We start from the raw sequence: 57268 nt of genomic DNA, 5'->3' as shown, positions 1-57268 counted from the left end.
AAATGTTAGTTCAGTTTCCAGCACTGCGGGATGTCGATCCTCCTTCCACCTTAAGAGTCATTGCTTGGGGAAATTTTGCCCAAGAAGTTCATGAAAAATATCATCAAGGCGATCAAATCATTATTGAAGGTCGTTTAGGAATGAATCTGATTGAGCGAAAAGAAGGGTTTAAAGAAAAACGGGCAGAATTAACGGCTCAACGGATTTATCCGGTGCAAATGCCATTCAAAACTCAATCTCAACATTCTGATCCCACAGCCACTAACCCTAATAAAGTGGTTCCTTTAGGATCTCGCCGCGCCAGCACTCCAACTTCTGTTTCTGAAGATTCCCTAGAATCCCGTCGCCCCCCAGCTAATCCCAGCCCCAGTCGAGTCACTCCCCCCAGCGAACCGGAAAACCCGGATTATGATCCGATTCCCTTTAAACGGGCGGTTGCATTTTCAAGTGTTGAAGCGGGACTGGTTGAGGGTTGGGAATTAGAGATCAATCGTCCCCGTGTTGGATTTGAGTGGACAAAATTTTAATTGCAGTTTGTAGAAGCGCTGAAATTTAGGAACAAAGCGCTCTACAAAAGGATTCATTGTTCAGAAACGATGACTGATGCAATGTCAGCGATTTGAATTGAGTCATCCGTTGATTAGGCTTTACTTTTTAAGGAGATCAGCACTTGTGAAGTTGCCACTCCGTCAATTGCTTGTTATTCCGTTTGTGTTACAAATCTCTATTGTAGTCGGAATGACAGGATTTTTTTCCTATAAAAACGGACAGAAAGCAGTCAACGATTTAGTAATTCAGTTGCATCAAGAAATTAGTACCCGCATTGAGTTAAACCTAAAAACGTATCTGAATGCAGCCCATCTTGTCAATCAGACGAATCAAAATGTCCTGAGTGAAAAATTATTCGTCTTAAAAGATGTAACCCGTTTTAAACCTTGGTTTCTTCACCAATTCTATGCTTTTCCCTCTGTGGATTATATCGCCTGGGGAAATGAGCAAGGAGAATATTTGGGAATCAAGAGAAGTCAAAATCAGCAATTTCAGCTAGAAATTGTTCAAGCTTTCACTCAAAATCAGTATTATACCTACGCTTTGAATTCTAATGGCAAACCGGGTCAACTCTTAAGAATATTTCCTAATTATGATCCCCGCACTCGCCCTTGGTATCAAGCTGCTATTCAAGCGAAAAAAGCAACTTGGAGTCCGATTTATTTATGGTTTGATCACAGCACCTTAGCCATTGATGCGGTCTTACCGATTTATAATCAACAAGGCCGTTTATTAGGAGTCCTGGATACACCTTTAACCTTATCAGAAATTAGTGATGTTCTGCGAGGGTTGAAAATTGGTCAATCTGGACAAAGTTTTATTATTGAGCGTTCCGGGATGTTGGTTGCTAGTTCTTCTAGGAGTAATCCTTTTAGGGTTAAACAGGGTCAACTCCAAAGAATTAAAGCCATAGAAAGTCAAGAGTTTTGGATTCGAGAAACTACGAAACAGTTACAAAATCAGGTTCAGAGTTTTCAGCAGATTCAAGGAGCGGTTTTCTTGGATTTTAAATGGGATAATAAACGATACATTGCACAAATTTTTCCCTATTTAGATGGAAAAGGAATTGATTGGTTAATTTGTGTTGTTGTTCCTGAAAGTGATTTTATGACTCCGATTACAGAGGCTCAAAAAATTACGATTTTGCTGTGTTTTTTGGCTTTGGGTATTGCTACTGGTCTGGGAATAATAACGGCTCATTGGATTACGGCTCCCATTATTCAATTAAGTCAAGCTAGTCAAGCGATCGCTCAAGGAGAATTAGACCAAAAGATTGAACTCAATCGCACAGATGAACTGGGAATTTTAGCTCGGTCATTTAATCTCATGGCAATGCAGTTAAAGGCTGCTTTTGAGAAATTAGAAGTGCGAGTGCAAGAACGCACGGCAGAATTGCAACAAGCCAAAGCAGCGATTGAAAGTTCTAATAAAGAATTAGAGGATCGAGTCTATCAACGAACAGCAGAACTTTCTTTAGCTTTAGAACATTTAAAAAAAACACAAGCAGAATTATTAAAACGGGAAGAAAAACTCAAATTTGATGCGTTTCATGATAGTTTGACTGGGTTAAAAAATCGAACCTGGCTGTTAAATAGACTCCAGTATTTAATTCAAAAAACAAACCATAAAAAGCATTATTTATATGCAATTTTGTTTTTAGATTTAGACCGATTTAAAGTCATTAATGATAGCTTGGGTCATTTAGTCGGAGATGAATTATTAAAAAGTGTTGCCCACCGTTTAACAACGATCGTCAAATTTAAGGATACTGTTGCACGAATCGGAGGAGATGAATTTATTATTTTATTAGAAAATATTAAAGATGTCAATGAAGCAACAGATGTAGCTCAACGAATTATTGAACAGCTTAAACATCCTTTTTATATTCATCAAAATCCGATTTTTACAGGGGTTAGTATTGGGATTTCCCTTAGTTCAATGGGATATTCTCAACCAGAAGAGGTGATTCGAGATGCGGATATTGCGATGTATCATGCCAAGCGTTTAGGGAAGGGATGTTATCAAGTTTTAACCAGTGCGATGCAAATTCCAGCCATGGAACGGTTGCAACTAGAAAATCATTTAAGAGAAGCATTAATTCGAGAAGAATTTTTATTATATTATCAACCGATTATTTCTTTAGAGACAAGACGATTGATTGGATTTGAAGCGTTAATTCGTTGGAATCATCCTCATAGAAATATGATTAGTCCCAGTGAATTTATCCCCATTGCTGAAGAAACAGGATTAATTCAAGCCATTGATTTATGGGTCTTAAAAGAAGCCTGTCAGCAAATGAATTACTGGAACCAACAATTTCCTGATTTACCTCCGTTGAGTATGAGTGTTAATCTCTCTCCTGTTGATTTAAGGCAAGTTAATTTAATCGAAAATTTTAAAAAAATTCTTGAAAATTATCCGCTTAAAAATTGGCTATTAAAGCTAGAAGTGACTGAAACGTGTTTTTTGGAATTTTTAACCTTTGAACAAAGTTTACTTCAACAACTTCAAGAACTCGGAATAAAATTGTGTATTGATGATTTTGGAACCGGATATTCTTCTTTAAGTCGGCTCCATAACTTTCCACTCTGCACTTTAAAAATTGATCGTTCTTTTGTGAGCAAAATCCAGTCTGAAACCGAAGGAACAGAAATTATTCACACGATTATTATGTTAGCTCATAGCCTAGGGATGGATGTAGTCGCTGAAGGAATTGAAACCCCAATTCAACTGGAAAAATTAAAAGAGTTGGGATGCAATTATGGACAGGGTTATTTAATTTCTCAACCGTTAGATCGTTTAAAAACCACAGAATTTTTAATCCGCTTTCTTTCTTAAGATTCATTGCAACCGCATCATAATAAATACTGAAATTTTTCTTTACAATCTGTAACAATGTAACAAAAACAAGATACAATCGCTGTATATGAGAATTATTATAAAAAAATTTAAGTCTATCAAAAGATAGATATAGTTTTTTGGGAAAAAAATGTTATTATCTTAAAAAGATTAGATATCGGTAGCCTAGTTTGCGATGGCATCAGGAACAATTTTGCTCTCTATGTGTAAGTTCTGCCCGCGTCCCTCCGAATTCCAATCTCCGCACACCCTTGATTTTTGACTGAAAAGGTAAGTAATGACGATCTATGTAGGTAATTTGTCTTACGACGTCACAGAAGACGATCTCAGAGAAGTTTTTACTGAGTATGGTTCTGTGAAAGAAGTTCAAATCCCTGTTGACCGGGAAACTCGGAAAAAACGGGGATTTGGCTTTGTTGAAATGATGACTGATGATGAAGAAACTAAAGCCATTAATGAACTTGATGGTGCTGAGTGGATGAGTCGAGTTCTGAAAGTGAATAAAGCTCGACCCCGTGAAGAACGGAAACCCGCCAGAGGGAGTTGGGGAAATAAACAAAATTATTCCCGTCGCTACTAAGTGAGTGATTTAACGCAACATTAATTCGGATCTGTTTTTTAACAGGTTGTGCTAGAGTAATCAGTGAGAGTAAAATTCGGTTGTAGCTTTTGTTTGTAGTCTTGATGGGCATTTCCCGTTTGGTTTGGACAGGCTTCTCTCCGAAATTCCAACCTCTGCACTGTCTTGATTTTGGAGATAACCCATGTCTATTTATGTCGGCAATCTTTCCTACGAAGTCACCCAAGACGATCTAACCAGCGTGTTTGCAGAATATGGTTCTGTCAAACGGGTTCAGCTTCCTAAAGACCGTGAAACCGGTAAGGTACGTGGCTTTGCTTTTGTAGAAATGGAAACGGAAGCGGAAGAAGCAACCGCCATTGATGAACTCGATGGTGCGGAATGGATGGGTCGGAGCATGAAAGTGAATAAAGCCAAACCCCGTGAAAATGCAGGGGGTGGCAATGGTTCCTTTGGTGGTGGTGGTCGTAGTGGTAGTGGTGGTCGTGGTGGTCGTCGCTACTAAACAACTCTTGGACTGGTTATTTCGATTCAGATTGAACCCCATCAGTTCCTAGATTTCATCCCCTAAAAGAAAGAAAGCTCAAGCTTTTTTGTGGCTTGGGCTTTTTTTATGTTTAAATCTAATATTTTTATTTTTGAATTGAGTAATTGGGTTGAGTAGACCTCTTGCAAAAAAAATCTATGCTATTATAAAAAGTTTTCACTTTCAGACCGTAGTGTCAACTCATAATTATAAATGGCTGACAACAAATTACAACGAAGGCCATAACGACGGCGACGATTTCGATAACGACTCGATAAGATCCTGAAAATTTTCAGGCTCCGATTAACGTGTTCAATTACAATTCGTTGATGAGCCAAAGCTTGATTATAGTCTTTTTCTAAGACCGAAAGATTGCCCTTTTTGGGTTTCTTTTTGGGTACATAGCTATTCAAGTGATAATCCTTAATCCCTTGATAGCCACTATCTTGTAAGCTATCAGTTTGGGGGTGAAAATGGATTTTGCTTTTTTTGAATAAGCTGAAGTCGTGGCAATGTCCTTGTCCAAAATCCGCACAAATAATCTGTTTACTTTCTTGATCAATTACTAACTGAATTTTGAGCGTGTGATTTTTTTTCTTTCCTGAGTAACATTTTTTCTGTTTTTTTTTCGGTCTTTCAATAGCCGTTTCTGTGACATCCATCACTACGATTTCGGGGTAGCCAGAATCTTGAATTAAGGCTTTTTTTCCCGGAATCCGAAACTTTCCTGTTTTCATTAAAGTTGATTCAATGTCAGCGACAATTCGGCAAATCGTTGATTCTGATACTCCCCAATTTGTCCCAATATGAAAATACGTTCTGTATTCTCGCCAATATTCCAAGGCTACTAAAACTTGCTCTGGGAGAGTCAAGAGGGTGTGACGTCCTCTTCTATCTTTAGGATGTTCTAATCTGAACTGCTCTATGGCATTAACCATTTCTTGAAAGGTTTGAATCTTGACACCAAATCTCCGTTTAAATTCATGAGGTTTCAAATTTAGATAAAATTGAGTATTCATTACAGAGTTATTGTCTAAATTTACTTTCAATTGTTACCATTTTATGTGGTTTTTAGCAAAAGTTTGTGAAGAATGGTTAGTCTCTGTGATTTTATGAAATTGAGTAAAACTTATCATTATACCATAAAATTATTTTGCAAGAGTTCTAGTAACAAATTGTAAAGTTCTGCCTCGGAAATTCAGTAATCACTGATAGCTCAACTGTAGATGGTTAAACTAGAAAATGAAGTTAGGCCCAAAATTTTCTGTTTAACTTTTATCTTCCTAAAGGCGTTGATGGAGTGATATGAATCTAACTAAAACCCTGCATACCCTATTCAAAATAATTTTTTGGGTTTGGAATGTAACCTTTCTCAGTGTTGTTTATCTTTGGATTTTCCCTTTTCTAGCTATTTTTTTAGTGTTGGCAACCTGGAGCGGGGAAATTGAACTAGAATTTACCTTAACCATTCTTGCTTTGATTGCAGTTCCTACCGTTTGTACCATTATTGGTAAACGATATTTCCGCCAACGACCTATTGAGTTAATCCGATTATTTTATGGTGTAGAAGCACCCCTGTTTCTCTTTTGTCTGGTACGATTATTTATTTTCCGAGAACTCACTCCAGCCAGCCGTTTAGTTTTAAGTACAATTCTGATTTGTATTTCTGCTTTTTTCGTAGAATTATTATGGGGATATTTAGGAAATAAGCAGAATAAAACTCATCGATTTTTAACAGGAATCCAACTCGTTACCCATAGCTTAATGCTATTAGTCGGGTTATATGTGGGAATTTTTCTTTTCTATTATGCTGTTCCCCTTGCTGTTATTCTCCTGCGCCAGTTCTTTTCATGGGAATGGTTAACTTTTCTTTGGCAGTCTTTAACTCATGATTTCTTATTATCTTTTTCTATCGTGACAATTTTGTTCACCGGAACAGCCACCCTATTTTTAGGAATGCCTTCCGCTTTTGTTGCCCTTTATATTCATTCAGGACAACGAATTATCCGCAACTTTGCGGCTCAATATGGTCGTATTCGTACTACCCAAATTATATTAGGAACCCTAACCCTTTGGATAATTTTATTTATAAATTTTCTCCATCAACCGCAAGTTTTAGCCTTTCAAAAGTTAGAAACAATTCCCCAAACTGATCAACAAAAACAAGAATTATTAGCACAATCTCAACCCATCCGTAAAGGATTAATTAATGCCTATCTATCCGCCTATCGTTATTTAGGAGCCGTCAAAGATAGTAATTCTATTGAGAGAATATACAAAGATGTTTTTAACCTGCCTCAACCTCTCTTAGATACCATTCAGAATAGTTATAATCAAGTGATGTCCCCCTTTCTGTATCAAGGAGATTTAGATAAAGATGCGGAGAAAGCCGAAAAACTCTATGCTGATTTTTTTGATACTTCCATTCAAAAAGGAGAACGGGTTGCTATTCAACACGCACTCAAATCTACTGCTATTTTAGATGAAGCAAAAGCCGGATTATTGAATATTAATCAGAAGAAAGTTTGGTTAGCAAAACAAGACGTTACGGTTCAAGAAAAGGGAGACTGGGGAGAGGTAGAAATCCATGAAGTATATCAAAATCAAACCAACGATGTAGAAGAAATTTTTTACTCCTTTTCCTTACCCGAAACAGCCGTAATTACAGGTCTTTGGTTAGGAGATACGAATAATAAAGCGACTCGTTTTCCCTTTACCGTTTCCCCCAGAGGTGCGGCTCAAAAAGTGTATAATTCCCAAGTCAAACGGGAACGTCCTGTTGACCCAGCATTATTAGAACAAGTCGGAACCCAACATTATCGACTGCGCGCTTTTCCGATTCCTGCTAAATCAACTTCTTGGAATATAAATAATTCGAGTCTTCCTACAGAATTGCATCTTTGGTTAACCTATAAAGTCATGGGTCAAGGGAATCAATGGCCCTTACCTAAAGTGGGTGAAAAACGCAATATTTTCTGGACAAAAAGCACCCAACGCATTCGCAATCAAAAAAGAATTAGAGGGTTTGACAAGAATTGGTTAGAGGCAAGTTTACCCGCTTCTAAAGCGTCAATTCAATCCCATCAAGTTAGTTTAGAAGGCTACAAAATTACCGCTCAACCTTTAACTGAAAAAGATTATAGTTTACCCCAAGGGAAACAATTTGCAATTATTCTGGATACTTCTCGAAGTATGGGAAACCATCAACAGGAATTAGCTAAAAGCTTAGACTGGTTTAAAACTAATGTTCTTCCAAATAATCAAGCGGATTTATATGTAACCGCAACGGAAGGAAATCAACCCCAATTAATTGATGATTTGCATCAGTTTCAGGTGAATCAAAAAGCCTTTTATGGAACCCTGCAAATTAAGGAAATGTTACGTCAATTTATGGAGTTGAAGGGAAATAAACCCTATGACGGGATTATATTAATTAGCGATGAAGGAAGTTATGAACTATCAGAAGATAAAACAGGGGTTCCTCAGATTTCTGTTCCCCTGTGGATTGTCCATTTAGGCTCCCTTGCTCCGGCTTATGAAGATGGAACCTTAAAGATGATTCAAACCAGTGGTGGTGGCGTTTCTACTGATATTTCTGAGGTAATGAAACGCATCGCAACCACTGAACAATTAACCCAGAAATTAGTTAGTTCACCCCAACCCAAACCGACGGTTTTAACGGTAGCAGATGGTTATGAATGGTTCATGGAAAAAACCACAGAAAAACCTACAAATTCTCAGGGGTTTGAACCTATCGTCGCACGATTATTAGTTCGGGGATTAAGTCAGAAAACCTCGGATCAACAATTAACAGAATTAGATGGGATTCATGCGATCGCAAAAACCTATAATATTGTTACCCCTTATTCTTCAATGATTGTTTTAGTTAATGATGAACAACGTCAAGCTCTAAAAGCCGCAGAAGCTTCTGCTGATCGATTTAATCGCAAAATTGAAACGGGGAAAGAACAGTTAAATAAACCCAATAATCCTTTAAATAATACGGCTAGTGTTCCTGAACCGGGAATGGTCGTTGGCTTAGGAATTATTGGGTTATTTATGATTGTTAAATCTCAAAAAAATAATATGAACCCTTAAAAAATGACACAAATTACCACGACTGAATTACCTCAAACCTTCCAAACTCTATTAATAGAGGTCGAACGTACCAAAACCCCCCTAACTGTTATTCATAAAGGAAAACCATTAGTAATTATCTATCCTGCCAACAGCCAACATTCACGCTCCGCTTTTGGGGCTATGAAAGGAAGTGGTAAAATATTAGGAGATTTAATCATTTCTGTTGCCGAACCTTGGGAGGTTTTAGAGTGAAACTTCTGGCTGATCTTTTCCCTGATGCTAGTCATGTTCAGTTTCATGACCTTATAACCACAACCTCTGAATTAGATAATTATCAAAAGCTGGATCACGACTAATTAAAATAAGGGAATGATTCATCGCCTGTGCTACGAGGATGCGATCAAAAGGATCTCGGTGATGTAGGGGCAGATTTGCATAAAACTCGGTATCTTTAACTGTAATTGGTAGAATTTGAACATTAAGATATTGCAATTCCTTTGATAAATCTTCAAAGGGTCGATTGAGTTGAAGCTTACCGATATTAATTTTAATTGATATTTCCCAAAGGCTGGCAATACTAAAATACAAATCGGTTTTAGTATCAATTACTTCTTTCGCTTTACTGCCTAGATTAGGATCGCCAGTTAAATACCACAAAAAGGCATGAGTATCTAACAAAAATGTCATCTTACATATATTCCTTTAGATCTTCAAGTGGTTGATCGAAATCATCAGACATAAAGATCTGACCAACCCAACTTCCATAACCCTGAAATTCTTCAAGTTTTTCTTGAGATGATTCACTTTTGGCGTGTTTCTCAAGTAGATATTGTGCATAATCCAATATCTCTTTTTTTAAAGATTCTGGCATCTTGACGATAGTTTGAAAAATCTCTATATCAATAGTCATGATTACTAGGCAATATTGGCAAGATTATTTTTACTTATTATACCATAATTACATTGATATGAAGAAAACTGGTGATATAATAAATTAAGTAATTCTGAGAGTGCAATGGCTAAACTTCAGATTGAAAACTTGCCTGATGAACTATATAGTCAGATTGAGTGTCTAGCCTCAGAGAAAAATTTTACTCTTAATGAGGCAGTTATTCATCTGTTGACGGAATCCTTATTATTTGATCTTGACAAAGTAATGATAAATCGGACGCAAGAGAACCAACCCATGTCAGCAATTCTACAAAGAATTCGTAATCGTCCGAGAGTTAATCCCAGGGATTTTGGATTAACAGATAGCACTATTTTAATTCAAGAGGATCGCAATAGATGACCGTTGCTTTACGATGCGTAATTGATACAACTTTCTGAGAAACCGGGTTTCTTAACAACAATCTCGGTTGAGATCCGCTCATCTTTCTGAGAAACCCGGTTTCTGGTTCACTTTTCCTAATTAAATAGAAAAAGGCTGCTATTCCATTATGTATTCTAACTTTGATTTTGGTATTGGATTTTCATTGTAGTTTACGACACCTTTAATTATCACTTTGGCATTTATACCATTACTCTGCCATGAGCAAAGTTGTAACTGATCAATTCTACTATTAAAAAATTCCCTTACAAGTTCGGCTGCTTTTTCTAAATCAGAAGGTTGTTCTAAAAAAATATTAATGCCCTTAATTGTCGCACTTTTCCAGACTGATGTGCGTCCATCACTAACAATATTGATTCTAGCCAACCTCAAATGAAGCATTAAGCTTTCAAATTGAGATTCAATATCCTCAGAGTTAGTGCAATATATAACATTAAGTCTTGTTTCCCACATTGTTGTTTTTGCCTTCTTATATACTACGTTCAGAAATACAAACTCTAGTTTTTCCAGTGACACAAATCTGGAATTAATTCTTTGTCAATTGGCCCACAAATCTCAAAAACCATTAACCTGGCTTTAACTCCAGCAAGAATCAGAGCAGAAGAACGATGATTGCCGTCCATTATTAAGTGTTTGCCATTTGGTAATGCGTATGTTGCTATTACAAGTTGAACGGGTTGTTGAGTAGTATTTATGAATTCATTTAATAGCTCTTGAATTTTGTCTCTACGTCCACTATCAAGACGATTTATAGCTTTAGGAATATCTGCCAGTGTCAGTGGATTTGCATTTGATTCTAAATAGCTGACTTCCTCATATAAATTATTAAAATACCAGGGTAAATACCAAGCCGAAGGATTTTCTAATTGATCAAAAACAGTGATTTTAACAGTAATTTTTTCGATTTTTAATCTCTGCCAATTCAGTTGAATTCTGATTGAAGCATGAAAAAATGCTTGAAACATTAAAAAAGGAATTTCAGTTGATTTCATATTAATAATTTAATCTTTTTGGTTTGATGAGTTTAGCAATTCTATAATTTCGTAGTCTTTTCTATTCTTTAAATCTAAAAGTCTCATCACCGTATTTTCTTGTAAAAACTGATCACAAATTTCTTTCATTCTTTGTGGATCTGTAGATTTTAATTCATATAAATATGTTGCTATAGAACTTTCTATTTTCCGGCTTAACCTGTTATAATTATTTCTATTATCTGATGTTGGCTGTAACAGTAGTGTATCTATAGTGGCTATAAAATCACCCAATTTTTTTTGCTTCTTATTGTTTTTAATGATCTTATTTTTATCAAGTTTGTCAAGTTTATCAATTTGTTTTAATGAACGCCGAACTAAAATTGCAGCTAATGGTTTTCCGCCACATGAATCATAATGTGTTAATAATCTTAAAGATTCAAGCAGGAGATTATCAGCATAATCAATAGCAAGATCTTTCTCACAAAATTGCAACACTGGCAATAAGGATAAACAGTCATAAAGCAATGCTGATGCTGAACTAGATTCTCCTTCCCCAAGTCTGTGTATTCCCTTTTCAATCACACCAATTTTTTCATATATTTCTAATCCTGATAGTCCGGTTTGAAGATATTTAATTTCTTGGGTAAGATCCCTTATTAGATAAACTGATTTCTCTTGATTTTTACCTATCCAAACTGTCATAAGAAACAAGATAAATCCTGCGGAAAGTGAGACTATATCAGCCCAAGTCCATATATTATCAAGCATAACAAAAAATGCGGTTTTTCTAAATTTACTCGCGCACCAAAAATTAGTTGTTGAACTTATAATTAGATCGCAAATGCAATCTATAAAGCCATTAAAGGGTGTAAAACAGCAAACGTTTAATCCCTAAAATTGCGCTTTAATATGTCTATTATTATCCCTGACAAACTCAAGTATTGTCTAGCCTAAAAATGTTCAATTTTGCCAACAGTTTCTACCTGCTTTTATCCTCTTGAGATCTATTTTTATACAAAAATATACAAAATAGTTCAAGAAAGTCGGTAAAGGTGCACTATAATACATAAAAGTCTTGTATCTCCTACCCCTTATGGATCTCAAAGAAGTGTTAAAAGTCGCTGATAAAATAGTCTTCGCTCAAACGGGCCAGCATCTTGATGATTTAGAGGAAGCGGTATTGCGGGGCACTCTACAACATGAGACATATAAACAAATTGCTAAGGACTTTGATTGTTCTGAAAGTAACGTTAGGAATGCGGGATCAAAATTATGGCAGATTTTTTCAGAGGAACTAGGGGAAGATATTAGTAAATCGAATTTTCGAGCCGCGATGGAGAGGTTACAAAACTCTAATCTTTTCAACTTTGCAAAAGATGTTGTAGTTAATGATAGTTTTAATATTTGTGGAGAAGGAAGACACCCGCCAGATATACCGAACCCGTATCAGCAAAATGAGAATAGTTATAATACTAAACAATCTAAAAACCAATGTTATGATTTAAGTGAAATGCCTGATTTAGGTGCTTTTTATGGTCGCACGCCTGAATTAGAAACCTTGACAAATTGGATTTTACAACAACGCTGTCGTTTGATTGCCATTACGGGTATTAGTGGGATGGGGAAAACGGCGTTAACGGTGCAATTGGTTCAACAAATTAAAGATGAATTTGAGTCTGTAATTTGGTGCAATTTTGACTCATCTCCAACTTTAGCAGAATTTCAAACTAACTTAATCGAATTTTTTTCGCAGTCAGAAGAACTAGATTTATCAATACCTCATCCGAAAGCTTTACCCCTAATCAAATATTTGCAAAAGTATCGCTGTTTAGTGGTTTTGAATAATATTCACAATCTTTTTAGTAGCGGAGAATTAGCCGGAAAATATAAACCCGGATATGAAGACTATCGAACTTTATTTAAACAGATTAAAGAGTTATCTCATCAAAGTTGTTTCTTGTTAATGGGTTGGGAACAACCTCGAATTGTAACTGAGGTTAAAAACCAAAATTCTGTAATTCGGACTTTACAATTAACGGGTTTAGATCTTGTTGCTGTACGCGAAATATTTAGAGATTATGGGTTAGCTGAAATTGAGAATTTTGAGACAATTATTCAACCTTATCAAGGCAATCCCTTCTGGTTAAAAAGTATAGCAAATTTGATCCAAGAGTTGGGAGGATGTGCAACTGAAGTCTTATTGAAAGATACCCTATTGTTACCCGAAGAGGTGAAAGAGAGTTTACAACAACAATGCGATCGCTTATCAGAGGCAGAAAAACAAGTGCTGTCTTTATTGGTAGCCGAAAACAATCCAGTGAATTTAGTTAAATTGTTAGAAAATAGCCAAGTTATCTCATCAGATTTGCTCAACGCCATTCAATCTTTATTACGACGCTGTTTAATCGAACAACAAGGTAATTGTTATACTATTTTACCTTTAATTAAACAATACATATCAAGTAAATAGAAAATTAATCATCTATGATGTAACATTTTAATGGCTGTTTGTAAATCTGAGGTTAAAGATTTTGTCGCCAATTTAGGAGATTGTTCTGTATAGTTATTAACCTGAATTGGAGAACCCATTTTGATTTGAACAGAAGACCCTTTAGAAATCGGTGCAGGTCTATCATAACGAATACTAATCGGAATAATTTTTAAATCTAAATCCGGTTTTTGGGATAAAGTTTGTAATGCAATTCGCGCGACTCCGGGTTGAATGGGATGAATATCCCATTCTAAAAAAATATGTCCTTCGGGAAATAAAACTAAAATTTGTTCTTGTTTTAACACTTCAATACTATAGCGAATACTGGATGTTCCAGGGTGTTCTCGGTTAACAGGAAACCCCCCCAACCGTTGAATAAACCACCCTTGAAACCCCTGAGTTTGCTCTAATAAAACCATGTATCTTAAGTCTCGTCCTGTTACCCAACGTCCGGCTGAATAAGCTAATAAAATTGCATCCCATCGGGAACGATGAGTAGGTGCTAAAATAACTGCACCTGTTCGGGGTAAATAATCTTGACCTTCAATTTCAATATTCTTAAAATAGAAGGGGATAACTACACTAGAGCATAAAAGATAAGCAATGGGTGTTAACCAAGGGGAAATTTTAGAGTTAGAAAGACTTTCCAACATTAGATTAGAGTTTGAGACTGTTAATTTCTGGTTTATTCTAAATGTTCTGCATATAAACTTTGAACTAAATTCTCTAATTTTTCTTCAGAACAACAGTCTACTAACATATCAAACGCATCAAGCAGTTTAGCGGCATTTTCTCCTAACATAGGGCTCATATCCCAAACATCCTGTACCCAGTCTCGTGGACGTTCATTATCAAAAATCATCCGTTCTAACAGTTGTCTGGCTTCAGTTTTGGTTAAACTCATAAAAGTTCAGGGTAATTTCAAGAGGCACTTTAATCATCATATTCAATTTAGTTTATCAGTAGGATTGCCAAAATTACAACCCTACCTTGACCCGATAATGCTTAAGTCTTGAAATCAATCACTATAGCGTTCTTCTGCCCAAGGTTCCCCCCTTTTATGATAACCATTTTGTTCCCAAAATCCCAATTCCTCATGATCAAGAAATTCTAACCCATTAATCCATTTTCCACTTTTCCAAGCATATAAATGGGGAACCACTAACCGCAGGGGGCCACCATGATCAGGGGGTAAGGGTTCATCAAAAACCTCATAGGCAAAAAAGTTGTCTTCGCGTAAGAAATCCTCCATTGAAACATTAGTGGTATAACCTCCATAACAGTGTTCCATAACATGAATGGCTTGGGGGTTAACTTCAACAAATTTCATGAAGTCAGTAACTTTAATTCCTGTCCATTTCACCTCTAATTTTGACCAGTGAGTTACACAGTGAAAATCGGCGGTAAAATTACTTTTAGGCATTGCCATTAAATCCGACCAAGTAAAGGTTTTGGGTGTGGCTAAACCCCAAACTTTTAACTGCCAATCTTCAAGAGAAATTTGGGGAGTTTCCCCATAGGTTAAGACGGGAAAACCTTTGCTTAAATGTTGTCCCGGTGGAACGCGAGCACTCTCATCAGAAGTGGGTTTATGGAAAAATTGGCCTAACATGATCAACACTCAATGGCTATTTTTTTAGTTAGTATAGCACTCTTAGAATAGGGAACAGGGAACAGGGAACAGGGAACAGTAAGTTATGACCCTTATTACAAGGTTTAGTATTGTTAAATCGCTTAATGGGTAGTGCTATATAACGTTAAATTTGGGTTTTTAGGCGATCTGCTCTCGAACTGCTTCTTCCTTTATATATAAATGTTAAATTTTAGAGGTCTATCAGGAGAAGTTGGAACAAAGTTTGTAATTCAGTATACTATGAATAAGATCTGTTAGGGCACAACAACAATGGCTCCGATTTACTTGATTCCTTTGTTGATTAGTTGTCTAGCCGCTTGGGTTAGTCTTGGTAATCCCCAATGGAAAATTGATGACTTACCCAAACTTTTAGCAACTTTAATTGGTGTAGCCTGTCTGATTTGGTTCTTTGTAGCTACACCTTGGTTCATTAAACTCAGCCTGATTTTTTTGTTACTCATTCTAGGTAATTATTCCCTGGAAAAATCCTTAACCACAGATGAGTAATTTCAGGTTTAGTGGATTTTTAATTAGAATTGGAGGCGGGTTTCCCTAAAATTGTAAATGACATTTTTCCTGTTAATCCGCTTTTCCAAGCCATCCCATCTTGATCTCGAAAAAATATTTTTAGATCCACACCCAATAACTGAGTTTTGGGATCAGTAGTCATCCATAACCAATCATCAGAATGACCCTGAGTATTATTAACAATGGAAAGTAAATAACGTCCCGGTTCTAATCTAAAGGGTTGCACTAAACCCACATAATTAAAAACAGGATGGGAAAAACGCTCAATATCCGTTTGAGTTTGGCGAACTTCCCTGATCTGTATATTAATTTGGGGTGTAATTTCTGGTATTGCCTCAACAATTTTAAAAATTCTGATGGAAAATTGAGCCTCTGAAGGTTTCCCATCGGGAAAATATTGACCATTCCAATAAATTTGATCAATTTCAACGGTTTGGCGAATCAAAAATTCATAACCAATTTGTTGTTGTCCCGAAAAGTATTTGCCATCAAAATCACTCAATAATCCAAAAGAACCATTACCTTCCCCAGAAGAAAAAATGACCTCAGCTTGTACCGGAAGCAGGGAATAGTTAAGCGTTATCCAACTACTCATTAAACTTGTTAAACCAATCATACACTGCTTCAAAACCTGGCTTTTTTTCAACATCATAAAACTTGAGATTTGTCCTAGAAAACTAAAATTAAGATACAATAGCAACTGTTGACTCAAACTTGATGCTATTATGATACCTGCTTTGATTCCCGACACCGAAAAAGAACGATTAGATGCACTGTATCGCTATGAAATTTTGGATACACAAGCCGAACCTTCTTTTGATCAACTACCCCTTCTGGCTACCTATATTTGTAAAACACCCATTGCTTTAATTAGTTTACTTGATCGCGATCGCCAGTGGTTTAAGTCTATTATTGAGCCTAGGCTAACCCAAACCGCAAGAGATATTACTTTTTGTGCTGATTGTATTTTACAAAATGTTATTAAGATCAGTTAATTTCCATTGAAATTATATTCACCAATTCCCCCAAATTACTCATGTATCCAAACGTTACGCTCATTCAACATCCTCTAATTCAACATAAACTCACCTTGATGCGAAGGGAAGAAACCAGTACCGCCAAGTTTCGTCAATTGTTGAGGGAAATTAGTATGTTATTGGCTTATGAAATTACGCGAGATTTACCCCTCCGTAAACAGTTAATTAAAACCCCTCTAGGCCCGATGGAAGCACCGATTTTAGCCTCGGAGAAAAAAATGGTTATTGTTTCAATTATGCGGGCAGGTCAGGGAATTTTAGATGGAATTTTAGAATTAATTCCTTCAGCACGAGTCGGCCATATTGGGTTATATCGAGATCCGCGAACGTTTATTCCAATTGAATATTATTTTAGATTACCAGATGATATCGAAGAACGAGAAGTTTTAGTGGTTGATCCCATGATTGCTACTGGAAATACGGCCGTTGCAGCCATCCAAAGATTGAAACAAACAAACCCTTTATCTGTGAAATTTCTGTGCTTAATTGCTTCACCAGAAGGTATTGAGCATTTCCATTCTTATCATCCTGAAGTTCCTTTGTATACGGCTGCTATTGATGATCATCTCGATGAACACGGCTATATTATTCCGGGTTTAGGAGATGCAGGCGATCGCTTATTTGGAACAAAATAACCCTATAATTTAGGAGATAAAAAAATGACAACTTCCCCAATTCTAAGCAACTATATTAATGGTCAATGGTGTTCTTCTGAAGCCACAGAAACCCTAAATGTGATTAATCCAGCGACCTTAGAAATATTAGCAAAAGTTCCTCTATCTCCGGCAACAGAACTTAATCATGCGGCAGAAATTGCTCAACAATCCTTTGCATCCTGGCGAAGAACCCCGGTTACAGAACGTATCCGCTATTTATTTAAACTCCGAGAATTATTAGAGCAAAATCAACAGGATTTAGCTCAAACTATTACCCTAGAATGTGGAAAAACCTTCGCTGAATCTCTGGGTGAATTACAACGAGCAATTGAAAATGTTGAAGTGGCTTGTGGCGTTCCTACCTTAATTCAAGGCTACAATTCTGAAGATATTGCTAGGGGAATTGATGAAATTATGATTCGTCAACCTCTGGGAGTTGTAGCAATAATTGCTCCGTTTAATTTTCCGGGGATGATTCCCTTTTGGTTTTTTCCTTATGCGATCGCCTGTGGCAATACTTGTATTATTAAACCCTCGGAAAAAGTACCTTTAACGATGCAAAAAGTGTTTGCTTTAATTGATCAATTAGGATTACCACCTGGGGTGATAAATTTAGTTAATGGAGCCAAAGAAACCGTTGATGCTATTTTAGATCATCCTCATATTAAAGCCATTAGTTTTGTCGGTTCTACTCCCGTTGCTAAATATGTTTATAGTCGGGCAACTGCTAACGGAAAACGGGCACAATGTCAAGGCGGAGCTAAAAATCCGGTGATTATTTTACCGGATGCTGATTTAGAAATGACCACAAAAATTATTGCTGATAGTGCCTTTGGTTGCGCCGGACAACGATGTTTAGCTACCTCCATTGCTATTACCGTTGGTCAAGCAAAACAGAGTTTTACAGATGCGATCGCCACGGTTGCAGAAACTCGAGTTGTCGGCTATGGATTAGACGAAACTGTACAAATGGGGACGGTTATTTCTGCCCAAAGTAAAACTCGAATTGAAGGATTAATTCAACAGGGAAAAGATGAAGGTGCTAAAATTTTAATTGATGGCAGAAATCCTAAAATTTCCGGTTATGAACAAGGTTATTTTGTGCGTCCGACAATCTTACAAGATATTAATCCCCAGGGAGAACTCGCCCGCACAGAAATTTTCGGCCCCGTATTAAGTTTAATTCATCTGAATACCATTGAAGAAGCGATCGCTTTTATTAATCAAAGTGAGTATGGAAATATGGCTTGTTTATTTACCCGTAGTGGCGCGGCGGCGCGGAAGTTTCGGTATGAAGCTCAAGCGGGAAATATTGGGATTAATATTGGGGTGGCGGCACCGATGGCATTCTTTCCTTTTAGTGGTTGGAAAGATAGCTTTTTTGGAGATTTACATGGTCAAGGACAACACGCCGTTGAATTTTTTACCCAAACTAAAGTTGTTGTTGAACGATGGTTATCCGACTGGTCACGACAATTTTAACCTAAGTTTATAGATAATAAATCAACGAAAAAAAGTTCAAAATAATGAGGTTAGGAAAGGTTAAATCCTTGGATTTTGTTGATGGTTAAGGGCGAGAAGACCTCGCCCCTACCTGCTTTAATGGTGGTGATGATGACCGTGATCATGATGATGGTGATGATCATGATCATGACTGTGATGATGGTGATCATCATGGCTATGAACATTCGCTAAAGCAGGATTAACTGCTAAAGCCATTTCATTAAACAGCACGTCAATTTGGGGGTTTGCCCAGTCTGCGGCCATTTTCAGAAATTCTGGATGGTCGTTGACACATTCCATTTGAACGTAGGTAATTTCAGAATATTTGCGACGTAAAGCCTCAATAATATGTTCAACATCTAACAACGTTTCATGGTTTTCGGTCGCAAATCCAATGGGCATAAATACAATCGCTTTTGCTCCTAATTCAATTAAATTATTAGCAGCAAGTTGAGCGTTGGGTTGTGTCCATTCAATTAAGGGGGTATCATGGTTTAACCAACCCACAGAAATTAAGGGATAACGGTTAATTAAAGTTTCCCGTACCTGTTCATAAAGAGCTTGACTTTCATCAATACCAGACGTAAACCCTTTGGCTTTGTGCGGACAGCCATGATTCATTAAAACAATACCAATTTGCGAGGGAAGATAAGCTTGAATTAGCTGTTTTTGAATCTTGTCTTCTACTAACTGTCCTAACAGTTGAATATAGTCAGGTTCATTATAAAAGGAAGGAATATAACGTTGACCTTTTACCCAATGTTCATCCTCATCTGCCAATTTTTCTAAGGCTTTATTCACCTGTTCAACGGCGATACCACTGGTAAAAATAGAGTCAACAACTAACAAAGGATAAATCAACAGTTTATCAAATCCTTCGGCTTTAATTTCAGTTAAAACCTGTTCAGGAAGAAACGGAGCGCAAAAGTTAAAGGCTTTAAACACTTTAATGCGATCGCCCCATTTCTCTTTTAAATGTTGCTCAATTCCCGCCCGTTGTTTCTCAAAAATTGCATTATGGGGAGAAATAAAATTACCATGTTGATGACTCCATTCATGGAGATCAAACATTGCTAGAAGTTTAGCCAGAGGCGGATAAATCCAAGTGGGAACGGGGGCAAATTTAGCGGTTAAAAGATTTAACGCTTGTTCGTTATAATTAGCAAAGTCCTCATAACTTTCGACTTCACCATAACCCATGAGCAAAACCGCCACTCGATTTTGGCCCTCTGTTGAGGTAGATGCTGAAGTAATGGTTTCCAGTTTTTCAGGAGTCGCAACCACGTTTTTGTCCTCGCGTTCAAGTGCTGCTATCAAGTCCTTCTGGGGAAATGTTCTCTTCCCCAGACAAACTCTCCCTAAAAGTTTAACATCCCCTATGGGGGGATAGGGAAGGGGGTAATGTGGAACAGGCATCTTGCCTGTTAACCTGTTAACCTGTTAACTTGTTAAGTAAAGTAGAGTCGTGATAGGTAGGAGTGACAGGCAAGATGCCTGTTCTACGGGTATGCAATTTGCTGATTACTGATCAAAAATGTTATTAATTTGCCCTGGAATTCATGAAATTGAATTAACAGAATGTTTTTTAAATGAAATTATAGAAAATTGGAAAGAGCAAGAGCAATTAGGAAAATTATTGATTTTTCCCACTCAGAAATATCCGGCTTATTCCAGTTTAGATATTTATAATTTTATTCAACAAAATACCCCTAAATCTGCTATAATAATTATTAGTTTTAGTGCAGGAGTTGTGGGGGCAATTGGAGCAGCCTTAGCTTGGGAACAATTCGGTGGGAAGATTAAAGCCTTTATTGCGATTGATGGTTGGGGGGTTCCATTAGTGGGAAATTTTCCGATTTATCGAATTAGCCATGATTATTTTACCCATTGGAGTTCAGCTTTATTAGGAAGCGGAAACGAAAGTTTTTATGCTGATCCAGCCGTTGAACATTTAGAATTATGGCGATCGCCCCAAACCACAAAAGGATGGTGGAACAATGAAACATCAACGGGATTAAAAACAGCAACACCAACAACAGCAACATTATTTATTCAAAATATTTTAAAATCAAGCTTATTGATTTAACCTTTAGGAAAATGACTGTAGCCCCAAATCTAAATAAAACCTTAATTTCTGTGAATGGTGTCGAGCATTACTGCGAGTGGGTGACAACAGGTAATTCTAAACCCGGAACAAAACCCGTGATGGTGTTTATTCATGGTTGGGGCGGTTCAGGACGATATTGGGAAAGTACCGCCGAAGCGTTATCAGATCAATTTGATTGTTTAATCTATGATTTACGCGGGTTTGGACGCACAAATTTACCCTTGGCTGTCACGGATACAGGCGCATCAGAACGTTATGAATTAATTGAATATGCTGAAGATTTATGTACGTTATTAGATCAATTAAATTTAGATACAATTTATCTGAATGCTCATTCAATGGGGGGTTCTATTGCTTTATTATTTTTAAATCGATATCCCCAACGAGTCAAACAAGCGATTTTAACCTGTAGTGGCATTTTTGAATATGATGAAAAAACCTTTAACGCCTTCCACAAATTTAGCCGTTATGTCGTCATGTTTCGCCCCAAATGGTTAAGCTTAATTCCAGGGGTTGATAAAATGTTTATGGCTCGATTTCTTCACCGTCCCATTCCTAAACCCTTAAGCCAAGCCTTTTTAGAAGATTTCTTATTAGCTGATTTTGATGCCGCTTATGGAACCGTTTTAACCTCGGTTTGTAAAGAAGCAACAGAATGGCTACCAGAAGAATTTAAAAAATTAACCGTTCCCACCTTATTAATAGCTGGAGAACATGACCAAATTATTCCCGCCGAAATGGGACGACAAGCTGCTGCTTTAAACCCTAAAGTTCAGTTAGCGATTCTCAAAGATACCGCCCATTTTCCCATGTTAGAAGATCCCGAAACCTATTTACAAAACGTCCGACAGTTTTTAAACACGGTTGACGGTTAACCCTTGACTGTCTCAAGATAGTTGCAAACAAACTACGATACAATAAGATGTAAGAAAACCCGTTGTTTTTGGAAACTTCGTTGAGCCGGAAACTATGACATCCTATGCAACCTCCACTGCCAGAGCCGAAATGAGCGAACTCCGACGATTAAAAGGCTTACTTCCCCCTGAGTTGCAGAGTTGGGTGACGGTGGAGAAAACCGTCGAAGTTAACCCACCGCTCGTCCGTTGCGAAGAAATTGGCAAGGATCAAGTTGAAATTCAAATTGACTTGGTTCGCTGGGAACAGTTGGCAATGGATCAGCGCAATTTGCTATTTTGGCATGAAGTAGCCCGGATTCAAAATGATACGATTCCCAGAGATGGCTGGGAAATGGCAGCATTAGCCATTGGTTTAGGTGGCGCCGTCGGAGAACTGTGGGTACAAGACGGACTACTGCTTTTATTAGCCTTGGCATTATGTGGCGTTTCAGGCTATCGTCTCTATCAAAAAAATAATGGAGAACGGACGTTACAGGAATCATTAGACGCCGATGAAAAAGCTATTTCTCTAGCTACTCGTTTCGGTTATACCTTACCCAATGCCTATAAAAGTTTAGGAAGTGCGTTAAAAACTTTAGTCGATCAAACTCCGAAAAAACGTCAAAAAGCGCGTTATGAAGCTCGACTGCAAGCCCTCAAACGCAGTGCAACTAAAGCTAAAGCCAGAGTCAAAGGTGGAACTGATCCCTCCTCAAGTTCAGAAAATGTATTTAATTAATTGATTGAGCTTAAATCAAGCCACAATCATTCTATCTAGGGTGCGTTGCCCATAAGTGTAACGCACCCTAAAATTTTATAACAAGAAACCGGGTTTCTCAAATAATCTGGACTCAACAACGAAAGATCACGACAGAAACCCGGTTTCTGATGTCTAAGCAGAAAATTTTAAATAAATTTATGTCAATTATTGTTGCTGAACAATTAAGTAAAGTTTATCCCGTTGCGATTAAAGAGCCTGGATTTCGAGGAACAATTCGCCATTTCTTCAAACGAACCTATCGGAATGTCCAGGCTGTTCAGGGGGTGTCCTTTAAAATTGAATCCGGTGAAGTGGTTGGATTTCTAGGGGCAAATGGGGCCGGAAAAACCACCACATTAAAAATGCTAACCGGGTTAATTTATCCCTCTAGTGGATTTGTTGAAGTGGCTCACCATACCCCCTTTAAACGTCAATCTAAATTTTTACAAAAAATCACCCTAGTTATGGGGCAAAAACAACAATTAATTTGGGATTTACCCACCTTAGATTCTTTGAAAATTAATGCGGCTGTTTATGGACTATCGGATGCGGAATATCGGCAACGGGTGGGGGAATTAACGGAGATGTTATCCCTAGAAGGAAAGTTAAAACAACCCGTTAGAAAATTGTCTTTAGGGGAACGGATGAAAGCCGAATTAATGGCAGCTTTATTACATCGTCCGCAAGTCTTATTTTTAGATGAACCGACGTTAGGATTAGATGTCAATGCTCAAGTGAATGTGCGGGAATTTTTAGCGGAATATAATCGCCGTTATCAAGCAACGGTGTTGTTAACCAGTCATTATATGGCGGATATTACAGCACTGTGTAAACGAGTGATTTTAATTCATCAAGGACAGCTTATTTATGATGGTAGTTTAGAAGGTTTATTAGAACGATTTGCCCCCTATCGAGAAGTGAAAATAGAATTAGAGCATTGTTCAGGAGATACCTTAGCAAGCTGTCAGCAGAAATTATTAACCTATGGAGAAATAGAATCGATGGAAGGTCAAGTGGTACGATTATTAGTAGAACGGGATACTTTAACGGCTACGGTTGCTAAAATATTAGCTGAATTCAATGTCCTTGATTTAACCGTGAGTGATCCTCCGATTGAAGATGTTATTGGTCGAGTTTTTAAAGCTGGAATTGTTAATTAACTAAGATTGTTGTGGCTACGCGATCGCATACCGCTATAACGATTAGCAAAGGTTATAATAAAAACCGAATTTCTAAAAGCGATCGCCGGATAAAATTAATGAGCGATCGCTTTTTTTAACGGATATCTTGGGCGACGTGCGCGTTACCCCTAATGGTCAATATATTGTAACGTCAGAAGGTGGCTCTATGCCTACCATTTGGAATTGGTCAGGTCAGCCTATAGCAAAACTCAAAGGCTATAAAGTTAACTTTAGTTTAGATAGTCAGTTTCTTGCAACGACTGAACCCGATGGTCAAGCTTATCTTTGGAATATATCAGGAAAACTCTTGGCAGAACTTAAAGGTCATAAATCTGGTGTTTTAGATGTCAGTTTTAGCCCTAATAGCAAACAGTTAGTAACTGCTGGAAAAGATGGTATTGCTAGAGTTTGGAATTTTTCAGGTGAACAAATAGCAGAACTTAAAAGACATCGAGGAAGTGTTGCATCAGTGAGTTTTAGCCCTAATAGTCAACTCATTGCAACAGGTGGGGCAGATGGTAAAATTCGCCTTTGGGATTTATCAGGTCAAGAACAGCTTGAACTGACAGGACATCGAGGAACTGTACTTTCTATTGATTTTAGTCCTGACAATAAAAGTTTAATTACTTATGGAGAAGATAGCCTAATTCGCCTTTGGGATGTATCAGGTCGTCAGGTTACTCAACTTAAAAATAGCAAAAATACGGTTAGAGATGTTATTTTTAGTCCTGACAATAAGTACATTGCTACAATTGAAAAAGATGGAATTGCTCAAGTTTGGACATTTTCAGGTCAAATTTTAAATTCAATCAAAACCCAGTCAGATTATATTAATAGAGTCAATTTTAATCAGGATGGTAAAACGATTGATGTCTTAACAAATAAAAATGTTCAGACTTGGAGCTTGTCAGGCCAATTATTAAACACTGAGAACACTAATCATCAAAGTCCTGCTCAAAGTAACCCTCAAATTGGCGAAAACCTTAAAGTTGAAACTGAAAAAGATGGGACAATTTTGATTAATAATAGTTCAGGTAAAAATTTATTAAAATTAAAGGATAAAATTTATGACTCAATTTTTAATGCAATCTTAAGCCCAGATGGTCAACATATTGCTGGAATAGATCAAGACAGAATCGTATATATTTGGGAATTGTCGAGTAAAATTTTAACTGTTTTGAAAGTCAGCCAATTAGGATATTTTAGCTTTAGTCCAGATGGACAAAGGATCGCTATAATTACTAAAAATGGAGTAGTAGAAATTTATGATTTACTCGGTCGGAAATTAGCTCGATGGGAAGTTAACCCTCATCCTGACTATGGGGTTCTTGCACGTTTTAGTCCTGATTGGCGATATGTGGCTATTGTTGGAGAAGATAATAAAGTTGTCGTTTGGTCTGTTCCTCAAAACTTAGATGAACTCCTTGAAAGAGGTTGTAATTGGTTATCAAGTTACTTTGCTAATCGTCCAGATGAACGAGAACGCTTAAAAATTTGTCAAGATGACGAATGAGGACTTTTTGTTGAGAATGATCATGCTAGACTCTGTTGAGAAGAAGAGCTCATAATTTTGCTATTATTTTCATCCACCAAACACCAACTAATTGCTACTGAACAATCTAATATAAACCGCATTAAAACCTACGTCCTTCTTCAATCATTTCTCGAATTGAATTTTTATCCAATCCTACTGTTTTTCCTAATTGTTGGATTTGGGTAACGGCTTCAGTCATTGATTCTTTAGTTGTTAGTTTTCCCCAAGCGTTATACTGGGGTTGAGTTTCCTCAGATGGTAACGGCTCTAAAACGACTACCACTTCAACAGAAGTATTTTTAAGATCGGTAGGTATTTGGATTTGCAATATGCCATTGATTCCAATATGCGATCGCAATTTCATAGTTTCCATATTAGAGTCTCCTTCAGATTGAAAGACGGACATTAACCAAGTTATAGGATTTGAGATGGCAACATTAAGATTATTAATATAACAGGTTGCTCTCTTTAGCAAGGGATGATCAAAAGCACGATTAAAGCAACAAACATCTAAATCGAGTTTATCGTTTTGACTCCTATCCCTGATAGAATAGTAAAGATTTGTGTAAGACTCCTCCAATTTTAGGGGTGTGGAATTGGAATGAGAGGGAATTGGGCAGAAATTAAGGTTTAGTCTGGAAAAATAGACTTGACAATTCTGTCTATTTATGATATACCACTTCGTTTTATTTTATTAGTCAAAAATTAATAGAAACCAATGGTTCAACGGCGATCGCAAACGTTTTTTAAACAGATTCTCCTGGGGACTCTTGCCAGTACAATTTTACAATTATCGATTCCCCTAACCTCCCTCAGCCAAGCCAACGCAACGTTAGGGGTGATTCGTGACAGCGAACAACTCGCCGAATGGAATACCATTGAACAACGGTTAAAAGCCAGCCGAATTCCCTATCAAACTGTTGATTTAAACACGATTAAAAGCATTGCCGATCTTCAAGGAATTCGTGTTTTATTCCTACCCAATACAACAGTAATTAAAACCGAACAAGCCAAAATTCTGCAAGAGTGGGCCAAACAAGGGGGACAGGTCATCGCCAGTGGCCCTGTGGGAGAACGGTCTACCCCCTTAGTCCGTCAACTGCTGCGCTCAATTTTAGGTTCCTATTGGGCTTTTCCCCTCACCGTCCCCGCTAAACCCCAAGTCGCTAAAAATCGCTGTCGCAGTCGAGATACCCTTTGCCCCTCCCTCACCACTTGGGGGCCAACGCAACAAAACCCAAACCCCGTTGAAGGGGGGGTTCTAATTCCCACCACCTTAGAAAGTTATACCGCAGGGATTTGGGAAGCCAGTGGCAGTTCTCCGGCGGTGATTACCACCCAAAAATCAACTTATTTAGGCTGGCGTTGGGGAAATCAATCCTCGGCGGATATGGATATTGTGTGGTTACAAGCCGCCGTCAGTCGTCATGGTTTAGGGACAACAGCCACAACTCCCGTCGCGAGTTCTCCAGTTGTCCCGCCACCTGTACCCGTGACCCCTCTGGTTCCTACTTCACAGCCGCCTGTGGCAACCCGTCCTAATCCCACACCTCCGCCCCCAGTGGCAACTCGTCCTAACCCCACACCTCCTCCTGCTGTCCCGACCCGTTCCAATACCAACCTACCCCAACCGATAACACCAACGGTCAAGCCAACGGCTATTGCCCCTTCACCCCGCTCCGTTACTGCTCCGGTCGTTCCCCAGATACCGCCTTCTCCTCCTCGTGCAACGACACCGCCACCACCGACTGTCACCGCCACTCGGACGTTACCCAATACTCCGGCCGTTCCTAGTAGCTTTATTGACCCTTCCGAACAAACGGCACCTGCGGGGTTAGAAGTACAGCCCGGAAATGAACCCATTGAGGAATTAACGGCGATCGCAATGCGTCAGGAATTAGTCGATTTATTAGGACGATTTGAAAATGCGTTAATTGCCTCAAATTCGGGTAATGTTCCGATTAATTTACAAGTCGCTTCTACTCAATTAATGGCTGCTCAGGGAGGTAGTTTAGCCAGTGCTAATTTCCAGCAATCAGATGCAATTATTACCAAAGCTCGACAGGTGATCAAGGATTTTCCTGAATTAGTTGCTCATCAAAATTGGGGGGAAGCTCGTCGTCAATGGTTAGAAATTCGTCAACAATTATGGCAACATTATCCCACTGAAGGAGAACGCTTAGGAGCAGAAATTCGGGCGGTTTGGTTAGACCGAGGAACCATTGTTAAAGCGGGGGGTGAAGCGGGACTGGCGCAAGTCTTTGATCGGTTAGCGTCGGCGGGAATTAATACAGTTTATTTTGAAACCATTAATGCGGGTTATCCAATTTATCCCAGTCATATTGCTCCTCAACAAAACCCCTTAATTCGAGGATGGAACCCGTTAGAAGCCGCCGTGAAATTAGCCCATGAACGGGGAATGGAATTACACGCTTGGATCTGGGTATTTGCGGTAGGAAATGATCGCCATAATCAAATTTTAGGACAACCCAGTAGTTTTTTAAGTCCGGTCATTCAAGCCCATCCTGATTGGGTAAATATTAATAATTATGGAGAGTTAAGAAATAGCCGCGATCATAAAGTTTATCTTGATCCAGCAAACCGAGAAGCTAGAGCTTATCTTCTCCGTTTAATTAATGAAATTACAGCCTATAATGTTGATGGTTTACAGTTAGATTATATTCGTTATCCCTTCCAAGATCCAGGGGGAAATTACACCTATGGTTATGGCAAAGCCGGACGGGAACAATTTCGACAATTAACGGGAGTTGATCCGGTTAATATTACACCCAAAAATCCTCAATTATGGAATCAATGGACGCAATTTAAAACCAATCAAGTCACTTCTTTTGTAGCCGAAGTTTCACAATTTTTAAAACAGCAAAAACCCAATGTAATTTTATCCGTTGCGGTATTTCCCCATCCTGAACAGGAACGAATTCTAAAAATTCAACAACATTGGGAAGTGTGGGCAAAACAAGGTTATGTCGATTTAATTGTACCCATGACTTATGCGATGGATACAAACCGTTTAAAACGAATTACTCAGCCTTTAACTCAGGAACAACGGTTGGGATCGGCGTTAATTAGTCCAGCGATTAAATTATTGAATCTTCCTGAAATTGTAGCGATTGATCAATTACAATCCTTACGGGATTTATCAACCGGAGGCTATTCAATTTTTGCCGTTGAAACCATTGGTAATAATTTACAAAACTATTTCCACAAAACTCAAAATTCTTCTTCCCAAACTCAACCTCCAATTCCCTATCGCCAACCTTTTGCAGCAGCCCATGATCGGTATTTAGCATTAAAACGAGAATGGAGTTTTCTGTTATCTAATGATCAACTTTGGATTCGAGATGGGGAACTAAAAGCCTTGAGTACCCAAGCAGAAGATTTAGCACAAACTTTAAAACAGTTAGAGGATAACCCCTCTCCTCAAACTCTAGGAATTGCTCAACAAAAGTTAGCAACCTTTCAAAAACAATTCCAAACTTCTATGCGTTTACAAGCCTTAGAACGTCCCTATCAAGTCTCTAGTTGGGGAAATCGTTTGGCGAGTATTGAGATGTTGTTACGGTACGGAGAACGAAAAATTAAAAATTAAAATTGTAGGGTGCGTAAGGCGAAGCCTTACGCACCCTTTCTCTGATACAATATCGCTTAACTGTCAACCGGAATAAGCTTTTCAGCTAGGGATCGATATATCCCTCTTCTGTCAGTTTCCGAAAAACCTTGCATTTTTTGAATCCTAGAGCCTAGACAGAGCAAGTGATCGCGTTATTTTTTCTCAGTAGCAATTCCTGAGAGTGCGAAATTAGTCAAAATGCGATCGCCACATCCCAGACTGTTGACTATAACGTGGCTTTGGAAATTACTAATCATAGGAAAAACCGGAGAGTGACAGAAGAGGNATCAATTTCAATCTTATTTTCCCAATGGATAACTCTACTTTTTATTACTTGTTGATTTCGGAGAGTGACAGAAGAGGGATATTGGTTACTGTATTAACGGGACTTGAACAAAGTTCAAGCCCAAACAAGCCCCAAATTACTTAGGTGTAAAGCAAATACGTCATGATTCTCTTGGAGCCAAGCGACAAATCGATAAGATATAGCTGTTCTAAAAGCGGATAAAGCATCAGTAAATGTTTTTAAGGGTTTGTTAGCCCAACGCCGTCTTAATCCTCCAGTTAACTTTCGTTTCTTCCTGCCTACCTACTTAATCATCTAAATTCATGTGACCTTGAAATCCCGTAATAATTCTTCGTCCATCTTTAAGAATATGAATTTCAACTTGATCTGAAGCCCAAGTGAGTTGATCTTGTAATTCCAAATTAAAAACGTGAACCCGTTGATTTCGAGAAGAAACTAAAGAATTCGGAGAATGAATCGCTAAGGATTCTGTATAAGGGCCATCAATTAAAATATCCAATTCTGCTAATAAATCTTGAGCGTGGGGAGGCGCGTCTATAGATTTTAATTCTGCTAAAGTAAACCCTGTAAAGGACATAACATTAAATCCTTTCGCTTTAACGAGTTTCGCTAATTGAGTTAAAGCTTCAGCCTGCCAAAAGGGTTCGCCCCCTGAAAATGTTACCCCTTGATTTCGAGGATTTTGTAAAATTTGTTCCGCTAGAGCTTCAACCGCAATTAACTGATTGGGTTTAAATGACCAAGACTCAGGATTAAAACACCCCGGACATTCCCGTAAACACCCCTGAACCCAAACTACAGCCCGACATCCAGGGCCATTGACCTCGGATTCATCCACATAACCCATAATATTGAGATATCCCGATGGAATAAATAGGTCAGAGGGGGGTACGGACTTCACGGTTTTCATCAGGTTCTCCTTCCAATGATGTTTTAGAGACGGGTTCTGGGACGTTTCTACCAGGGGTGAAAATCTTGATCTCTACCTCTACCTTGGCTTGCTTTTTGACAACTCAAGCTAATATTAATGATTTTTACAGATCTTTAGGAGAAATCCTAAACCATTGATGAAGCAGTCGGAGTAATAATTTCTTGAAATTGAATCACATCCAAACGGGGATCAACATGACTGACTTTCACTTCAAACTGTTCTCCAACTTCCACAGAACGACTAAATCGCATCGGTAATTCTAAGGCTAACTCTTCTAAAAACACTAACCCTAAATTGGCATCTTCCCGCAACCATCGCAACATCGTAGCTTGCCAAATTTCATCGCTATTACGCCGTAAAAATTCTAAACTCCAATAACGATTCGTTTCCCGTTCGACTTTAGAGGCTTCCTTCACCGCAGGCCCTAAACTCATCACCATTTCCTGCATCTGTTCTACAGAAAAAGGTGGGGTTTCTCCTCGCAGATGGGCTTTAATTTGAAAATGAGCCAACAAATCACTATAACGGCGAATGGGTGATGTCACCTGGGTATAAGTCTCTAACGCCAAGCTTGCATGACGCGAAGGAGTCAAACTGACCTCGCTACGAGGCATATAACGCCGCATGGCACAAGCTCTAACTGCCCCTGGTGGCAATTGCATTAATTCTTCTTCCGGGGGTAATTCTGGCTGCGGTTGACTGCGATACGGTAAAGCTAAATTATGGGTTTGGCCATAACGGGCGGCGACTTCCCCGGTTAAAATCATCATTTCCGCCACCATTTGCCGGGACGGGGAATCTTCTAAAACCGTAATACTAATTTCCTCCCCATTCACCTTAATCAGCGACTCTGGCATATAAATACTAATCGCCCCATTCGCATTTCGCCATTCCTTGCGACGTTTAGCCCAGATCGATAAAGCATCAATTTCAGGTTCCCCTTGAATCCCAATTTGCAACATCTCATCCACATCGTCGTAGGTGAGGCGATAGGTTGGTTTAATGGTACTGACATGAATACTATAATCTTGTACCCCACCCGTTGCGTCCAGAATCACACCAAAACTCAAGGCACAACAAATTTGCCCCTGAACTAAGCTCATCGGCCCCGTTGCCAATTCTGAGGGGAACATGGGAACCATTCCCGTCGGCAGATAAACCGTTGTGGTTCGCCGACGAGCTTCTAAGTCCAGTTCATCTCCAGGGGAAATTAAACGAGTCGGATCAGCAATGTGAATCCAAATTCGTTGTCGTCCATCGTCCAAAATCTCTAAGCTTAAACCATCATCAATCTCACGGGTACTCTCATCATCAATGGTATACACCTTCAGATGAGTCAGATCTAAACGGTTAGCATCGGGATCTGGAGGAGGAGAATTTAAGCAACATCGAGCTACTTCAAGCACTTGAGTTGAAAATTGGGTGGGAATTTGACTCCGACGTAGAGATAGGTTTTCATGCAGACCCCATATCCCTAAGTCTACTAACAGTTGAAACGCAGCTTGGGGCGTTTGAGGTCGTTCCAAAGTTGCCAACGTTTCTAAAGCTGGTGAAATATTGGAAGCTTCTTCTCCATAAAGTGCAAAACGCTCTAACGCATCCAAGCGGGTACGATCACTATTTTGCCATTCTACCACTTCACCCGCTAGTCTCTTTTGTACCCGCAGCCAATATTCTTGAACTTCCCGTTGCTTTTGCTGTTCAACTTCCTGCTGATGTTTAATCTCTGCAACTTGATTAGGAGAGCGAGGTTCGTAGCGATCGCCCTTCTGTTTGAAGTAGAGTTTATCATTAGACAACAGGACATAACTGGCATAACATTGAGGCGGACTCTGCTCTGAGAACAAAAGCAGAGCCATTTCTTTGGGGTCTACGGTATCTCCTTGCTCTACTAAAATTTCCCAAGCCACCTCTAAACTTGACGGATCAAGATAAGGCTGCAATTCTTTAGTAAACGCCCGAATATCCCCAGGTTTGTATGTAGCCCCCGTTACCTCATAAGCAATTTGCCGAGGGTGAACCGTATGAGCTAGGAGGTTTTCATCAATAACAACCCAGTGTTTTTTACCTTCAGGTCGGTCAGCAACGGCGAGGCGACGCTCCCCGTGTAATCTAAGCTCAATCAGAGTACCCTTTTCCACAGATAAAATTAGCCTTCCTTGTTCACAAAAGGCAACATAGCTAGAATTCTAGCCCGTTTAATGGCTTGTGTCAGATCTCGTTGCTGTTTGCAGGTCAGCCCGGTAATCCGACGTGGTAAGATTTTACCGCGTTCTGTAACAAATTTCCGCAACAGTTCGATATCTTTATAATCGATAGGAGTTCCAGGTTTAATGGGGGAAACTTGACGACGGAAGTAAGTCATGCTGAAATTAATCCTCTATGAATTGCTGAAATTGGTTTAAGAGTGGAAGTTAGTGTTTCAGGGATGAACACCAACCGGGTCATTACTTAATTTCTTTGTGAGCCGTGTGTTTGTTACAGTGGCGACAAAACTTTTTCAGTTCTAAGCGTCCTGTTGTATTCCGACGGTTTTTGGTTGTGGTATATCGAGACACCCCTTGGGAACGCTTATCCGAGTTTGTACGGCACTCCGTACATTCTAAAGTAATAACGAGGCGGACACCTTTAGCCATAATTGTAAACAGTTTTGATTATTTAAGCACAAATATTTATTATTTCATCTCTCGCTTCACTTTGTCAATAAAATAGCGAATTTTCACATCCAGGGAGTAGCCCCGTCTGCTACCAATCACAATCGTATGCCCAATACGGTCATGAACCGTCTGAGGGTGACGACTGGTATCGAATAAAACGGCTCCACAATCTATGATAATAGGCAGCATCAATAACAAAATTGCGGCATTTCCAGAGGCTAGATTCCCTAAACCGAGCAGAAACAGAAAAGCACCCAACCCTATCACCACTTCTCTTTTTGCTAGTTCTAAAAGGCGAGGGGTTCGGTAAAATTGGCTGTCAACTACTCGAATATCAAAAGCCCAGTGTCCCAAACTCTGTCCTTGATTTTTAGATACGACAACAACACGACAGACTAACCAACTAATCATAAATACAAATAAGAGAGTTAGGCCATTAGCACTTAAAGCAAAACAAAGTAACCCAACCAACAAGAAATCAATCCCTAAAGCCGCATAACGACGCCACATGGGTACTTTAGGATCAGGTACAGGGATTAAATCAGAACTCATGATCACAGCCAAATAACCAATATTCTTAAAAATAACAAAACCTCTTTCTAATTAATCAGAAAGAGGCTTGATTTTTTGATTGAATTGATTGAATTGATTGAAAAAATATAAACAAAACATTGAAGACTGCATAGAGAAANGCCACATCCCAGACTGTTGACTATAACGTGGCTTTGGAAATTACTAATCATAGGAAAAACCGGAGAGTGACAGAAGAGGGATATAGCAATCCTAAATAGGTTGTGGCAAAATCCCATACATAAAAATTTTGGGGAAATCAAAAATTTGACCCTGAGCGAAAAACTCGAATAGCCACTTAATTACTTTAAAAGATGGGCATAAATGATAAAATTTTCTCACGAAATTTTTGGTTTGTAACCAAATATCTTCTACAGGATTTTGTTCAGGTGCATTGGGGGCAAAATTTAGACAAGTAATCCGCCATTCTTCTTCCGATAAATTTTGATTAACTTCAGTTAAATAATCTCTAAACTTTTGAGAACAATGATAAGTGGCATTATCCCAGACTATAGCTAACCTTTTCCCCGGATTTTGCTGCTGTAAATACTGGATAAAGTCTACGGTATTTTCTGTATTTCCCGCCGCATAACCTTTGATAATAAATTCTTTCGTTTGGTAATCTAAAGCTCCATAATAAGTTTGCCTTTCTTTTTGATTTTTGATCGGAATTTCTATTCTTCTATCTGTTCTTCCCCACACATACCCTAAAATATCTCCCCAGAGAAGATGACATTCATCAATCATAAACACCGTCAGCTTTCCCGCCTCTATTTCTTCTTTCCAACTCGCTAACTTTTTTTCAATTTCTTCCTTTTTCTCTTGGACTAACTGCTCATTCTTAGCCGGATTCTTCTTTTGGCTTTTTTTCCAACTGATGCCAGCCTCTTCCAGCAAGCTATAATAACTTTGATGGGATTGAAACACGACTCCATACTCCCTTTCTAACAAAACTTGTAAATCAGACAATCTTAACCAATCTCTTTCCCTTAATTCTTCAATAACTTTCTGTTTATCTTCGGGACTTAGATAGCCTTTTCTTCCTTTATATTGGAGTTTTAAACTCTCTACTCCTTCCACAAGAACCCGATTTTTCCACTGGCTAATAAATCCTTTATAACTTGTAATAAGTCTTGAATTTCCCGGTAGGCTTTCCCTTGTAATTTGAGTTTGACAGCGATCGCTCTTTTAATTTCTCTAGGATCTTTTGTCTGATTGATAAAATTGTCTATTTCGTTGATTAGATTCATTTTCCGTTGCCAGCTTTGGAGGATTATTGCTAACCTTACATTTATTATAACTCATTTGGAAGTGCNTACAGAGGTGACAGTATTTGAATGTCCGGTGAGAGTAGCAATTTGCCTTTGGCTCTGCACATCCCACAATTTAATCGTCTTGTCATGACCCGNATAACTGATTCCTCTCCTGATTTTTTGACTAGGAGTTCGTTAATTCGACTTTCAAACGTATTATTTTTTCTAGGTTCGGTGCGCCTTCGGTTCTTTCGTCTCTCAAGCGCATTTACCAATGTATCTAATCTCTTCAGGTTTGTCAACCCCTTTCCTTGACTTTTTTTTGCTATAGGGGAAATCGTTGTCTGATAATGGTTTTGGCTTCTCCAAATCTTGGAGAGCTTGGAAATTTAACTGGCGACATAACGAAAATCCAGGGAAAATTCCTTGAACGTAGGCTTAGGGCTAGAATCTTTCATAACTTCAAGGCAGCTTGGTGTCCATTTGTAAAGGTTACTTAGGGCATCGTATAGACCCTAAGCACCGATAGCAGCAGGATAAGTATTGATGGGAGTGTGTTCTGCCTGCGAGAATTTAGAACAATAATATATAGTCATCAGCGACGGGATAACGAACCGAACCTGGCAATAAACTCCTTCTGAGCTTGACCAATTCCTGATATTCGTTATTATTGAGTCGGTTTATGATCATAGCCATAATATTAGATTCAAACTTTTGCCCACAGCGCAACACCACCACCTCTTCCCCTCGCAGCAATCAAGTTAGGGGTGATTACAAAAAAGGCAAAAAAAGCTTGTTTTTTGATAGAATCTTGATAAAATTGTTGAGCATTACTTGGAGTTCCAGGCATTTTTCCATTGTAGAGGTTTAATCCTAAGAATTTAGCCGTAAGACAGGTAAAGTCAAAAGCTAGAATATTGTTTTTCCCTACAAATTTAGCAGGGCCAGTTAGGATTAAATTCAACCCATCCAACTGAACAGAATTTTGAATAATTCCTGCATCTATTTCCGAGGGTGGATTGAAGGGTAACAGGGGATGGGGATATTGAGAATAGATAATTTGTAGACTCAAAAATCGAGGAATATAAAACCCGCTTCCGATAAAAACTCCGGCTTTTTTACGGAGTTTATGGGTTCCACTTACCCAACACAGTCGCCAAGTTCCAACTAAGGATTCAAAACTATAGTGTTCTTTGTTTTTTTTAGCCCAATGTTCACATCGAATTAAACTTTCAGCAACAATATGAGAGTCGATTTTTTGTTCTTGACCTGTTAACACAAATTTAGCTACTTTTTCTAACAAGAGAATATCATTTTGCATAAAGTTGGGGACTATCGACTATTGGTTGTGGAAGGAACTAGAAATTTATCCTATCATAAACATCAAGAGTTAAAAAACTGTTTAGGAATTTTACTCGATAATCTAGGGAACCCATAATTGACATTACTCCTCGTTTTTGATTTAGATTTTATCCAATTCTTGACGTAATTGTTCCAACACTAAAACCTGTTCCGGCTGCTAAAATTCCAACTTGACCAACAGAAGCACCTGCTAAAGCACCCCCTGTAGCAAAGGCTGAACCTGCTGCAAAATTGCGAGAATCTGTTTCTGAAGAGTCGAGATAAGAGTTGACATTAGCTCTAATTAAACGACCCATTCGATTAAATAGCTGACCCATGATTTTTAACTCCTCTAAGATGACATCTTGAGCTATTTTTCTTTAATTTATTCACTCCGTAACTTATCTATTTATCGGCTAGATCCCGTTGTTTCCAAAACTCATCTCGTGCTGCTTGTTCCGCTTCCAATTTCGCTTTTTTTGCAGTTTCTAAATTTTCATTGAGTTGATTTGCGATCGCATTTTCTAACTGTTCTTGTTCAGAATTTTGTAAATGATTATCGACTAACTTTTTAATCCCATACCCTGCTAACCCCACAACCGCACCTGCCGCCACAACAGGGGCCATTCCAATCCCAACGGCAGTTCCCGCCACCGCTAAACCCATACCACCCACAACCGCAGAAACTCCAGCACCTCCAACTGCACCTACCGCTATTGCACCTAACGCCGTTGCATCTCCTTCTTCTAAGGCTTTTTTCGCACCATAAGCTGCTGTTCCCACCACTGCACCTGCGGCTACAACGGGTGCTGCACCGACCGCTACACCCCCAAAACCACCGACTAACCCCATCCCGCCAACGGTTGCAGCTACTCCGCTTCCAACGGCTGCCCCTGTCGCTGCGTAACCTGTCGCTTCTTTTAAATTGTCTTCAGATTGTTGCTGACTCATAACTTTAATCTTCCGTAAAAGAGGGGTTTTAATTAACCTGCTCTAATCTTAATAGAACTCAACAGTCAAAAACATCAGTAAAATTACGGTTTTTTTTAGAGTATTAACTTAAGGATACTGAGATTTGATTGCACTTAGTTTTGTGTTTAAATTAATACATTGCCAGAGTTCTGCTTAAGGATGATTGTAAAAATGGTAAAATCTCCACTTCAGCGATTTTAGCCATAAATGTAATACAATACAGTAAGGACTATTAGTAAAAATTCTTGCTCATGGCGAGTACAACCGTAACCAGTAAAGGACAAGTCACAATTCCTAAAGTCATTCGAGACTACTTGAAACTCGATACAGGTAGTAAAGTGGAATTTGTCATTGATGAAAATGGACAGGTAAAAATTCTTCCTGTGAATGTTTCGGTTGAAAGTTTATCGGGGATTTTGCATCGTCCTGGGATGAAAAAAGCAAGTTTAGAAGACATGGAAGCTGCTATTTATAAGAATGCAAATGATTGGACTGGATACTAATATTTTAGTTCGGTATTAAAAATATCAGACAGGAGGATTGAGTGGCATCGGGTGAGGGAGAAACTATCGAAATTATTGAAGCAGATATTATTGATTCAACAGTTGAGGTAGGAAGTGGTTGTATTTGGCGAGGGAAGGGTCAAGAGCCTCAATGGGATAATGCTAAATCAAGTAAAGCTTACGATCATATTATCCGCCATCATGGTTCCAAGCTCAAATCCAGTAACTTACAAGGAAGATCAACAAGTACAAATCAGGATCAAGGACAATGGTTAAATGTTCAAGATTGGGTAATAGCAGAAAAGTTAATCCCTAAATATTATGGGCAGTACATTATTAAGTTTAATCGTCCGATTGGTAGAGTTTATCATTCTGATAGCAGGATTACTGAAAACGTTTATTATGTTGAAATTGGGAGAAAGTATGACGGAACAATTAAATATGCTTATCCAGTTGTTCAGCCTAAATAAAAATAAGTCAAAGCTAGGTAAATTAGCATGAAAGAAATAACGAATTTTAGTTTTAAAATTGATGATCAAAATGTAGAAAATTACGCCTTACCTCCAGAAGATCCATTAGGAGAATTATCTGATTTTGAATTAGGGTTACGACGTTTTTGTTATGAGCATAATCAACGAGTTATCTGGGAAATTGGTGAGATCCAGTTTACTGTATTTTTTGACCCTGATATTTGTATGTTATTTGAAGATCGCTTTCCCGAAAAAATTGGTCAATTAGAACAGGGTCAAAATATTCGGATAGATTTTGTTGAAAGTTGCCATATTACGGTTATTTTAACCCATGAGGGTGAGCAGCTTAATTGTCAATTAAGGGAGTTTAATGATCAGTACAATCAGTATAATTATAAGTTGGATAAACAGCAAGTTTTAGCAGGGTTAAGAGCAATTCTGGGGGGGTTAATGTTATTGGCTTCGCAACAAGGTTATATCACGATAGAAGATATGGCAGAGTTTATTAAACCAGCTTTTTCTTCCCCCATGACAGTCTAACACGCGAAACTTTTGAGTAGGTTTTAAAGCATTTCAAATTGGTTCGCCCTGCGGTAAAATATGGGCTAGAACAATCTAGAAAATAACAAAACCCAACTATCAATGACTTCACTACAAGAACCAGCCAAACATCTCAAAGCTAAAGGTATGAAACCAGGGGGTCGTCGCCCTGCGAAAGAACTCTGTAGCGAGTGCGGTCTGTGCGACACCTATTATATTCATTATGTGAAAGAAGCTTGTGCGTTTCTAAATCAACAAATTGCTGAATTAGAAGCAGAAGCTCACGGACGTCGCCGCAATTTAGACAACTGGGATGATGTTTATTTTGGAGTGCATCAAGATATGATGCAAGCTAAGAAAAAACAACCCATTGAAGGGGCACAATGGACGGGAATTGTGAGTACCATTGCCATTGAAATGCTGAACCGAGGGTTAGTTGAAGGGGTGGTTTGTGTTCAAAATTCAAAAGAAGACCGTTTTCAACCCCAACCTATAATTGCTAGAACCCCGGAAGAAATTTTAGCTGCTAAAGTTAATAAACCTACCTTATCCCCCAATTTATCAATTTTAGAACAAATCGAACAGTCCAATTTAAAGAAACTGTTAGTGATTGGGGTGGGCTGTCAAATTCAAGCTTTGCGGGCGGTTGAGAAAGAATTAGGATTAGAAAAACTCTATGTCTTGGGAACGCCTTGTGTTGATAATGTCACCCGTGCGGGATTGCAAAAATTCTTAGAAACGACAAGTAAATCCCCAGATACTGTTGTTTATTATGAATTTATGCAGGATTTCCGAGTTCATTTTAAACATGAGGATGGTTCTGTAGAAACGGTTCCATTTTTCGGGTTAAATACAAAAGAATTAAAGAATATTTTTGCCCCCTCCTGTTTGAGTTGTTTTGATTATGTCAATTCTTTGGCGGATTTAGTTGTAGGATATATGGGGGCAACGTTTGGGTGGCAATGGATTGTAGTTCGCAATGAAACCGGACAATTCATGTTAGATTTAGTTCGAGATCAACTCGATACTCAACCTGTTATCGCTCAAGGCAATCGCAAACAAGCGGTGCAACAAAGTATTCCCGCCTATGATAAAGAAGTTACATTACCGATGTGGGCTGCTAAATTAATGGGGGTAGTGATTGATAAAATTGGCCCCAGAGGGTTAGAATATGCTCGGTTTTCGATTGATTCTCACTTTACTCGCAATTATCTGTATGTCAAACGGAATCATCCTGAAAAGTTAGACGCTCACGTTCCTGATTTTGCTAAAAAAATTGTAGAACAATATCATCTACCGAATTCCTAAACCCAAAAAACCACGCATAAGTTTGAAAATACTTGTGTGTGGTAGAATACAATTAATGAAATTGACGAAGATACCCATCAATTCTCTCAGGTAAACCTATAGCCTGGATTTGGAGTGTTTATTGGGGATTTTGAGCTAGTTTAAGGCCCATGAGGGGGACTGCTAAAATTAGCAACACCAACCAAGGTGCTAGAACTAAACTCGCTAACAAACCAACCAAAGCAATTCCCCTTGCAATAACCTGAACGATTTCTTCGTTGGTGCTAACACTCAGTAAAGCTGCAAAAATGGAAATTGCAAGGGATAACAAAGAAGGTACTAACATCACTACCAACCTTTCATTTGAGGTAAAACAGTGTTGTGCGTTCCTTCGGGAAAATTCCCTACTTCCGTCTTCTCCAAACAACTAAAATATCACCCTCCTGTTTAGTGCTTGGGGGAGATGAACGATTTACTATTGATTTTTATTATTAAAATTATACCACGTTTAAGAAAAAAATATATAGCGGAACAGGGAACAGGGAACAGGGAACAGGGAAAGACGGAAAAAAATATTAGGAAAAACAATAAACCCCTGTAGAGACGCGCCATGGCACGTCTCTACGGTGTGTTGAAGGGAAGTTTAACGTTTTACTAACTTCTTGCTGAGTTTGCGTAGACGAATAGATTCGGGTGTAACCTCCACCAATTCATCAGAGCTAATGTATTCTAAGGCTCGTTCTAAACTCATATCCACAGGGGTTTGTAACTGAACAAGTTCATCTCCGGTGGCGGAACGATGGTTTGTCAATTGTTTGGTTTTGCAGACATTGAGTTCTAGGTCTTGAGGACGGTTGTGTTCACCGACAATCATGCCTTTATACACCTTAGTACCGGGCTTAATAAAAAACACCCCTCGGTCTTCAGCATTTTTCATGGCGTAGAAGGTACTGACTCCTTCTTCAAAGGAAATCAAGACCCCGTTACGACGGGCTTCAATATCTCCCGATAAGGCCCGATATTCGAGGAAACTGTGGTTCATAATGCCTTCCCCACGAGTCATCCGCATAAATTCCCCTCGGAAGCCAATTAAACCCCGTGCGGGAACAACAAACTCTAACTGAGTCCGTCCATTACCGCCAACGTGCATATCCTGCATTTCCGCCCGTCGTTGACCTAAGCGTTCAATACAGCTACCCACGCCTTCTTCGGGTACGTCTAAGACCAAATATTCAAAGGGTTCAAAGGGTTGACCGTTGACTTCCCGATAAATCACCTGGGGTTGGGAAACCTGGAACTCGTACCCTTCCCGACGCATAGTTTCAATTAAAATACCGAGGTGTAGTTCTCCCCGTCCTGAGACTAAGAATTTATCCGGGGAGTCGGTTTCGTCCACACGCAAAGCAACGTTTGTTTCTAATTCTCGCATTAAGCGATCGCGTACTTGCCGCGATGTCACGAAAGTTCCCTCTTGTCCCGCAAACGGTGAGTCATTCACCGAGAAGGTCATTTGTAAGGTCGGTTCATCGACTTTAATTAAGGGTAACGCTAGAGGTTCATTGGGACAGGTAATCGTTTCCCCAATATTAGCATCGGCAAATCCAGCCACCGCTACAATATTTCCAGCAGATGCCTCTTGCAGTTCAATTCGTTTTAAGCCTTCAAATCCCATTAATTTGGTAATTTTGCTCTTAACAATACTACCGTCTTCTTTCATTAAGGCAGCTTGTTGTCCGGCTTTAATCACGCCATTATGAATTTTACCAATCACAATGCGCCCGACATATTCAGAATAATCGAGGGTGGTGACTTGCATTTGTAGGGATTTTTCCACATCTCCCACTGGGGGTGGAACATATTCGAGGATATACTCAAACATCGGCTGCATATCTGAGCTTTCTTCCTCTAGGCTGCGTTTGGCAAACCCCCCTAAACCGGACGCAAATAGATAGGGGAACTCGCATTGGTCATCATCGGCGCCGAGTTCGAGGAATAAATCTAAGACTTTATCAACGGCGGTGTGGGGGTTGGCGCGAGGACGGTCAATTTTGTTAATCACAACAATAGGCCGTAAACCCTTTTCTAAGGCTTTTTTGAGGACGAAGCGGGTTTGAGGCATGGGCCCTTCGTTGGCATCAACGATTAAAATACAACCGTCCACCATGCCTAACACCCGTTCTACTTCGCCCCCAAAGTCGGCGTGACCCGGAGTATCGATAATATTAATAATGGTGTCTTTATAGCGAACTGCGGTATTTTTGGAGAGAATGGTAATACCCCGTTCCCGTTCAATATCATTAGAGTCCATGACACAATCTGGAACCTCTTCCCCTTCACGGAAAATGCCAGATTGCTTGAGAAGTGCGTCCACTAAGGTCGTTTTGCCGTGATCGACGTGGGCAATAATTGCAACGTTGCGAATGGGAAGAGACATAAGATTGGGTCTTGTAACCGAGTTTTGCAAGAAATTGAAAAAATTTCAAATATCTTAATAATTATAGCAGGGAACCGGGAGCACTAGACAGCTTAACGGGAAGAAAAACCTATTGAGGATCTCAGGAGTGATGTTTCTCGGCTACAAGCTCAGGACTTCCGCAAAAGCCGGGTTTCTGGAAGCGATCGCAAATATCCCTAGAAACCGGGTTTCTCATTGAGATTAATTACCACAAATCAAGATATCTATAGAAACCGGGTTTCTGATGGCGATCGCAAATATCCCTAGAAACCGGGTTTCTCACTAAGATTAATTGCCACAAATTAAGATTTCTACAGAAACCCGGTTTCTGGAAGCGATCGCAAATACTCCAGTAGCGTTGACTTATCGAGGTCTATAATTATCGTTTGCTTTTTCTGCGCGAAGGGTTGCCAAATCTTGCCAAAAACTTTCCCGTGTCACCTGTTTTAACAAGGTTTCTCTGTCTTTTGTATAGTCACCTCGCCCCCAATTAAATTCTTGTAGAAAACGAAGGGTAGCAACTTGACCTAAGTGTTCAACTAGAATTTGATAGCCTTTTTCTCGAAGTTCAAGGGATGTCATCGTTAGATTCTCCTTTGGTTTGAAAAACAGACATTAGCCAAATGACAGGATTTGAGATAGTAACATTAATTTGATTCATCTGTTTGTTAATCTTTTAACAGATCGGGTTTATTTAGAAACAAGCGATCGCACTTTCCCATATTATCAAATCCCCGAATGCGATCGCAAATATCCCAAGAAACCGGGTTTCTAATTAAGATTAATTGCAACCAATCAAGATATCTTGAGAAACCCGGTTTCTGCTACTCCAACCTAACCCTATCGTGCCTCCCACAATTTAATCGTCGTGTCACAACTCCCACTAGCTAACGTCCGACCATCGGCACTGAAGGCTACAGACCACACCCAATTTGAATGTCCGGTGAGAGTAGCAATTTGCCGTTGACTCTGCACATCCCACAACTTTATCGTGTTGTCCATACTCCCACTAGCTAACGTCCGACCATCGGCACTGAAGGCTACAGAACTGACATACTCTGAATGTCCGGTGAGAGTAACAATTTCCCGTTGGCTCTGCACATCCCACAATTTAATCGTTTTATGACTCCCACTGGCTAACGTCCGACCATCGGGACTGAAGGCTACAGAGGTGACAGTATTTGAATGTCCGGTGAGAGTAGCAATTTGCCTTTGGCTCTGCACATCCCACAATTTAATCGTCTTGTCCTGACTCCCACTGGCTAACGTCCGACCATCGGGACTGAAGGCTACAGAGTAAACCTGATTTGAATGTTCGGTGAAAGTAGCAATTTGCCGTTGGTTCTGCACATCCAACAATTTAATCGTTTTATGACTCCCACTGGCTAACGTCCGACCATCGGGACTGAAGGCTACAGACCAGATACCAAAAGAGAGTATAGACCAGAAACTAGATGAATATCCGGTGAGAGTGGCAATACAGATAGGGTTTTGCCAGGATACTTGAGGTGAGGGTGTCGGTCGTGGGGTTGACTGTGGCGGTGGTGGCGTTGATAACTTTGGCGCTGGTTGTGGTGGTCGTATTATCTGTAAATTCTGTAACACCTGATCAGCAGAAGAATAACGATCTTTAATATCTTTTTGTAATAGCTGATCGATAACTTTCCTTAATTCTGGACTCAGAGGTTGCTTTAAATATTGTTGCCAATTTTTCGTCCAACTGTAACCTTCATCTGACCATAATTCCAGAGGTGAAATTTTAGTCAATAGATAAAAACAAGTCACCCCTAAACTATATAAATCACTGGCGGGGTAGGCTTCTCCCCCTTGCATTTGTTCCCGACTTGCATATCCATCAGAACCAACACGGGTTCCGACTTGAGTATGGATCACAGTTGCGGATAAATCTTTCGCTACCCCAAAATCAATTAACACATATTCCCCATTCCGACGACGCATAATATTATCGGGTTTGAGGTCACGGTGAATCACCTTTTGCTGATGAATAAATTCGAGAACAGGTAACAAACTGATTAATAAGTCCTTAACTTGCTGTTCTGTCCAAACCCCTTGTTTTTGTAAGATTTTATCTAAAGTTTCCCCTTCAATATATTGCTGAACTAAATAGAGTTGATTATTTTCAGAAAAATAAGCCGATAATGCCGGAATTTGGGGATGATGTCCCAGTTGTTGCAGTTGTTTCGCTTCCCGTTCAAATAATTCTAAGACTTTTGTTCCTGGGTTATTAACAACTAACTGTTTAACCACACATTTCTCATTCAGTTTATCCCGATCTTCCGCTAAATAAGTCCGACCAAACCCCCCTTTACCCAAAAATTTGATCATGCGAAACCGTCTGTACAGCAAGTCGGGCATGGGGACACCGCAGCTTTGACAATAAACCGTATTATCGGGGTTGTCTGGGTTCTGACATTGGGGGTTGATGCAACATTTCATTATCGTAGAGGGTTGAGAATTTTATTAGGATTTTGTTTAATTTTATACGAGTCCTACAATTAATTTTACTGCATTTCTGACAAACGGTTAAAAGAGAGTTAGGAAAATTAATAATAGTTTAGGGATTTTGGGGAGAAATCTTGAGGTAAAATGCGATCGCTATAACTCTGATATCAATTGCAGGTGTTAGGGCGAGAAAACCTCGCCCCTACAATTTGTTGATCTAATTTTTCTATGCAATATTTCTGTCATTCTGAGCGGAGCGAAGAATCTTTACTATTGTTCAAAACCCACAGAGATACTTCGTTTCACTCAGTATGACATTGATCAGTAATTAAACTTCTATACTATTAAACAAACAGATTCCGGCCATTCTCGACACCAAGATTTCATTTCACTAACAATAGGAAGATGAATTTGATTCCAACTAAATAAACCGGGGTTAATTTCAGGATAGGAACCGAGATGAAATTGAACCTCCCCAGGAGATAAACCACTTTCTACAAATTTAAAGGTTAATGCTGAGGAATGAACTTGTTTTTTGAGTTGGTTTCTTAACCAATTTCGATGAATAATTCCCGTGTAGGTACTGCGAAAACTTCCGGCAAATTTTTGACAATTCCACATGACTAAATTACAAATTAATCCTAGAGTTTGTTCATCGGTAAAGGGTAATTCTTTAAACTCTTGTAAAAAATTTTCAATAATAAACTGATCAATAAAAATGCTATTCTGATAAGATTTTAGAATCGGATTAAAAAAATCCATATTTTCAGATTCATCCGTACAAATTAATAGCATTTCTTCAGGAGGAAAAATTTCTTTTAACGTTTTTAAAACTAAATAGGGATGATCTTCTTCTCGATGGGGAATACAGTTACGATAATCTGTTAGACGAATATGAATACCATTATATTGTCCGAGGGTTTGAGAAATTTTATCCGCTAAATTACGATAAATCGGTTTAAATTGAATCGCTTCCATCAACGAATAGAGGGAAGGTGAGGGAAGATAAAAAAATCGGGAATAATACGCTAAATTACAAGCACTAAATTGTAAAATATCCTGTTCTACATCCTGTACAATTATTCGATTTTCAGCAAAGTTTGATAAAACTTTAGGGTCAATGGTAATATTATTAGGGACAAAAATAGCATTAACTAATCTCACATCACTATGATAATGGCTGAGATTTTTACCTTGGGTTTCTGCTAAAAATTCTGAATAAGTTAAAATCGGAATGGGAAGTTGATCAACTAAATCTAAAATTGTTGGTAAGTTATCAATATTAATAATATGTTTCCGACTTTCAGGAACCGATAAAAAATATCCTCCCCGCACGGGTAAGATGTTCTTTTCTTCTCCCACTGAACCGTAAAAGACTAATTTCCGTTGGGTTAAATAAGCTAATCCTACGGCTATTTCTAATCCCATTAAGTTATTATTTAAACCGGATTCATAATCTTTATATAACAAATAACGTGAGGTCATGGAATTGAACGTTAAGAGACTTTAGCAGAAGATAAGTTTAATAGTTTACCTTGAGCAGATTCTAAAATAGCATCTCGGATAAAAGCAGTGGCTTCCAGAATTTCTAGCCCAATTAATTCTCCCTCTGCATTTAATTCGGCTGTCATATTAGGGCTGATTTCAATACTTCCCGTTTCCGGTTCATCGGAGAATTTCAAATGCAGAATATCTTCTTGTTCAAAATAAGTCATTTTTGTCGGATTCATAGATTACAAATCTCCCAGTTTTTAAACGAAATCGAACTTGTTGCCGGGTGGTTACATGAATCGTCACAGGAATGATTGCATCTGAGTTTTCTTCATAAGGGATGAGAACCAAGTCATTATTGTGTTTACCCAATACCACCAAACGGCCTGTAGAACTATCATAATACTTTTCTGCTGAAAACCTCAAAATTTCTTCAACTTGTCTGAGATCAAAGCCTCTTAATGTAGCTCGATACTGAATATAATCAGACCAGATAATTTTTTTAACCATGAACTATTCTACTCTAATTCTAGTCTATCATATCAACGAATATTTTTTAATCAAATTTGAGTTGTTCTTTCTGGTTCAGAACAATAGTTTAACAAAATGCGATCGCAAAAAAACAGTGTTCCCGCCGCCACACAAACCGGAATTGATAATAAATTTAAAAACGGAATTACCACTAACCCAAAGCAAACTAAGGCAAAACTCCCACTGGCGGGAAAGGTGCGAATAATCATCTTTAATTTATCTCTAAACCGAAACCTTCTTCTTTCCATTGGAGAATCTAAAAAGTCTAAACACACAATGGTTGAAGCTAAAGTAATACCTCCTATTGTAAACAATAATGTTCCAAAACCGGGGATAAAATTCAATAAAAGTAAAGGGACTCCGATTAAAATTTGTAACCCTAGTTTTTTTAATTCATATAAAATTGCTCGTCCAATATCCTGAACTGAACTGGTGAGGGTTTGGGGAGGTAATACTGCGGGTTTTCCCGTTTGCAATTCCTCAACCTTTTCTGAGAGTTGACCATACCAAGGCGCGCCTAAAATTCCTCCAAACTGTAATAGCAGAAACCCAATAATTAATAAGAGTCCTGTAACTAACCCCACCCGCAATAGCCATCCTAAAACACTGGCTAAAATATCTAAATAGTGCAACCATTGGGGTAAATTAGCGACCCATTCATCAATTTGAGTTCCTAAGTTTAACACGATTTTATCAATTTCATTTAATCCAGGTACTACTAATCCAAAATAGAGGAAAATCCCGACGATAATATTAACAATAACTGGAAAAATCACATATCCTCTTAAGGGCGGATTGTTATAAAATAACTTCAATGCTTTTAAGGGATAGGTTGCACCTGTAATTAAACTTAGGGGGGTTTCCAACAAAGGATTAGGAGGTTGTAAAGGATTGGAGTTCATATAATATTAATTGAGATGCTGTCTATGCTGTTCTTACAGACCCAACTGAGGTGGGTAAAAACCCACCTTTTGCGGTTAAATTTTCCAAACCCAACCATAGCGATCGGGTACTTTTCCAGTTTTAATCGCTTCTAATTGTTCTAAAATAGATTGACCATATTTGCGTTCAGAAATCGGAGGTAAAATTAAATCCCGTCCTTGATATCCAATTTTAGAAACATGAGCAATTGTCGCAGCAGTTCCCATTCCGAATGCTTCTTGTAAAATCCCTTTGTCATAAGCTTCTGCTACTTCTTGAATGGAAATTAACCGTTCTTCAACTTTAACTCCTTGATCTCGGAATAACGTTAACACACTATCGCGCGTAATTCCTTCTAAAATCGTTCCCGTTAATTGAGGCGTTACCACAACATTATCAATCACAAAAGCTAAATTCATGGTGCCGCATTCTTCCACATATTTTTTGTGAATGCCATCCAGCCAAATCACATTATCATACCCTAATGCTTTAGCTTCTTTATCGGCTAATAAACTCGCTGCATAATTTCCAGCACATTTTGCCGACCCTGTGCCCCCTTCACAAGCTCGAATATATTTATCAGTAACGATTAATTTAACAGGTTCGGAATAATAAGCTCCCACTGGACAACTCATAATAATTAAAGTATAATGAGTTGAGGGTTTTAACCCAATAAATTCATCGGTCGCAAAATACAACGGACGAATATATAAACTTCCTTCGGATTCAGGAATCCAAGCGGAATCTAAACGAATTAATTCCTTTAATCCTTCCATAAAAATTTCTTCTGGAATGGGGGGCATACACAGTCGGTGAGCCGATTTATTAATTCGTCTAAAATTAGCATCGGGTCTAAAAATCAAGGTTTCTCCCGTTGCACTTTTATACGCTTTCATCCCCTCAAAAACAGCCTGACCATAGTGCAGAACTGCCATTGCTGGAGTCATGGTCAAGTTACTATAGGGCATAATTTTTAGATCTTCCCAAGTTCCATTATCATAAGTAGCCACAAAAATATGATCACTGAAAATTCGACCAAAGGGAATATGATGTAAGGGTTCTGAAGGAAGTCGGGAATGTTCTGTTTTTTGAATGTTGAGTTGGTGATTCACTGTTTCCATTGTCGTTTGAGTTGTTAGAATTATTGTTTTTTAGAGGATAACGCTTTTCGAGTCTTAGGAAACCCCAACACCCCCTATTCTTATGCTTTAATAATCAGGATAGGAATAGAGGGGTGGAATCTCATCTGAATTAATCACGATCATTTTTAGCAATCACCCAAACAGCATGAATGATTCCGGGAATAAATCCAAGTAGAGTCAGCAGGATGTTCAGCCAAAATGCGCCCCCAAAACCAACGGTTAAAAACACGCCCAAGGGGGGTAAGAAAATAGCAGCAATCAAACGGATAAGGCTCATATCACTTGATTATGATTTTTATTGATATTTTAGCAATTTTTTCATTTAGAATAGGTAAACTTCTATAAACTCTTAAACCTTATCCCCATGCTACTTGATCTTTTTCCCTTTGAATTTCATTTTGACCCTACCCTGATTGCAGGCGCAACCCTATGGTCTTTAGCGTTGTATTGGGGCTTCTCTCCCGTGAGTGAATGGGTGATACACCAATTAAATCGTTGGTTTAATTATGCCGAACGAATGTTATATACTTCGGAAGCCGAATATGAGCGCACCCGTAAAGGTCGAGAGTCACAAAATGCGTTTTATGCGTCTTTGTTTAGCATTGTTCCCTTTTTAATGGTAGGAGCGTTATTGAATTGGGGGACTGAAATTGCTTTAGATAAAAGTTGGTCAATTAGTGTCGGAATTATTGCTTGTCTGAGTGGGGGAATTTATGAGTTAGGCAGACAAGATGGAAAAAAAGGAATTAATTCTTAATCCTTAACGTTTAATCATGAACTTCACCATTAGGCATAATAGCTCCATGTAAAATAGCCCCAGCCGTATTAGAACTGCTCAACTCTACGCGAGTTAAATAGGTATAACTTAGATTGGCATTTCTTAAGTTGGTTCGAGCAATAGAAGCATCAGTTAAATCCGCTTGGGTAAGATTAGCAGAATTTAGGTTAGTTCGAGTTAAATCGGCACGAACTAAATTAGCCCGGCTCAAATCGGCATTGCTTAAATTAGCATTACTGAGTTGAGCATCGGGAAGAATTGCATCACATAAAGAAACCCCTGGTAATTGGGCATCATTTAAGATCGCTCGTTCAAATTTGACTTTCCTTAAATTGGCTCCAATTAAGTTGGCTTCTGTGAGAACGGCTTCTGTTAAAAAGGCTGATTGTAAGTTCGATTGACTTAAGTTAGCTTGGGTTAAAATTGCACCGCGTAAGACCGTTTCGGTTAAATTAGCCCCACTTAAATTGGCTCTGGTTAAATCCGCCCCGGTTAAGTTGACCCCTTGTAAATCTGTACCTCTTAAATCTGCACCTCGTAAATTCACACTTTCATAAATTCTCGGTTCATAGCGCAAATTTGCCCCCCTTAAACAAGCGCCTCTTAAATCGGCTCCTTGTAAATTAGCACCTCTTAAATCGGCTTGAATCAGGTTAACATCCAGTAAGGTTGCTAACGCTAAATTGGCTTTTTTAAAATCTGCCCCTTGTAAAATGGTTCCATGAAATTCTGCATCGCTGAGGTTAGCTCCGCTTAAGTTGGCTTTATTTAAAATCGCACCATTAAATCGGACACCTCTAAGATTAGCGCGGGAAAAATTAACTCCATTCAAATAAGCTAAAACAAAGTTTGCTCCTTGCAAATCTGAACCACTTAAGTTAGCACCAATCAAGTCTGCACGACTAAGTTCAGCACCCCTTAAATTAATTCCTTTAAAGTTTTTGTGTCCCGCTCGATACTGTTCGAGTAGTGTTTCCTCATCCATAATTAATTATCAGAAAAATGGGTTTTAAACCCCTAACTTCTAGTTAGGCTTTATATGGGGTTGTCTATTAACATCTGATTGTGGTACGATTTCCAGTAACAGGAAAGGTAAATAACCTGTCTAAAAACCTAGTCGCCTAACTGCAAAACGCGCTCACCTTGACAACTGAATCTATCGGGTTCTACTGCACAGTTCTAGTTTCCCCCAGCAGTGGGTAAAAGATTCGTGGGTACTAGACAGCCAGTTTTTTGAAACAAATTAGTTTCAAGTTAAAAAAGAACTCGCAGCAATGCGAATAGGGTAGGGCATATCCGAATTTACGCCGGGGGAGAAATCCCACCTCTGATTAAAGCACTGCAAGGTACTTTGATTAAGTGGTTTACGTTGAACCCAGAATCCCCACGCCTTTAGGCACAGAGAGTGTCAATTATGAGTCCCCGTATAGGTAAATTCTTGCACCCAAGCCATTGACTTATTGCCAGGAGTTCGAGCATAAACTTTGATCTTCTGAATTGATATGATTTTCAAATCCAGAAGTTTTTGATGAACAAATTGACTCATAGTCGCTTGATTTGGCACTTGATCTGACTCTAGTATAATGTGCAAGCAAGCGTCTTTTGACTTAGCGAGAGTGTTAATCCCCTTCGGTTTCAGGAATTGACTGATTACTGTTGCGATCGCTTTTGCGTGGCCCTGTCTGGCGAGTTCCAGCAATTGGGGTTGAGTCAGTCGGTGTTGCAGGTTCTCTGGGTCTTCACCTCCATCCATCATCAGGGTCTTATTCAACAATAATCGTTGTTGATCTTCGACTTCCGATTGATTAACGACCATCCCTAAATCTGCAATTCTATCGTGAAGCAGATGAATAAACTTTCTTAAAGATTTATATTTGATTTCTAATTGAACTTCAGGGGTCTGATTTTTTAATTCTTGGTTAAGAGATAACTCCAAATGCTTTAAAATTGTTGTTAATGGTACTAAAGAATCAGCTACACTATGATCAATTTTTTCCTCAACGTTTAACTCCAATTTTAGCCTTTTTTGAATAATATCACTGTTGTCTTTTACATCAGGTTCTGAAATCTCAATATTACTAATGGATGTTGCTAAGGTGAAATCAGAAAGACTACTCTCATTGATGGACGAGGGAGCCTGAACAGTCTCTCCCTTGTCTAAGGCAAATTCAAAGTCTTGGGGATTAGGATTTAATAAATGCAGGGTTTCACTTTCGTTAATATCAATAGCCTGACTCGTTAAAAAATGTTGCTGTAAAATCGAAGGCGGGGAAGATTCGGCAATTTCTGCATAAGATTTTTGTTTAGGTTCATAATAAGGATTTAAAGCTTCTAAAATGACCGTGACAACTTGTATATTTTCATCCACATCTTCTAAATATTCCGCCATCTTATAAAGATGAGATTTAAGCCGTTCTAAATTAGGAAAAGTTTGTAAGAGTTGGCGCAGTAAATTATCTAAACTTTGATTTTTAAGTTGTGACCAATCTTCATCTCGATAATTAAACTCTCTTTCTAAACTCGAAAAAATCACCAATTTTGCCCGTAAGGGATTAGTATGCTGCATAATTTTAAATCGCACATCAAATAAATCCGATATATTGTTTCTGGCATCCGGCGAAGTTACTTGACTTAAATAGACAGAAGACAGAGAATTTAACTCTTCAGGACTAATTTTTACGGTTTCTGATGCTGTAATTGACGGTTGATTAACTTCGGAATTTTCTTCCGAAAGAGAGGGAAGGTAAAGTTGAGTTATCTGTTCTTCAATGCTGTGAATAACACGACCATATTCATTCTTTTTATTAAGACGAGATAAAATATTATTGAGACTAATTTTAAGGGGTTCAAATTGAGGATATTTTTGATAAATATTTTGGAGTATATGAGTTAAATTAATTGCATTTAAAATTTGAGCATCATTTTCCCATTTGCCATTATAAGCACATAACAGAACTTTCTTAATCCGCGTTGAATTCGGATCAGCTTCTAAACTTTGAGCAACTTCATTTAGACGGGACGGGGTTGGCATTTTAGTCTCCAATACAGAAAGTCAACAATTTATGAAGTGACTTAAGCGTATCCGGTACTAGGGTTTTGTTAATAATAGGTGGTACTGAGGAGAAAATAGAAACTTATCGCTCATAATCAGTTATTTAGAGGATCAGTTTTACCCAAATTGATTAGATTTTTTTGAGGGATTATGACTCCTCTTTTCTATTTTCAAAACCTTTAAGGGCTTGAATACACTCCGAATCTGCTTAAGTTTACATCCCGTTAAAGGACTATTCAGAAGAAATGCAGGCATCCCTGATGATCCGCTAAAACACATCTCAATTGTACAAACACAAATTTCTATTTTTCATTCCCCATTTTCCCTTCCTCATCCTAGAATATAATTTTAATGCGGAGTAGCCTAGTATATTTTACGCTATTTTTTATTAAAATAGCGGTAAAATCTTATTGCTTAACCTCCACAACCTGATCAATACGGATGCAAAATTTTGATGTAATTGTCATTGGCAGTGGTATCGGTGGCTTAGTAGCAGGTGCACTTTTGGCTCACTCTGGTAAACAGGTCATGATTTTAGAAAGTCATACCTTGCCGGGAGGAGCAGCACAGGGTTTTTCTCGTCAGGGCTTCCATTTTGATTCAGGGCCCTCGTTTTATTGTGGACTGAGTAATTCCCAGGGTCTAAATCCTTTACAGCAAGTTTTAACTCGTTTGGGGGAGTCCCTGACAACGGTAGTCTATGACCCTCTAGGACATTATCATTTTCCTGAAGGGTCTTTGGCTGTTTATGGGAATAGGGAACGTTATCGAAAGGCTATTGCTCAATTTACACCCGAAGGAGCGCTGGAATTTGCCCAATTTGAACATCGGTTACTGAAAGTTTATCAAGGTTTAAAAGAAATTCCCGCCATTGAGTTACGCGCTGATTGGAAAGTCATTCCTAAATTAATTACAAATTATGGCTTTTCTTTATTAAAATTACTGCCTGTCTTAGGTGATATTTCAAGTTCAGTGGGTGAAATCGTTGAGCAAACGGTTCATGATCCTTGGGTACGACGATTAATTGATTTAGAATGTTTTTTATTATCAGGATTAAAAGCAGAAGGAACGATGACTCCAGAAGTTGCTTTTATGATCGGCGAACGAAATTATTCTACAATTGAATATCCAATTGGAGGTAGTCAAGCTATTGTTCAAGCTCTGGTGCGAGGATTAACTCGATTTGGGGGAAAGATTCAGTTAGGAACTCACGTTGAAAAAATTTTAGTTAACGGGGGAAAAGTCTATGGGGTTAAAACTCGAAAGGGAGAAGAATTTCAGGCTCCAACTGTCATCTCTAACGCCACAATTTGGGATACCTATACCCATTTATTAAACTCTTCGGATTTACCTCCAGATTATCGCAAAACCGCCTTAAATACTCCGGCAGTGGATAGTTTTATGCACCTGCATTTAGGACTTAAATCTGAAGGATTAGAGGAACTGACGGGGCATCATGTTGTTGTTCATAATAGCAACCTTGATATTACCGTTCCTGGCAATACTTGTATGATTTCGATTCCTTCTGTTTGGGATAAAAATTTAGCTCCACCCGGTCATCATCTCATTCATGCCTATACTTTAGAACCCTTTTTTGGGTGGAAAAAAGATGGCTTTTATGCTCAAAATAAACAAGAAAAAGCCGAACATTTATATCGTGCTGTAGAAAAAATTATCCCCGATGTGCGCCAACGAACAACCTTAGAATTAATTGGAACTCCTTTAACCCATGCTCGCTATTTACGACGTTATCAAGGCACTTATGGCCCTGCTATTGTTGCAGGTCAAGGGAAATTTCCAGGGCCATTTACCCCCATTCAAGGCTTATATTTAGTGGGAGATAGTACCCAACCCGGTATTGGAGTTCCCGCCGTAGCAGCATCGGGGATTTTATGCGCGAATTGTTTGTAGATTAGGGAACAGGGAACAGGGAACAGGGAACAGATAGTTTATGTTCTAACAATTGCTTGGGTTGCTATAGATTAATTTAGATTAATCTTCTCCAAATAATTTCAATTGAATATAAACTAGAATTAAAGCGATCGCTAATAAAATGGTTGCCGCTGCGGCTGCATAACCAAAATCAAATTGAGCAAAGGCTTGATCATAAATATAATAGACTAAAACATTCGTCGAATTTAATGGGCCGCCTCCAGTAATAACATAAACTTGCTCAAAACTTCTTAAGGTAAAAATTGCCGTTGTTACCGTTGCAAAAACAATAGTGGGTTGTAAACCGGGTAAGGTTATATACCAAAATTGTTGCCAAGGATTTGCCCCATCTAATTCGGCTGCTTCATATCGAGTTTGAGGAATTGCTTGTAACCCCGCTAAAAATACTACTAAATTAAACCCTAATTGTTTCCAAATACTGAGTAAAATTAACACAGGCATTGCCCAGATTGTACTACTTAACCAAGGAATCGGATCAAGTCCAATGTGGGATAATAATCCATTGACGGGGCCATTAAATTGAAATAACCAACGCCATCCTAAACCAACGGCGACTAAGGAAGTAATGGAGGGGATAAAATAAGCTGTTCTGAGAATATCTCGTAAAGCAAAAGTTCGATTTAAAAGTACCGCTAATCCTACAGGAATTATCAAACTGGGAATTACTGTTGCGACGGTAAAATAAGTTGTATTAAACAGCACTTGCCAAAAATCAGGACTCAGAAATAAACGCACATAATTGTTCAGTCCCACTCCATAAACCCCAGACCGTGTAAAACTCCCTTGGGTAAAACTCAGGTAAAATAAATACCCAATAGGCCATACAATAAAGATCCCCATGAGCAGCAAAGCTGGAGCCAGAAAAATCCAAGCCATGACCGCATCTTGATCCAGAAGCTGTTTCTGAGAAATAGGTGAAGAAGCCATAACCTGAATCAATTTTGATAAAGTTTTCTCAAAATATAGCAGGGAACAGGGAACAGGGAACAGGGGGAAAAAATTTTCACCATCCTTTGTTTCAATATCAGTCCATGTTCTAACTATGTTTCCATAACTGCTATATTTTACAAGAAGCTATTGAGCCTTTAAACTGTATTGAAGTTACTATATAAATGGGTGAAACTCTGAATGAATGCGACGCTAACGGGAATTGATTCAACCTCCTGTTTAATTTCTCCTCCTATTCCTTCTCCTTTATTTGTGGAAGGTAATCCTTTAAAAATTGGTGTTTTAGCCTCTGGAAGCGGAACCAACTTTGAGGCAATTGCTCAAGCTATTCAAGATCAACAACTCAATGCTCAAATTCAAGTTTTAATTTATAATAACCCCGATGCTAAAGTTATAGAACGGGCACAACGCTTTGGAGTCAAAACCATTCTTTTAAATCATCGTCACTATAAAAAACGGGAAGATTTAGATCGAGATATTGTTAAAACATTGAAAGAACATGATGTCGATTGGATTGTTTTTGCTGGATGGATGCGAATCGTAACTCAAGTTTTAGTCGATGCGTTCCCTCAAAAGATTATTAATTTACATCCCAGTTTATTGCCCAGTTTTCCCGGAATTCGAGGGGTAGAACAAGCCTTAGAAGCCCAAGTTAAAATTACAGGATGTAGCGTTCATTTAGTCGAATTAGAGGTCGATAGTGGCCCAATTTTAATGCAAGCGGCGGTTCCAATTTTACCCGATGATACCCCGGAAACCTTACACGCCCGAATTCAAGTTCAAGAGCATAAAATTTTGATTGGGGCTATTTCCCTAGTTACTCAGTGGCATAATCAAAAATAAGCTCAGGGATAAATTTCATTTCCGATTGGGGTACAACCTGGAATATCACACCTGGAAAACGGGTAACACCTTTTTTCTGTCTGTTCCCTGTTCCCTGTTCCCTGTTCCCTGTTCCCTGTTCCCTGTTCCCTGTTCCCTTTTAAGCTACAATCTCACAACGTGTTGAATGAACTGAAACCATTATGGATCTAAATTCATTACCAACGGAGGTGATTTTGACCCATCCCCGTCAAACCCTGGGAAGTGTTTGTTTAGATTGGACACCACAACCCGGTCATTATCTCAACTGGAATGGGCAAACTTATACAGTTTTAGAGCGTCGCCATCGCTATCAACTCAAATCCGGTCGCTACCGACTACATAAAATTTCCTTATATGTACAATCGGTAGAACGACCTGAAGATAAAACGTTAATTGATGGACATTGGGTGATTGGGGATGCCAGTTGTCAGTTTAATGCCCATTCAGAACTCATGCGTTGTGCTGTGAATCCCTCTGGCCCTTGTAATACCTGTCGGTTTTATGAACCTATTTAAAGCTATCCCCAAGCCTGTACCTGCCCCCTAAAAACCCTTTCATTGAGTCAATAAACTCATTTCAGCTTGATAATCCTTCGTTGAAACTAAGCGCCATTTTTGATCGCCCATGAGTTCTAAAACGTACTGATGGTAGCGTAATAAACTCATCCGATGCCCAACACTAATATAGGTTGTTTCGGTTTCATCCAATTTCTTGTAAAGGAGTTCTTCATTTTTTAAATCTAAGGCACTCGTCGCTTCATCTAAAATGGCGTAGCGAGGTTTACTGATTAATAATCGGGCAAAAGCTAACCGTTGTTGTTCCCCTAAAGACAGAATATTTGCCCAATCTAATTCAGCATCAAATCCATTGACTCGTTCTGGCAGATCTTCTAAATTGACTAATTTCAAGACTTGACGTAATTCGGTTTCATTGACCTCTCGATTAATATTGGGATAAAGTAATTGTTGCCGTAATGTTCCTAAA

Annotated in this window: 61 protein-coding genes, 1 pseudogene and 1 riboswitch (2 of these 63 running past the window's edge); of the genes and pseudogenes, 25 read left to right on the top strand and 37 right to left on the bottom strand. The window is 38.7% G+C overall.

All coding sequences use genetic code 11. The features are described 5' to 3' along the window. From PL9214_RS21705 to rbp (PL9214_RS21690), 4 genes are all read left to right on the top strand, one after another. Window positions 1-527, top strand: the 3' portion of a protein-coding gene (locus PL9214_RS21705; RefSeq protein ID WP_072720842.1) for a single-stranded DNA-binding protein. 82 nt of this gene lie to the left of the window's left edge; the window shows 527 of its 609 coding nt (coding positions 83-609); its start codon lies off the left edge, out of view; the stop codon is at window positions 525-527. A gap of 145 nt (window positions 528-672) precedes the next feature. After that, entirely contained in the window at window positions 673-3387 is a 2715-nt protein-coding gene (locus PL9214_RS21700; RefSeq protein WP_186440432.1) for a bifunctional diguanylate cyclase/phosphodiesterase, read from the top strand. A gap of 298 nt (window positions 3388-3685) precedes the next feature. Continuing rightward, entirely contained in the window at window positions 3686-3988 is a 303-nt protein-coding gene (gene rbp / locus PL9214_RS21695; protein ID WP_072720839.1) for an RNA-binding regulator, read from the top strand. Window positions 3989-4172: 184 nt separating this feature from the next. Beyond that, window positions 4173-4493 (top strand): RNA-binding regulator, encoded by a 321-nt coding sequence (rbp, locus tag PL9214_RS21690; RefSeq protein WP_072720837.1) that lies wholly within the window; start codon window positions 4173-4175, stop codon window positions 4491-4493. A 185-nt stretch (window positions 4494-4678) separates the two neighbouring features. Here the strand turns inward: rbp (PL9214_RS21690) and PL9214_RS21685 are convergent, their stop codons facing one another. Then, window positions 4679-5533, bottom strand: a complete 855-nt coding sequence (locus PL9214_RS21685; protein ID WP_072720836.1) for an IS5 family transposase — start codon at window positions 5531-5533, stop codon at window positions 4679-4681. 286 nt (window positions 5534-5819) lie between these two features. Here PL9214_RS21685 and PL9214_RS21680 point away from each other — a divergent pair, with 286 nt between their 5' ends. Both PL9214_RS21680 and PL9214_RS21675 read left to right on the top strand, forming a co-directional pair. After that, window positions 5820-8612, top strand: a complete 2793-nt coding sequence (locus PL9214_RS21680) for a TIGR02921 family PEP-CTERM protein (protein WP_072720834.1) — start codon at window positions 5820-5822, stop codon at window positions 8610-8612. 3 nt (window positions 8613-8615) lie between these two features. Next, window positions 8616-8846, top strand: coding sequence for a type II toxin-antitoxin system Phd/YefM family antitoxin (locus tag PL9214_RS21675; RefSeq protein WP_072720833.1), 231 nt, complete (start codon window positions 8616-8618; stop codon window positions 8844-8846). Between the two features lie 51 nt (window positions 8847-8897). Here the strand turns inward: PL9214_RS21675 and PL9214_RS21670 are convergent, their stop codons facing one another. The 5 genes from PL9214_RS21670 to PL9214_RS21645 all read right to left on the bottom strand — a co-directional run bounded on the left by PL9214_RS21670 (window position 8898) and on the right by PL9214_RS21645 (window position 11666). Continuing rightward, entirely contained in the window at window positions 8898-9281 is a 384-nt protein-coding gene (locus tag PL9214_RS21670) for a type II toxin-antitoxin system VapC family toxin (RefSeq protein WP_072720830.1), read from the bottom strand. Window position 9282: 1 nt separating this feature from the next. Continuing rightward, on the bottom strand, window positions 9283-9504 hold the full coding sequence (gene vapB / locus PL9214_RS21665; protein WP_072720828.1) for a type II toxin-antitoxin system VapB family antitoxin: 222 nt from the start codon (window positions 9502-9504) through the stop codon (window positions 9283-9285). A gap of 519 nt (window positions 9505-10023) precedes the next feature. Then, window positions 10024-10377: a hypothetical protein gene (locus PL9214_RS21655; RefSeq protein WP_139295128.1), complete on the bottom strand. Its 354-nt coding sequence runs from the start codon at window positions 10375-10377 to the stop codon at window positions 10024-10026. 44 nt (window positions 10378-10421) lie between these two features. Continuing rightward, on the bottom strand, window positions 10422-10916 hold the full coding sequence (locus PL9214_RS21650) for a hypothetical protein (RefSeq protein ID WP_072720823.1): 495 nt from the start codon (window positions 10914-10916) through the stop codon (window positions 10422-10424). Between the two features lie 9 nt (window positions 10917-10925). Continuing rightward, window positions 10926-11666 carry a hypothetical protein gene (locus PL9214_RS21645; RefSeq protein ID WP_072720822.1) on the bottom strand — a complete coding sequence of 247 codons (741 nt, stop codon included), beginning with the start codon at window positions 11664-11666 and terminating at the stop codon, window positions 10926-10928. Window positions 11667-11991: 325 nt separating this feature from the next. Here PL9214_RS21645 and PL9214_RS21640 point away from each other — a divergent pair, with 325 nt between their 5' ends. Then, a complete protein-coding gene (locus tag PL9214_RS21640) occupies window positions 11992-13368 on the top strand; it encodes a helix-turn-helix domain-containing protein (RefSeq protein WP_072720821.1) in 1377 nt (458 codons plus the stop codon). An 8-nt stretch (window positions 13369-13376) separates the two neighbouring features. Here PL9214_RS21640 and PL9214_RS21635 read toward each other — a convergent pair whose 3' ends face one another. The 3 genes from PL9214_RS21635 to PL9214_RS21625 form a co-directional block, all read right to left on the bottom strand. After that, on the bottom strand, window positions 13377-14042 hold the full coding sequence (locus PL9214_RS21635; protein ID WP_072720817.1) for a lysophospholipid acyltransferase family protein: 666 nt from the start codon (window positions 14040-14042) through the stop codon (window positions 13377-13379). A gap of 32 nt (window positions 14043-14074) precedes the next feature. Then, complete coding sequence (locus PL9214_RS21630) at window positions 14075-14293, bottom strand: hypothetical protein (protein ID WP_072720802.1); 219 nt, start codon at window positions 14291-14293, stop codon at window positions 14075-14077. Window positions 14294-14407: 114 nt separating this feature from the next. Then, window positions 14408-15001: a sulfite oxidase-like oxidoreductase gene (locus tag PL9214_RS21625; RefSeq protein WP_072720801.1), complete on the bottom strand. Its 594-nt coding sequence runs from the start codon at window positions 14999-15001 to the stop codon at window positions 14408-14410. A gap of 291 nt (window positions 15002-15292) precedes the next feature. Between PL9214_RS21625 and PL9214_RS21620 the strand changes: the two genes are divergently transcribed. Beyond that, a complete protein-coding gene (locus PL9214_RS21620) occupies window positions 15293-15529 on the top strand; it encodes a hypothetical protein (RefSeq protein WP_072720799.1) in 237 nt (78 codons plus the stop codon). 19 nt (window positions 15530-15548) lie between these two features. Here PL9214_RS21620 and PL9214_RS21615 read toward each other — a convergent pair whose 3' ends face one another. After that, a complete protein-coding gene (locus tag PL9214_RS21615; protein WP_072720797.1) occupies window positions 15549-16166 on the bottom strand; it encodes a hypothetical protein in 618 nt (205 codons plus the stop codon). 109 nt (window positions 16167-16275) lie between these two features. Here PL9214_RS21615 and PL9214_RS21610 point away from each other — a divergent pair, with 109 nt between their 5' ends. The 3 genes from PL9214_RS21610 to PL9214_RS21600 are packed head-to-tail and all read left to right on the top strand — an operon-like array spanning window position 16276 to window position 18725. After that, the gene (locus tag PL9214_RS21610) at window positions 16276-16545 is read left to right on the top strand and encodes a hypothetical protein (RefSeq protein ID WP_072720795.1); all 270 of its coding nucleotides are present in this window, start codon (window positions 16276-16278) and stop codon (window positions 16543-16545) included. 41 nt (window positions 16546-16586) lie between these two features. Beyond that, entirely contained in the window at window positions 16587-17222 is a 636-nt protein-coding gene (upp, locus tag PL9214_RS21605) for a uracil phosphoribosyltransferase (RefSeq protein WP_072720794.1), read from the top strand. 24 nt (window positions 17223-17246) lie between these two features. Further along, the gene (locus tag PL9214_RS21600) at window positions 17247-18725 is read left to right on the top strand and encodes a CoA-acylating methylmalonate-semialdehyde dehydrogenase (protein WP_072720793.1); all 1479 of its coding nucleotides are present in this window, start codon (window positions 17247-17249) and stop codon (window positions 18723-18725) included. 117 nt (window positions 18726-18842) lie between these two features. On the opposite strand, the gene PL9214_RS21595 is transcribed toward PL9214_RS21600, so the two are convergent. Then, entirely contained in the window at window positions 18843-20030 is a 1188-nt protein-coding gene (locus PL9214_RS21595) for a ferrochelatase (RefSeq protein WP_072721193.1), read from the bottom strand. Between the two features lie 250 nt (window positions 20031-20280). On the opposite strand from PL9214_RS21595, the gene PL9214_RS21590 reads away from it, so the two are divergent. From PL9214_RS21590 to PL9214_RS21570, 5 genes are all read left to right on the top strand, one after another. After that, on the top strand, window positions 20281-20832 hold the full coding sequence (locus PL9214_RS21590; RefSeq protein WP_072720792.1) for a hypothetical protein: 552 nt from the start codon (window positions 20281-20283) through the stop codon (window positions 20830-20832). Between the two features lie 11 nt (window positions 20833-20843). Continuing rightward, window positions 20844-21728: an alpha/beta fold hydrolase gene (locus PL9214_RS21585; RefSeq protein ID WP_072720791.1), complete on the top strand. Its 885-nt coding sequence runs from the start codon at window positions 20844-20846 to the stop codon at window positions 21726-21728. Between the two features lie 94 nt (window positions 21729-21822). Next, window positions 21823-22488, top strand: a complete 666-nt coding sequence (locus PL9214_RS21580) for a DUF3318 domain-containing protein (protein WP_072720790.1) — start codon at window positions 21823-21825, stop codon at window positions 22486-22488. Between the two features lie 179 nt (window positions 22489-22667). Then, complete coding sequence (locus PL9214_RS21575) at window positions 22668-23669, top strand: ABC transporter ATP-binding protein (RefSeq protein WP_072720789.1); 1002 nt, start codon at window positions 22668-22670, stop codon at window positions 23667-23669. A 136-nt stretch (window positions 23670-23805) separates the two neighbouring features. Continuing rightward, on the top strand, window positions 23806-25203 hold the full coding sequence (locus PL9214_RS21570; protein WP_072720788.1) for a WD40 repeat domain-containing protein: 1398 nt from the start codon (window positions 23806-23808) through the stop codon (window positions 25201-25203). Between the two features lie 121 nt (window positions 25204-25324). Here the strand turns inward: PL9214_RS21570 and PL9214_RS21565 are convergent, their stop codons facing one another. Continuing rightward, window positions 25325-25597 (bottom strand): hypothetical protein, encoded by a 273-nt coding sequence (locus PL9214_RS21565; RefSeq protein ID WP_072720787.1) that lies wholly within the window; start codon window positions 25595-25597, stop codon window positions 25325-25327. Between the two features lie 345 nt (window positions 25598-25942). Between PL9214_RS21565 and PL9214_RS21560 the strand changes: the two genes are divergently transcribed. Next, the gene (locus PL9214_RS21560) at window positions 25943-28834 is read left to right on the top strand and encodes a glycoside hydrolase family 10-like protein (RefSeq protein ID WP_072720786.1); all 2892 of its coding nucleotides are present in this window, start codon (window positions 25943-25945) and stop codon (window positions 28832-28834) included. 421 nt (window positions 28835-29255) lie between these two features. Here PL9214_RS21560 and PL9214_RS32410 read toward each other — a convergent pair. From PL9214_RS32410 to PL9214_RS21510, 10 genes and pseudogenes are all read right to left on the bottom strand, one after another. Continuing rightward, window positions 29256-29426, bottom strand: a pseudogene (locus tag PL9214_RS32410) (IS701 family transposase); the annotation flags it as partial. Window positions 29427-29448: 22 nt separating this feature from the next. Next, the gene (locus tag PL9214_RS21550; protein WP_072720785.1) at window positions 29449-30072 is read right to left on the bottom strand and encodes a 4Fe-4S single cluster domain-containing protein; all 624 of its coding nucleotides are present in this window, start codon (window positions 30070-30072) and stop codon (window positions 29449-29451) included. Between the two features lie 146 nt (window positions 30073-30218). Then, complete coding sequence (locus PL9214_RS21545; protein WP_072720784.1) at window positions 30219-32234, bottom strand: ribonuclease catalytic domain-containing protein; 2016 nt, start codon at window positions 32232-32234, stop codon at window positions 30219-30221. 8 nt (window positions 32235-32242) lie between these two features. Then, on the bottom strand, window positions 32243-32458 hold the full coding sequence (gene rpsR / locus PL9214_RS21540) for a 30S ribosomal protein S18 (protein WP_026788747.1): 216 nt from the start codon (window positions 32456-32458) through the stop codon (window positions 32243-32245). Between the two features lie 82 nt (window positions 32459-32540). Continuing rightward, window positions 32541-32729: a 50S ribosomal protein L33 gene (rpmG, locus tag PL9214_RS21535; RefSeq protein WP_072720783.1), complete on the bottom strand. Its 189-nt coding sequence runs from the start codon at window positions 32727-32729 to the stop codon at window positions 32541-32543. Between the two features lie 39 nt (window positions 32730-32768). Beyond that, window positions 32769-33302, bottom strand: a complete 534-nt coding sequence (locus PL9214_RS21530) for an RDD family protein (protein WP_072720782.1) — start codon at window positions 33300-33302, stop codon at window positions 32769-32771. A gap of 231 nt (window positions 33303-33533) precedes the next feature. Continuing rightward, a protein-coding gene (locus PL9214_RS21525) for an IS630 family transposase (RefSeq protein WP_139294985.1) occupies window positions 33534-34570 on the bottom strand; the annotation gives its coding sequence in 2 pieces (ribosomal slippage) (window positions 33534-34438 and window positions 34438-34570; 1038 coding nt in all). A gap of 709 nt (window positions 34571-35279) precedes the next feature. Beyond that, on the bottom strand, window positions 35280-35894 hold the full coding sequence (locus tag PL9214_RS21520; RefSeq protein ID WP_072720781.1) for a hypothetical protein: 615 nt from the start codon (window positions 35892-35894) through the stop codon (window positions 35280-35282). A gap of 148 nt (window positions 35895-36042) precedes the next feature. Beyond that, window positions 36043-36252: a hypothetical protein gene (locus PL9214_RS21515; RefSeq protein WP_072720780.1), complete on the bottom strand. Its 210-nt coding sequence runs from the start codon at window positions 36250-36252 to the stop codon at window positions 36043-36045. A 67-nt stretch (window positions 36253-36319) separates the two neighbouring features. Then, window positions 36320-36865 (bottom strand): hypothetical protein, encoded by a 546-nt coding sequence (locus PL9214_RS21510; protein WP_222425266.1) that lies wholly within the window; start codon window positions 36863-36865, stop codon window positions 36320-36322. 272 nt (window positions 36866-37137) lie between these two features. Between PL9214_RS21510 and PL9214_RS21505 the strand changes: the two genes are divergently transcribed. The 4 genes from PL9214_RS21505 to PL9214_RS21490 all read left to right on the top strand — a co-directional run bounded on the left by PL9214_RS21505 (window position 37138) and on the right by PL9214_RS21490 (window position 39707). Then, window positions 37138-37389: an AbrB/MazE/SpoVT family DNA-binding domain-containing protein gene (locus tag PL9214_RS21505; RefSeq protein WP_072720779.1), complete on the top strand. Its 252-nt coding sequence runs from the start codon at window positions 37138-37140 to the stop codon at window positions 37387-37389. 41 nt (window positions 37390-37430) lie between these two features. After that, the gene (locus PL9214_RS21500) at window positions 37431-37859 is read left to right on the top strand and encodes a hypothetical protein (protein ID WP_072720778.1); all 429 of its coding nucleotides are present in this window, start codon (window positions 37431-37433) and stop codon (window positions 37857-37859) included. A 27-nt stretch (window positions 37860-37886) separates the two neighbouring features. After that, window positions 37887-38399, top strand: a complete 513-nt coding sequence (locus tag PL9214_RS21495) for a hypothetical protein (RefSeq protein WP_072720777.1) — start codon at window positions 37887-37889, stop codon at window positions 38397-38399. Window positions 38400-38501: 102 nt separating this feature from the next. After that, window positions 38502-39707, top strand: a complete 1206-nt coding sequence (locus PL9214_RS21490; protein WP_072720776.1) for a Coenzyme F420 hydrogenase/dehydrogenase, beta subunit C-terminal domain — start codon at window positions 38502-38504, stop codon at window positions 39705-39707. Between the two features lie 118 nt (window positions 39708-39825). On the opposite strand, the gene PL9214_RS21485 is transcribed toward PL9214_RS21490, so the two are convergent. The 11 genes from PL9214_RS21485 to PL9214_RS21440 all read right to left on the bottom strand — a co-directional run bounded on the left by PL9214_RS21485 (window position 39826) and on the right by PL9214_RS21440 (window position 48966). Beyond that, on the bottom strand, window positions 39826-40032 hold the full coding sequence (locus PL9214_RS21485; RefSeq protein ID WP_072720775.1) for a hypothetical protein: 207 nt from the start codon (window positions 40030-40032) through the stop codon (window positions 39826-39828). Window positions 40033-40066: 34 nt separating this feature from the next. Further along, window positions 40067-40158, bottom strand: a riboswitch (Glutamine riboswitch). Between the two features lie 171 nt (window positions 40159-40329). Then, complete coding sequence (typA, locus tag PL9214_RS21480) at window positions 40330-42120, bottom strand: translational GTPase TypA (RefSeq protein WP_072720774.1); 1791 nt, start codon at window positions 42118-42120, stop codon at window positions 40330-40332. Window positions 42121-42504: 384 nt separating this feature from the next. After that, the gene (locus PL9214_RS21475; RefSeq protein WP_072720773.1) at window positions 42505-42723 is read right to left on the bottom strand and encodes a hypothetical protein; all 219 of its coding nucleotides are present in this window, start codon (window positions 42721-42723) and stop codon (window positions 42505-42507) included. 86 nt (window positions 42724-42809) lie between these two features. Beyond that, entirely contained in the window at window positions 42810-42932 is a 123-nt protein-coding gene (locus tag PL9214_RS32775; protein WP_281250355.1) for a hypothetical protein, read from the bottom strand. Between the two features lie 49 nt (window positions 42933-42981). Continuing rightward, the gene (locus PL9214_RS21470; RefSeq protein ID WP_072720772.1) at window positions 42982-44598 is read right to left on the bottom strand and encodes a serine/threonine-protein kinase; all 1617 of its coding nucleotides are present in this window, start codon (window positions 44596-44598) and stop codon (window positions 42982-42984) included. Between the two features lie 342 nt (window positions 44599-44940). After that, on the bottom strand, window positions 44941-46089 hold the full coding sequence (locus PL9214_RS21465) for an O-fucosyltransferase family protein (RefSeq protein WP_072720771.1): 1149 nt from the start codon (window positions 46087-46089) through the stop codon (window positions 44941-44943). An 11-nt stretch (window positions 46090-46100) separates the two neighbouring features. Then, window positions 46101-46334, bottom strand: a complete 234-nt coding sequence (locus tag PL9214_RS21460; protein ID WP_072720770.1) for a DUF2283 domain-containing protein — start codon at window positions 46332-46334, stop codon at window positions 46101-46103. Beyond that, window positions 46306-46605, bottom strand: a complete 300-nt coding sequence (locus tag PL9214_RS21455; protein ID WP_072720769.1) for a hypothetical protein — start codon at window positions 46603-46605, stop codon at window positions 46306-46308. Before PL9214_RS21455 ends, PL9214_RS21460 begins: the two co-directional genes overlap by 29 nt. A 50-nt stretch (window positions 46606-46655) precedes the next feature. Further along, window positions 46656-47528 (bottom strand): EI24 domain-containing protein, encoded by an 873-nt coding sequence (locus tag PL9214_RS21450; RefSeq protein ID WP_072720768.1) that lies wholly within the window; start codon window positions 47526-47528, stop codon window positions 46656-46658. Window positions 47529-47603: 75 nt separating this feature from the next. Beyond that, entirely contained in the window at window positions 47604-48668 is a 1065-nt protein-coding gene (locus PL9214_RS21445) for a branched-chain amino acid aminotransferase (RefSeq protein WP_072720767.1), read from the bottom strand. A gap of 130 nt (window positions 48669-48798) precedes the next feature. Next, entirely contained in the window at window positions 48799-48966 is a 168-nt protein-coding gene (locus PL9214_RS21440) for a YqaE/Pmp3 family membrane protein (RefSeq protein ID WP_072720766.1), read from the bottom strand. A gap of 87 nt (window positions 48967-49053) precedes the next feature. Between PL9214_RS21440 and PL9214_RS21435 the strand changes: the two genes are divergently transcribed. Then, the gene (locus tag PL9214_RS21435; protein WP_072720765.1) at window positions 49054-49446 is read left to right on the top strand and encodes a hypothetical protein; all 393 of its coding nucleotides are present in this window, start codon (window positions 49054-49056) and stop codon (window positions 49444-49446) included. A 10-nt stretch (window positions 49447-49456) separates the two neighbouring features. Here PL9214_RS21435 and PL9214_RS21430 read toward each other — a convergent pair whose 3' ends face one another. Together PL9214_RS21430 and PL9214_RS21425 are read right to left on the bottom strand one after the other, a co-directional pair. Continuing rightward, the gene (locus PL9214_RS21430; RefSeq protein ID WP_072720764.1) at window positions 49457-50452 is read right to left on the bottom strand and encodes a pentapeptide repeat-containing protein; all 996 of its coding nucleotides are present in this window, start codon (window positions 50450-50452) and stop codon (window positions 49457-49459) included. Between the two features lie 423 nt (window positions 50453-50875). Then, window positions 50876-52498 carry a hypothetical protein gene (locus PL9214_RS21425; RefSeq protein ID WP_072720763.1) on the bottom strand — a complete coding sequence of 541 codons (1623 nt, stop codon included), beginning with the start codon at window positions 52496-52498 and terminating at the stop codon, window positions 50876-50878. 462 nt (window positions 52499-52960) lie between these two features. Between PL9214_RS21425 and PL9214_RS21420 the strand changes: the two genes are divergently transcribed. Further along, window positions 52961-54430 (top strand): phytoene desaturase family protein, encoded by a 1470-nt coding sequence (locus PL9214_RS21420; RefSeq protein ID WP_072720762.1) that lies wholly within the window; start codon window positions 52961-52963, stop codon window positions 54428-54430. An 81-nt stretch (window positions 54431-54511) separates the two neighbouring features. Here PL9214_RS21420 and PL9214_RS21415 read toward each other — a convergent pair whose 3' ends face one another. Next, on the bottom strand, window positions 54512-55399 hold the full coding sequence (locus tag PL9214_RS21415) for a carbohydrate ABC transporter permease (RefSeq protein ID WP_072720761.1): 888 nt from the start codon (window positions 55397-55399) through the stop codon (window positions 54512-54514). Between the two features lie 201 nt (window positions 55400-55600). Here PL9214_RS21415 and purN point away from each other — a divergent pair, with 201 nt between their 5' ends. After that, window positions 55601-56263, top strand: coding sequence for a phosphoribosylglycinamide formyltransferase (purN, locus tag PL9214_RS21410; protein ID WP_072720760.1), 663 nt, complete (start codon window positions 55601-55603; stop codon window positions 56261-56263). 182 nt (window positions 56264-56445) lie between these two features. Beyond that, window positions 56446-56799, top strand: coding sequence for a DUF6464 family protein (locus PL9214_RS21405; protein WP_072720759.1), 354 nt, complete (start codon window positions 56446-56448; stop codon window positions 56797-56799). Window positions 56800-56838: 39 nt separating this feature from the next. On the opposite strand, the gene PL9214_RS21400 is transcribed toward PL9214_RS21405, so the two are convergent. Then, window positions 56839-57268, bottom strand: partial view of an ABC transporter ATP-binding protein/permease gene (locus PL9214_RS21400; protein WP_072721190.1) — the 3' portion only. The gene runs 1535 nt beyond the window's last position; 430 of the gene's 1965 nt are visible here — the last part of the coding sequence; the start codon falls outside the window, past its right edge; its stop codon occupies window positions 56839-56841.

This window comes from Planktothrix tepida PCC 9214 (assembly GCF_900009145.1).
GTDB classification, from domain to species: Bacteria; Cyanobacteriota; Cyanobacteriia; order Cyanobacteriales; family Microcoleaceae; genus Planktothrix; species Planktothrix tepida.
This window is presented reverse-complemented; position numbering and strand designations above follow the sequence as displayed.

Bases quoted from the DNA above. Each gene is read 5' to 3' on its own strand.
- rbp (WP_072720839.1), top strand. From the start codon at position 3,686: ATGACGATCTATGTAGGTAATTTGTCTTACGACGTCACAGAAGACGAT.
- rbp (WP_072720837.1), top strand. From the start codon at position 4,173: ATGTCTATTTATGTCGGCAATCTTTCCTACGAAGTCACCCAAGACGAT.
- PL9214_RS21685 (WP_072720836.1), bottom strand. From the start codon at position 5,533: ATGAATACTCAATTTTATCTAAATTTGAAACCTCATGAATTTAAACGG.
- PL9214_RS21680 (WP_072720834.1), top strand. From the start codon at position 5,820: ATGAATCTAACTAAAACCCTGCATACCCTATTCAAAATAATTTTTTGG.
- PL9214_RS21675 (WP_072720833.1), top strand. From the start codon at position 8,616: ATGACACAAATTACCACGACTGAATTACCTCAAACCTTCCAAACTCTA.
- PL9214_RS21670 (WP_072720830.1), bottom strand. From the start codon at position 9,281: ATGACATTTTTGTTAGATACTCATGCCTTTTTGTGGTATTTAACTGGC.
- vapB (WP_072720828.1), bottom strand. From the start codon at position 9,504: ATGACTATTGATATAGAGATTTTTCAAACTATCGTCAAGATGCCAGAA.
- PL9214_RS21655 (WP_139295128.1), bottom strand. From the start codon at position 10,377: ATGTGGGAAACAAGACTTAATGTTATATATTGCACTAACTCTGAGGAT.
- PL9214_RS21650 (WP_072720823.1), bottom strand. From the start codon at position 10,916: ATGAAATCAACTGAAATTCCTTTTTTAATGTTTCAAGCATTTTTTCAT.
- PL9214_RS21645 (WP_072720822.1), bottom strand. From the start codon at position 11,666: ATGCTTGATAATATATGGACTTGGGCTGATATAGTCTCACTTTCCGCA.
- PL9214_RS21640 (WP_072720821.1), top strand. From the start codon at position 11,992: ATGGATCTCAAAGAAGTGTTAAAAGTCGCTGATAAAATAGTCTTCGCT.
- PL9214_RS21635 (WP_072720817.1), bottom strand. From the start codon at position 14,042: ATGTTGGAAAGTCTTTCTAACTCTAAAATTTCCCCTTGGTTAACACCC.
- PL9214_RS21630 (WP_072720802.1), bottom strand. From the start codon at position 14,293: ATGAGTTTAACCAAAACTGAAGCCAGACAACTGTTAGAACGGATGATT.
- PL9214_RS21625 (WP_072720801.1), bottom strand. From the start codon at position 15,001: ATGTTAGGCCAATTTTTCCATAAACCCACTTCTGATGAGAGTGCTCGC.
- PL9214_RS21620 (WP_072720799.1), top strand. From the start codon at position 15,293: ATGGCTCCGATTTACTTGATTCCTTTGTTGATTAGTTGTCTAGCCGCT.
- PL9214_RS21615 (WP_072720797.1), bottom strand. From the start codon at position 16,166: ATGATTGGTTTAACAAGTTTAATGAGTAGTTGGATAACGCTTAACTAT.
- PL9214_RS21610 (WP_072720795.1), top strand. From the start codon at position 16,276: ATGATACCTGCTTTGATTCCCGACACCGAAAAAGAACGATTAGATGCA.
- upp (WP_072720794.1), top strand. From the start codon at position 16,587: ATGTATCCAAACGTTACGCTCATTCAACATCCTCTAATTCAACATAAA.
- PL9214_RS21600 (WP_072720793.1), top strand. From the start codon at position 17,247: ATGACAACTTCCCCAATTCTAAGCAACTATATTAATGGTCAATGGTGT.
- PL9214_RS21590 (WP_072720792.1), top strand. From the start codon at position 20,281: ATGTTATTAATTTGCCCTGGAATTCATGAAATTGAATTAACAGAATGT.
- PL9214_RS21585 (WP_072720791.1), top strand. From the start codon at position 20,844: ATGACTGTAGCCCCAAATCTAAATAAAACCTTAATTTCTGTGAATGGT.
- PL9214_RS21580 (WP_072720790.1), top strand. From the start codon at position 21,823: ATGACATCCTATGCAACCTCCACTGCCAGAGCCGAAATGAGCGAACTC.
- PL9214_RS21575 (WP_072720789.1), top strand. From the start codon at position 22,668: ATGTCAATTATTGTTGCTGAACAATTAAGTAAAGTTTATCCCGTTGCG.
- PL9214_RS21565 (WP_072720787.1), bottom strand. From the start codon at position 25,597: ATGGAAACTATGAAATTGCGATCGCATATTGGAATCAATGGCATATTG.
- PL9214_RS21560 (WP_072720786.1), top strand. From the start codon at position 25,943: ATGGTTCAACGGCGATCGCAAACGTTTTTTAAACAGATTCTCCTGGGG.
- PL9214_RS21550 (WP_072720785.1), bottom strand. From the start codon at position 30,072: ATGAAAACCGTGAAGTCCGTACCCCCCTCTGACCTATTTATTCCATCG.
- rpsR (WP_026788747.1), bottom strand. From the start codon at position 32,458: ATGACTTACTTCCGTCGTCAAGTTTCCCCCATTAAACCTGGAACTCCT.
- rpmG (WP_072720783.1), bottom strand. From the start codon at position 32,729: ATGGCTAAAGGTGTCCGCCTCGTTATTACTTTAGAATGTACGGAGTGC.
- PL9214_RS21530 (WP_072720782.1), bottom strand. From the start codon at position 33,302: ATGAGTTCTGATTTAATCCCTGTACCTGATCCTAAAGTACCCATGTGG.
- PL9214_RS21520 (WP_072720781.1), bottom strand. From the start codon at position 35,894: ATGCAAAATGATATTCTCTTGTTAGAAAAAGTAGCTAAATTTGTGTTA.
- PL9214_RS21515 (WP_072720780.1), bottom strand. From the start codon at position 36,252: ATGGGTCAGCTATTTAATCGAATGGGTCGTTTAATTAGAGCTAATGTC.
- PL9214_RS21510 (WP_222425266.1), bottom strand. From the start codon at position 36,865: ATGAGTCAGCAACAATCTGAAGACAATTTAAAAGAAGCGACAGGTTAC.
- PL9214_RS21505 (WP_072720779.1), top strand. From the start codon at position 37,138: ATGGCGAGTACAACCGTAACCAGTAAAGGACAAGTCACAATTCCTAAA.
- PL9214_RS21495 (WP_072720777.1), top strand. From the start codon at position 37,887: ATGAAAGAAATAACGAATTTTAGTTTTAAAATTGATGATCAAAATGTA.
- PL9214_RS21490 (WP_072720776.1), top strand. From the start codon at position 38,502: ATGACTTCACTACAAGAACCAGCCAAACATCTCAAAGCTAAAGGTATG.
- PL9214_RS21485 (WP_072720775.1), bottom strand. From the start codon at position 40,032: ATGTTAGTACCTTCTTTGTTATCCCTTGCAATTTCCATTTTTGCAGCT.
- typA (WP_072720774.1), bottom strand. From the start codon at position 42,120: ATGTCTCTTCCCATTCGCAACGTTGCAATTATTGCCCACGTCGATCAC.
- PL9214_RS21475 (WP_072720773.1), bottom strand. From the start codon at position 42,723: ATGACATCCCTTGAACTTCGAGAAAAAGGCTATCAAATTCTAGTTGAA.
- PL9214_RS21470 (WP_072720772.1), bottom strand. From the start codon at position 44,598: ATGAAATGTTGCATCAACCCCCAATGTCAGAACCCAGACAACCCCGAT.
- PL9214_RS21465 (WP_072720771.1), bottom strand. From the start codon at position 46,089: ATGACCTCACGTTATTTGTTATATAAAGATTATGAATCCGGTTTAAAT.
- PL9214_RS21460 (WP_072720770.1), bottom strand. From the start codon at position 46,334: ATGAATCCGACAAAAATGACTTATTTTGAACAAGAAGATATTCTGCAT.
- PL9214_RS21455 (WP_072720769.1), bottom strand. From the start codon at position 46,605: ATGGTTAAAAAAATTATCTGGTCTGATTATATTCAGTATCGAGCTACA.
- PL9214_RS21450 (WP_072720768.1), bottom strand. From the start codon at position 47,528: ATGAACTCCAATCCTTTACAACCTCCTAATCCTTTGTTGGAAACCCCC.
- PL9214_RS21445 (WP_072720767.1), bottom strand. From the start codon at position 48,668: ATGGAAACAGTGAATCACCAACTCAACATTCAAAAAACAGAACATTCC.
- PL9214_RS21440 (WP_072720766.1), bottom strand. From the start codon at position 48,966: ATGAGCCTTATCCGTTTGATTGCTGCTATTTTCTTACCCCCCTTGGGC.
- PL9214_RS21435 (WP_072720765.1), top strand. From the start codon at position 49,054: ATGCTACTTGATCTTTTTCCCTTTGAATTTCATTTTGACCCTACCCTG.
- PL9214_RS21430 (WP_072720764.1), bottom strand. From the start codon at position 50,452: ATGGATGAGGAAACACTACTCGAACAGTATCGAGCGGGACACAAAAAC.
- PL9214_RS21425 (WP_072720763.1), bottom strand. From the start codon at position 52,498: ATGCCAACCCCGTCCCGTCTAAATGAAGTTGCTCAAAGTTTAGAAGCT.
- PL9214_RS21420 (WP_072720762.1), top strand. From the start codon at position 52,961: ATGCAAAATTTTGATGTAATTGTCATTGGCAGTGGTATCGGTGGCTTA.
- PL9214_RS21415 (WP_072720761.1), bottom strand. From the start codon at position 55,399: ATGGCTTCTTCACCTATTTCTCAGAAACAGCTTCTGGATCAAGATGCG.
- purN (WP_072720760.1), top strand. From the start codon at position 55,601: ATGAATGCGACGCTAACGGGAATTGATTCAACCTCCTGTTTAATTTCT.
- PL9214_RS21405 (WP_072720759.1), top strand. From the start codon at position 56,446: ATGGATCTAAATTCATTACCAACGGAGGTGATTTTGACCCATCCCCGT.